Source organism: Saprospiraceae bacterium (assembly GCA_026129545.1).
Classification (GTDB): Bacteria; Bacteroidota; Bacteroidia; order Chitinophagales; family Saprospiraceae; genus M3007.
Genome location: JAHCHX010000005.1, coordinates 173,015 through 230,685 on the forward strand (window position 1 = coordinate 173,015; position 57,671 = coordinate 230,685).

Sequence of the window (57,671 nt, forward strand, 5' to 3'; positions counted from 1 at the left end):
CTTCCTCGGTGCGGTCGTAGTTGATGATGATTTCGTTGGCATCCACATACTCCACTACCCCGCTGCCCTCGGCATTGATGAGCATGCGCGAGTCGCGGGCGACTTTGGCTTCCAATCCCGTGCCCACGATAGGCGAGTGGGGCCGAATGAGGGGCACCGCTTGGCGTTGCATGTTGGAGCCCATGAGTGCACGGTTGGCATCGTCGTTTTCCAAAAACGGAATCAGTGAGGCCGACACGCCCACGATTTGGTTGGGCGCCACGTCAATATATTCCACTTCATCGGGTGTCAGAATCGGGAAGTCGCCGTGTTCGCGTGCTTTCACGCGGTCGTTGAGGAATGCTCCATTCTCGCCGACTGGGGTGTTGGCCTGCGCGATTTTCATGAAGTCCTCGGCTTCGGCAGAGAGGTACTGCACATCACCTTCAAGCACCACTTTGCCATCCCTTACATGACGATAGGGCGTTTCCAAAAAGCCCATCTTGTTGATTTTGGCATGGGTGCAAAGGGTGGAAATGAGACCAATGTTGGGTCCCTCCGGTGTCTCGATGGTGCAAAGACGGCCGTAGTGCGAATAGTGCACGTCGCGCACCTCAAAACCAGCGCGTTCGCGGGAAAGACCGCCCGGGCCGAGTGCCGAGATACGACGCTTGTGCGTGATTTCGGAGAGCGGGTTGGTCTGGTCGAGGAATTGCGACAACTGGCTGGTGCCAAAAAATGAGTTGATGACCGACGACAAGGTACGCGCATTGATAAGGTCAATGGGCGTGAACACCTCGTTGTCGCGCACGTTCATGCGTTCGCGGATAGTGCGTGCCATACGAGCAAGGCCAACGCCGAATTGCGCGTAGAGCTGCTCTCCCACCGTGCGAACTCGCCGGTTGGAAAGGTGGTCGATGTCGTCAATCTCAGCCTTGTTGTTTATCAAAGAGACAATGTAGCGCACGATGGCGATAATGTCTTCTTTGGTCAAGACCAAGTTGTTGGGGTCAATGTTCGTTTGGAGTTTGCGATTGATTTTGAAACGGCCTACCTCACCGAGGTTGTAGCGTTTATCAGAGAAAAACAGCTTGTCAATGATGCCACGTGCTGTTTCATCATCTGGGGGGTCGCTGCCGCGGAGTTGGCGGTAGATGTAGGTGACGGCCTCGATTTCGCTTGAGGTTGGGTCTTTTTGCAGCGTATTGTAAATAATGGAGAAGTCCTCCTCGATGTCGGTGCGCTGAAGGATGATGGTCGTCGTGCCAGCCTCGAGTATTTGCTCGATATTTTCTTCATCGAGCACCGTGTCACGCTCAAGGATAATCTCGTTGCGCTCAATCGTGACTACCTCGCCGGTGTCTTCATCCACAAAATCTTCAGCCCACGATTTCAGCACGCGAGCAGCAAGCTTGCGTCCGATGGCGGCCTCCAGATTTTCGCGGGTGCAAGCCACTTCATCGGCTAGGTTGAACAGGTCGAGAATGGCCTTGTCGGTATCGAACCCGATGGCGCGAAGCAGGGTGGTGACAGGAAACTTTTTCTTGCGGTCAATGTAGGCATACATGACCAGATTGATGTCAGTGGCAAATTCCATCCACGCGCCTTTGAACGGTATGACGCGGGCGGAATAAATTTTGGTGCCATTGGGGTGATAGCTTTGCCCAAAAAACACGCCTGGCGAGCGATGCAATTGTGAGACGATGACACGCTCGGCTCCATTGATGACAAATGTGCCTTTCGGTGTCATGTAGGGAATGTTTCCGAGGAATACATCCTGCACGATGGTCTGGAAATCAATGTGTTCCGGGTCGTTGCAGGAAAGTTTCAATTTCGCTTTCAACGGCACGGAATACGTCAGCCCCCGCTGCATACACTCGTCAATGGTGTATCGAGGGGGGTCAATGAAATAGTCGAGAAATTCCAGATTGAAAATGTTCCGCGCATCGGTGATGGGGAAGTTTTCTTGAAACACGCGATAGAGGCCCTCGTTGATGCGGTTCTCGGGCGTGGTTTCCAACTGGAAATATTCCTGAAATGACTTGAGCTGAATTTCGAGGAGGTCAGGGTAGTGACCAGCGAGGCGAATTTTGCCAAAATTGACGCGCTCTTGAACGCCTGTTTTGTGATTTGCCCCGTTTGAGATGCCGTTATTGGTCATTTTTGCAAAATATGCTTGAAATGCTGATTGGCAGGGTGATAAAGGTTGAAGGGATTGAAAGGGTCGTATAAGGATGAAGGGGATAATTCCCCCAACTTACCATCGGTGCAAGCGTGAATAAACGATTTTAAGGAACAAAAGTTCAGCGCCTGTTTACAGACAACGATAGGCTTAACACGCTGCTCGCTGTGCGAGAACGTGTTAAGCCTTGTTGTTTTTATCTGAAAAAAGGATGAATCCCTGTCATTGTCGAGAAAAGTAAGAAAGTGAGTGTCAGTGAGATGGAACCGAAGGCTCGGAACCAGACCGAAACGTACTTCTCTTACTTCACCTCGACCACAGCGCCAGCGCCTTCGAGCGTGGCTTTGATGGAGTCAGCTTCAGCTTTGTTCACGCCGCTTTTGAGCGGGCTTGGAGCGCCGTCCACAAGGTCTTTCGCCTCTTTCAGGCCAAGGCCCAGCAGGTTTTTCACTTCCTTCACGATGTTGAGCTTGTTAGCGCCCGCATCTTTCAAGATGACGTCAAACTCGGTTTGTTCAGCCGGAGCAGCTTCGCCACCGCCACCGCCGGCGGCGGGTGCAGCCACAGCTACTGCCGAAGCAGCAGGCTCGATTCCGTAGTCATCTTTCAAGATATTGGCCAGTTCGTTGGCTTCTTTAATCGTGAGGCTCACGAGCGATTCAGCCAGAGCTTTCAAATCTGCCATTGTCGTAGAATTTTTAAAGTTGTTTGCAAAATGAGTGAAAACGAAGGTTTCAAGGTTTCTGGATACGGGTTTCTGATGGGTGTATAGTGCGAACTTGGAAGCCTTTTTCAACGATGAATGATGATTTTTGTCGCGTTCGACACTAACCATTCATAGTTCCTGATTCATCATTATTTGCGCTCTTCCAGCGCCTTCACGATGCCTGCGATTTTTGAACCGCTGGCGGTGATTTGGCTGGCGAGGCGACGAGCCGGAGACTGGAGCAGGCCGATGATTTCGCCCACCATCTCCTCTTTGCTCTTCAACTTGACGAGTGCGGCCAACTGGTCATCGCCGATAAACACTGAAGAATCAATGTAAGCAGCTTTGAGAATGGGTCGCTCCTCGGTTTTGCGGAATTCTTCGAGCAACTTGGCCGGAGCCTTGGGGTTCGAAGAAATCAATATGGTGGTTGGGCCGTGCAGCACTTCGTAGAGGGCAGCGTAGCCTTTCGACTCTGGCTGACTTTCGAGTGCTTTTTGAATCAAAGTGTTTTTTGCCACTTTGACCTTGATGTCTTTCTCGAAGCAAAGCCTGCGAAACTTGTTGATTTTGGCAACCGACAGCGTCGAGGAGTCTGTGAGGTAGAAAAACGGCGTGCCGCTTAACTCCTCCGTTAGTTCCGCAATCGCAACGGTTTTATCTTCTCTGGTCATATCAATCGAATTTGATAATGAGTCAATTTGAAAATTTGATGATGGTGCAAAATGTTGGAGCGTTCGGGCGGTTTGAGAATTATCAAATTCCCGAAATCATCCAATTATCAAATTACACCTTGATGGATTTAGGGTCAACCGCGATGCCCGGACTCATGGTGCTGGCCACTGAGACCGTTTTCATGTAAACACCTTTGGCGCTTGATGGCTTCATTTTCACCAAAGTGGAAATGAGCTCATGCGCATTGTCGGTCAGTTGCTCGGGAGCAAACGATACACGACCGATGGATGCGTGCACGATGCCGAACTTGTCCACACGAAATGCGATTTTGCCCTTTTTGACTTCCGACACGGCAGATGCAATGTCGTTCGTCACGGTACCAGTTTTGGGGTTGGGCATCAAGCCGCGCGGGCCGAGGATACGAGCCACTTTACCCAACTGGGCCATCACATTGGGCGTTGCGATGATGACATCCACATCCATCCAGCCTTCGCTGACTTTTTGGATGTAGTCGTCAAGACCAACGTGGTCAGCGCCCGCTGCCTTTGCTTCGTCAGCTTTGTCGGGGGTGCAGAACACAAGAACGCGCTTGGTTTTGCCCGTGCCATGTGGAAGGGATACAGTGCCGCGCAGGGCTTGGTCGGCTTTGCGCGGGTCCACGCCGAGGCGGACGTGCACATCAACCGATGCGTTGAATGAAGTCGTGTTGACCTCTTTCACGAGCGCCATTGCGTCGCTCAGCGTGTAGAGTTTGTCTGGGTCAACTTTTCCTTCAACGGCTTTGCGCTTTTTTGTCAATTTTGCCATTGAAAATGTGTGTTTAAGGTTGTAGCGTTCCGTTGGGCGGAACTCCCTTTGAATAATGTGCTTATTTTGCTAATGGAATAATGTGTTAATGTGCTATTGTTTTTAAAAAAAGCACATCGGCACATTTTTCGTTGGCCACATTAATTTTTCACTTCAAACGGTGCTTCGCCAGTCACGGTCAGTCCCATGCTTCGAGCAGTCCCTGCCACCATTTTCATGGCGGATTCGACGGTGAAGCAATTGAGGTCTGGCATTTTGCTCTCGGCGATAGCGCGAACTTGTTCCCATGTGACAGAGCCAACTTTTTTGCGGTTAGGCTCTGGCGACCCTTTGCCGGGGGCCAATTTAGCGGCTTCAAAGAGCTGGATGGCCGCAGGTGGTGTTTTGATGATAAAGTCAAAGGTTTTGTCTTTATACACCTGAATAATCACCGGGAGCACTTTTCCTTGTTGCTCTTGCGTCTGTGCGTTGAAGCGCTTGCAAAACTCCATGATGTTCACGCCCTTCGAGCCGAGTGCCGGGCCGATTGGCGGGGCTGGGTTGGCTTGGCCACCTTTCACCTGGAGTTTGATATAAACATCTACTTCTTTTGCCATTGTGTCTGAATTTTCAGAATTTGAAAATTAACAGATTGAATTTAAATGATTTATGAAAATCGTCGAAACCAACCGGGTTGTGGAAGCGAGCCTGGGAGAACAGGCATCAATGGCTGGGTTCAACTGATTTTTTCCACTTGCATGAAGTTCAATTCCACCTCTGTGCCACGGCCAAAAATTTTGACTATGACTTTAAGTTTTTTCTTCTCTTCGTTCACTTCCTGAATGTCACCGACAAATTCCGCAAAAGGCCCGTCAATGATTTTTACCGTCTCGCCCACAAGGAAGGGTTCGCTCAACGTCTCGCCGGTTTCGGCGGTTTCATCTACTTTGCCGAGCAAACGATTCGATTCGGCTTGTGTCATCGGGATAGGCTGTTCTTTCCCGAGAAAATGAATCACGTTGGGTATGTCGGCAATATGCTTCGCTACATCTCCATTCAATTTGGACCCGATGGCTTCTATCAGAATGTAGCCGGGCAACAAATTGCGTTCCTGCATCACCTTCTTGCCATTTCGAATTTTGTAAACTTTTTCCGTCGGCACCACCACCGAAAAAACAAAGTCCTTCCACCCGGAACGCTCTATCTCGAGCAGTATCCGTTCTTGAATCTTTTTCTCTTTGCCACTAATGACGCGCAGAGAAAACCATCTTTTTTCCTCGGCAGCCGCAGGGGCGACCGTTTCTTTTTCTTGGTTCATATCGTTATCTGCCGTAGGGGAAACAGGTGGAAGGTATCTGCTTCAAGCTCACCAAATTCCGTACAAATAATTGAAAAAGATTTTGCTCGCACCGTCCATCAGGAAGATGATTAAGGCCATAATCGCCGCCGTAATCAAAACCACCATCGTGCTTTCTTGCAATTGGGCGGCGGTGGGCCAAGAGACGTTTTTCACGAGCTCGTGGTAACTTTCCTTCAAATAAAGGGTCAATTTTTCCATTACTCGAAATTTCGTTGTTCTTTGATTTTGTGTTCGTTCGAGCGTTTCGTCATTTGCGAAAAAAGTCCGTTGTCGCACGAGAACGGACAACGAACAACGATGAACGAGCAACGTAATTTTGTCTGGCAGGGGCAGCAGGGCTCGAACCCGCAGCCTGCGGTTTTGGAGACCGCCACTCTACCAATTGAGCTATGCCCCTGAATGGTTATTGGTTGATTGGTGATTGGTCATTAGTGCAAGCACCAACCAATCACCAACCCAACCAATCACCGTTTATTAGTCAAGAATCTCAGTTACCTGACCAGCGCCCACCGTGCGGCCACCTTCGCGAATAGCGAAGCGCAGGCCTTTTTCCATAGCGATGGTGTTGAGCAGTTTCACTTCGAGTTCGATGTTGTCGCCCGGCATCACCATCTCCACGTTGGCAGGGAGTTTCACATCGCCCGTTACGTCGGTGGTGCGGAAATAGAACTGCGGGCGGTAGCCATTAAAGAACGGCGTGTGACGGCCACCCTCTTCTTTCGAGAGGACGTACACAGAACACTTGAAGTGTTTGTGCGGCTTCACGCTGCCGGGTTTGCAGATAACCATGCCGCGCTTGATTTGCTCTTTGTCAATACCGCGAAGGAGAAGACCAGCGTTGTCGCCTGCTTCACCGCGGTCGAGCAGTTTGCGGAACATTTCCACACCCGTCACGGTAGAAGTGAGGGGTTTTTCGCCGTCTTTCATCATACCGATGATTTCGACGGGGTCGTTCACGTTGATGACGCCGCGCTCGATACGACCAGTGGCGACCGTGCCACGACCCGTGATGGTGAACACGTCTTCGACCGGCATCAGGAACGGCTTGTCCACTTCACGGACAGGTTCCGGGATGTCGTTGTCACAAGCATCCATCAAATCCATGATTTTTTGAGTATAGACTGGGTCGCCTTCAAGTGCCTTAAGTGCCGAACCTTGAATAATGGAAGCGTTGTCGCCGTCGAACTGATAGGCGCTCAGCAGTTCGCGGAGCTCCATGTCAACGAGTTCAAGCATTTCCGGGTCGTCCACGAGGTCAACCTTGTTCATGAATACAACGATTCTCGGAACACCTACTTGGCGGGCGAGGAGGATGTGTTCGCGTGTCTGCGGCATCGGGCCGTCAGTAGCAGCGCAAACAACGATGGCACCGTCCATCTGAGCGGCGCCCGTAATCATGTTTTTAACGTAGTCGGCGTGACCCGGGCAGTCCACGTGCGCGTAGTGACGCTTTTCCGTTTCGTATTCTACGTGCGCGGTGTTGATAGTGATACCGCGCTCTTTTTCTTCCGGAGCAGCATCAATGGCATCGTAGTCCGTCTTCTTAGCCAGACCCTTCTGCGAAAGTACGTAAGTAATGGCAGCCGTCAGCGTCGTCTTGCCGTGGTCAACGTGACCAATCGTGCCAATATTTACGTGCGGCTTGGTGCGAACAAATGTCTCTTTTGCCATTGGTTTAGAACTGTTTGTGTCAAATTTAGTGAAAAAATTTCTTTTAATGCGATAATTTGATAATCATCGAATTTGAGAATTACCAAATTGGCTCATTACCCCATGAGCTCACTTACTTGAGCTGTTGATGAGATTTGAACTCACGACCTCTTCCTTACCAAGGAAGTGCTCTACCCCTGAGCTACAACAGCAACTTTGATTGTTGATTGCCTATTTTTAATTGCCAACGACACTCGAAAAACAATTAAGGATAAACAAATGAGCAATCGAGAGGTGAGCGGCGGACGAGATTCGAACTCGCGACATTCAGCTTGGAAGGCTGACACTCTACCAACTGAGTTACCACCGCAAGTTGGATGATTATCTACCATGAAACTTCGGAAGGAGATATTCAACCAGTTGTCAAAAAAAGGTGGGGGTGGTGGGATTCGAACCTACTCAGCAGTGAAGCACCAGATTTACAGTCTGGCCCGGCTCTCCAACTCCGGGGCACCCCCTGTTTGATTGATTGATGATTGTTGTTCAATTAGAAACGAAAAATAGTTGACAATCAACTCTCTTCAAACAATCAGTCACCTAAACGGAGCCACTGGAGGGACTCGAACCCCCGACCAGCTGATTACAAATCAGCTGCTCTACCAACTGAGCTACAGTGGCCTAATTCGCGGCCTCCAAGGCTTTTTTTCGCTATTTCAAACAACAATTTCTCGGGAAAAAGACCCCCCTCCCGAAAAGCGTGTGCAAAGGTAAAGCTACAATTTTGAACAGAAAAACAATTTTTGAAAAAAACCGGATTTTTTAGAAAGACCTTTGCGGAAGGTGAAAAAACAAGCGATGTGACCGAGAAAGTCCCGAACCCTATTTATTTTTTTGTCAGATAAAAATGAGTCCACTTGACAAAACCCTCGACTACTGCCAAAACCACACTTCTCCTGTGAATGACATACTCGCGGAGTTGGAACGCGAGACGCACCTTAGCACGCTCAGCCCTCAAATGTTGAGTGGGGCCTATCAAGGACAACTGCTTCGCTTCTTCAGTCTGATGATTCGGCCGCAGAGGGTGTTGGAGATTGGCACATTCACTGGCTACGCCACACTTTGCATGGCAGAAGGGCTGGCTGACGATGGCCTTTTGCACACAATTGAGATTAACGACGAGTTAAGCCCAATCATCCAAAAGTATTTGCGCAAGGCTGGGCTGGAAAAGCGGGTGCAACTTCACTTGGGCGACGCGGCACACATCATTCCAAGGCTCGACGAGACATTCGACCTTGTTTTTATTGATGCAGGCAAGCTTGATTATCCCATTCACTATGAGCTGGCTTTGAGCAAAACCCGTCGGGGCGGCTTTTTGTTGGCTGACAACGTGCTGTGGGATGGCAAGGTGGCGGCGGGCGATGAAAAGGACGAGACCTCGCGTGTGTTGCGCACCTTTAATAATATGGTGTACGCTGACGAAAGGGTGGAGAATATCCTGCTGCCCTTGCGTGATGGTTTGATGGTGATGCGCAAGGTTTGAGGAATTTCAAACACAGCGATATGATGTACGCAATTTGCTTGCGCAAACAGGCTACTCTGTGCCAGTTTCATTGTATCGCGCAAAAATCCCCCGTGTTTGAGGCAACAGTTGGGTAGGCCAACGTATCTTCATCGCCTCTAATCTTGTTCCGTGAACTAAATACTCGAATCATGAAAAGCCGGTTGCTCTCCGCTTCCTTGCTCTTTGTCGCACTTTTTTTTGCCCCAAGCGTTTATGGGCAAAACACTTTTACTGTCAACATCGTGGGCCCTACTTTTTTGTGTGCGGGCCAGTGCGACACGTTTTATGCGCAGGTGCTGAATATCCCAACTCCAGCGTCGGACTCTTTCAAATGGGCCATCATGGGCCCCAACGGATACACCGCGTTTGGGGTTGGCGAACGTTTCTTTTTTTGTCCCACCTCCACACAGTTTGCCACAGGCACTTACACCCTTTTGGTTCAAGTGATTAGCGCCAATGGCGCTGTGATGGCTTCGGACACGCATATTGTCACGGTGTTGAATTTTTTGCCACTTGATATTGTCTCCAACAATTTCGCTCCATGCAATTTTGACAGCACCAATATAAACCCGGATTTCCAGCCCTGCGAAAAGGTATGCCCCAACACTACCGTCACCTATTCCGTGCAAGCGAGCAATCCGGGCGGCTCGCAAAGCACCTTGACTTGGCAAGTGTCGGGTGCGCTTGCTTACACCGTCAACCCTCCGCTCAACAATTCTGTCACCGTCACTTGGGGCGGGCCGGGTGTGGGGTCAGTAGTAGTCGTGGCAGATGGGGGTATTTCAGGAGCGTGTGCGGGCGAGAACGCGCGTTGTGTCACCATCATCGCCGAACCTGAGGCCAAATTTACCAGCGACCCCGCTCCGACAGGCAACACGTTGCAGGTATGTAAAGGCCAAACCGTTTATTTTCAAAATCAAAGCATAGGCGCGGACGGCTACGAGTGGTTTTTCAGCGACGACCTTTCGACCTCGCTTGAGGTAAACCCACAACACGTTTTCCCGACCCCGGGCAATTACACCGTCCGTCTCATCGCGCGAAGCGATTGCCTTTGCTCCGATACCACCACGCTGAACATGGAAGTGCTCGACGCGGAAGCGCCCACACTGGATTGCGTGGGCACCTTATGCCCCGGAGCCGTCGTCACCTATACTGCCTCGAACGCCTGCCCGCCCTACGCATGGGCGGTTACGCCAAACGGAACAGTGCTGAGTGGGGGAAGCGCCGGCACGGATAGCATCACGGTTCAATGGGACGGAGGGCCGTTCGGCACCATTACTTTGGGGGCGCAGCCTTGCTCTGGCGCAGCTTGCCCCAATCCAGCGAATATCCGAGTACCGATTATATCGGACGATGCAGTCATTCAAGGCGTGGGGAACGTTTGCCCTGCTGCCACGGAAGTGTATTCGATAGAGGCTTATGGCGGCACCGGATTCACCTGGACGCTTTCTGGCGGCGGCACCATCACCGAAGGCCAAGGGACGAACCGAATCACGGTGAAATGGCTGGATTCGCCCAACCCTTCCGTGACACATTGGCTCACCGTCGAATACGACAATTGTTATCTTGGCTGTGGCGGGAAGGATTCGCTTGCTATTCGGATTGTTTCGCCTTTCATCATCAATGGCCCGGTCGAACTCTGCGAAGGCGAAACTGGCAATTTCGCTTCTCGATTGAGTGTCAATTTCCAAAATATTGCCTGCAATTGGACCCTTTTTGCGCCCAATGGCTCTGTTGCGTGGACATCAGCAGCCCCCACCGCCTCGCCAGCGATTCCTCTCAGCAGCGGAGGGGGGCTTTATCGGGTGTTGGCCTTGCCTAACGACCCCTCACTAACTTGCTCGGCACAAGCCACTTGGGTGGTCAACGTGACAAGTCGCCCAGCCAAACCGGTAATCTTGGGCGATGCTGGCATTTGCCCCAACACAACCTATACCTACGAGACAAGCGGCACTTCTTCTGCCAACAGAATAAGATGGACGGTGCAAAATGGCCCGGGAGGGACCACCGAATATTTGGGGAACAAAATAAACGTGACGTGGGGGAGCGTCAACCCGCGTTGGATTTCGGTGGCGCAAGTTTCTAACAACGGCCTCAACTGTACCTCTGACACAGCTTTGCTCAATATCCAAAACCTCGGCCTTGTTTTCATAAGCGGCCAACAAGTGGTGTGCGAGGACACGAAATCTACCTATACGTTGCCGGGGATTCAAAATCTCAACGTCAACTGGAGCATATCTCCCCCGTCGGCGGGTGCCGTCACGGCGGGGCAGGGACTGAATGTTGTTGAGATTTTTTGGACAGAGGCCGGAGGCCATGTCATTTCACTTGATGTGTGTGGTCAAATCTCATCCCTGCCAGTCACCGTCATTGCATTGCCCGACCCTGCGGTGCAATATGCTGGCAGTGTGTGTCCCGGCCAAACAACCCCCATTCAAACCGCAACTCCCTACATCAATTACTCTTGGCGCGATGCGAACGGCACAGAGTTGGCCGACACGCCTACGGTGGACTTGGGCGTTGGGAGCTATTCCGTGCAGGTGGAGGATGCCAATGGATGTGTGGGCAGCCAGCCATTTACCGTGAACGAAGGGCCTGCCCCCAACATAAGCATCACAACTGCTGACCCAACGGGGTTTTGCAACAACTCCGTTTTCGTCACCTTGACCGCTCTCGCCAATGCGGATGGCGACCTTGTTTACCAATGGTTTCAAAATGGGAACCCCGTGGGTGCCAACACGCCCACGTTTGCCACCAACCAATATGGCATTTACTCGGTGCAGGTGACCAACCCGGATGGGTGCACGGCAGTGGCTGGCAGCATCTCTTTGTTCAACTATTGCGGTGGAAGCGGCGGCGGCGGCTCTGGTTTCCCTGGGGCCAGCGAGCCTTTTTGCCCTGCTGGCAGCGCCAATTTTTCGGTGAATGCCACAGCGGAATGCAACACCTTCAATTTTCAGGTCATTCCAAGCCCTCAATATGTGCCGGGGTCGGCGTTCTGGACATTTGGCATTTCGGGTGGTTCCATTCTCGGCACGGCTACGAGCGAAAACCCTTCTTTTACTTTTTTGAACGCTGGAAAATACATTGCCACGCTTCGCGTCACGCTTCAAAACGGCGATGTGTGTGTCGTGTCGGACTCGGTTCGCGTGGCGGCGGCGGCTCAATTCACCGTGACGGCTGATTGCGCGGGAGCCATCACGAGTTTTCAGGATGCCAGCACTTTCTTGCCGGGCAACTCCATCGCCCAGTGGAATTGGGATTTTGATGACCCAGCGAGTGGCAGCAGCAATTTTTCCACGCTCCGCAACCCGACACACCTCTACGCCAATGTAGGTTCTCCCATAGCCACGTTGGTAATTACGGCAAACAATGGCTGCACTTCCACCGCCAGCCAGACGGTGTTTGTGCCGGGAGGCACGCCCGCGCCCTTCATGTTGCCCGGCGCGCAATGCCAAGGCAATGCGCTTGAGTTTTTGGCTACCGTGCCGCCCGAAATCACTCAACTCAATTGGAATTTCGGCGACCTGATATCAGGAGCGGCCAACAATGCCACGAGCAACCCTGCATACCATAGCTATAACGCAACGGGCAATTTCGCGGTAGCTCTCACCACGACAAACGCTTATGGATGCACGGCCACCGAAACCCAAATCCTGACCATCACCCCTAACACGCTTGCTGGTAGCATCACCCCCAGCAATCCCGCACCCATCTGCGAAGGCACCTCCGTCACACTTACTGCTCCACCCGGGGCTGTGTCTTATTTGTGGTCGGACAATGCCACCACCACCGCAAGTTTCACCGCCACACAAGAGGGGGTTTACACTGTGACCATGACAGATGCCAACGGCTGCACTTTTTCCCCGCCGGTGGTCAATGTAAAAATCAATCCCGGACCCGACGCGCTTATCAAGGCATTGTTGCAAAACGACTTGGGACAAACCATCGGAACCGCCTATCCCACTTTGGCCTCTTGCGAAGGGGAGGACGTGCGCCTCATCTTGCAATCAAGCGGCAACTACACTTACGTCTGGTCAAATGGCAACGGCACCGAACAACAAATCTCCTTTACCGACGACCGCAACAATCTTCTCAGCATCGGCACGCACGTTTTCACCGTGACGGTGACCGACATTGCCAACGGGTGCACGTCCGTGACGGACCCGTTTGTCGTGACGGTCAATCCCGTCCCGAGCGCCGCCCCCATCACCGCGTCAGGCGTTTGTGCGGGCGATGCCAACGTGTTGACCTATACTGGAGCGCAAAATCCGGGTTGGGAGCTTATCTGGAACAATGGTTCGACAGGCTCAAGCATCACGACTCAAAACCCCGGGATTTATTTTGTCCGCGTGGTCAACGAGTTTGGCTGTTCGGCCAAAAGCAACGTCCTCAACATCTTGCCCGGCCCCAACGTGGCCGCTATTCCGGGCGGCTGCCACACCCGATGCCGCCCCGACACGCTGTGCCTTCCCACTATCCCCAACATTGTCAGTTGGCAATGGTATTTCAATGGCAATCCTGTGCCGGGCGCCAACAGCCCTAATTTTGTGGCGACCGAGAACGGTGCCTATTATGCCGAATTGACCGATATTTTTGGCTGTACCAACCAAAGCGACCCGCTCCAACTCAATCTGCTCGATGGTTTTGGCAACATCAACGGACAGGTGTGGGCCGACGTAAACAACAATGGCATCATTGACGCAGGCGACACCTTGGTTTCCGGCATCTTGGTCAATTTGTTGCAAAACGGAAACCCCGTCGAGACAGGTCAATCTGGAGCCAATGGAGCATTTTCGTTTGTGAATGTGGCAGCGAGCGATTATGTCGTGGAAATTGATGCCGCTCAACTACCCGCCGGGTGGAGCATCATCGTCGGTCAAAACACCCTCTCTCTTGTGGGCTGCAATGCCTTGGGCGAGTCTGCTTTGCTGCTGGGCACTTGCACCAGCACCTCTTCCAGCCTCACGGCTGGTGTTTGCCCCGGCGCATTCTATAATTTCAACGGCACGCTCATCGCACCCGGCCAAACACAGACCTTCACACTAACAGGCAGCAATGGCTGCGACTCCATCGTCACCGTGACGGTGCTGGGCTTGCCCCTCTTGACCTCCACGCTCAACGTCAGTGTATGCCCTGGCGCATTGTACGACTACAATGGCACACTCATCGCGCCCGGTCAATCGCAGGCGTTCAACCTGAGCAACGCGGCCGGTTGCGATTCCATCGTCACGGTCGTGGTGTCTGCCTTGCCCACCTCTGCCAGCGCCCTTGACTTCAGCACTTGCACTGGCACTCTCTACGACTACAATGGCACCCTCATCGCACCAGGCGAGACGCGGGTGTTCACTCTTGTCAACGCAGCGGGCTGCGACTCCATCGTGACCGTGACAGTGAGCGAATCGCCCTCAGAGTATATTGTGGCGCAAGCTTTTGTATGCGAAGGCGACTCCTTGCTTTTGGATGGCGTGTGGATTCAGGCCAACTCCTCGCACATTTTCGCATATCAAAATACCTTCGGATGTGACTCCATCGTAGAAGTCGCTGTCGGCACTTTTGGCCCATTGGAAACTTCAAGCTTGGATACGGTCATCTGCCCCGGCCAGACTTTCCCCTACAATGGATTGCAACTCGCGCCCGGCTCCATCACCGACGTGGTATTGTCCAATATCTGGGGGTGCGATTCCATCGTGCGCGTGACGGTCAATGCCTACACGGTGGCGCCTCAGCTGCTGGAAGTCAGCGTTTGCCCCGGCGAGGCTTATTTGTTCAACGGCGAGACGATGCTCGCCGGCGAAACACGGGACTTTGTATTCCAAACACCCGAAGGCTGCGACTCTTTGGTGCGCGTGAGCGTCACGGCGCTGCCCGACGCAACTTTCGACCTGCTGACCCAGCCATCCTGTGCCACCTCTCCCACGGGCAGTTTGAGGGTCAACAATGTTGCGGGAGGCTTGCCCCCCTATCGCTATTCGCTTGACGGTCTGGTGTTTCAGGATGAAATGGTGTTCGACAAACAAGCGGCAGGCAATTACACCGTGTTTCTTGAGGATTCAAACGGCTGTTTTTTTGAACAACAGGCCACCGTGCCGACTTTGCCCGCGCTTGAAGTGGCGCTTCCCGACGGCATTTTGCCCTGCGATGCGCCCTTCACACGACTCGAGCCTTTGGTGGGTGGCAATTTGACAGGCTTGGCGTTCAGGTGGTTCAACGGCGACACGACGGCCTTTGCCTCCGTAGCCGAGGTGGGCACGGTATGGGTGGAAGTGAGTAACCAATGCGAAACGGTGCGCCGCGAGGCGCTCGTGAGCTGGGAAGGTCTGGCGGCCAACTCCAACTATGTGTATGTGCCCAACGTGTTCAAGCCTGCCTCCAACGACCCGGACAACTCGCAGTTCAGGCCGCATTTTCAGCCCGGCCTGACGCTGCTCGAATACCGTTTTGAGGTGTTCGACCGCTGGGGCAACCGCCTGTTTAGCGCCGTTCAGCCCGATGCGGGATGGCGGGGCATTTTTCGTGGCGACGACATGAACCCCGGTGTGTTCGTGTGGTACCTCAAAGCACGGTTTGCCTTTTGTGGGCGCGAGCGCAATTTGTTGTTGTCAGGCGATGTGACGGTGGTTCGTTGAGGAGAGAGGCCTATCGCGTCACGCTCACTTTTGCCACCTCTGCCTTGCCAGTTGATTTGTTTTGCAAACGGGCAAAATAGGTACCCGGCGGGAGGGACATCACGTCTAGGTAGAAAAGGTTGTTGCCCGGCAGGATTTTCTGATTGGAGGCCGTCACCAAAGAGCCGCCCACGCTATGGAGCGAAAGCACCGCGTCGAATGATGCCTCTGCTTGGTAAGTGATTTCGACACTGAACGAGGCGGGGTTTGGCGAGATGCTCATAGGTCCCCATTTTTTAGGGAAGGGGTCAAAAATGGCCGTCGTATCGCCGTAATAGCAGTCTGGTTCGACCATGTAGCCTTTTTGTACCAAAAATACCTTTGAGTAGCTTTCAAACATGGTTTGTTCCAAGATGAACGGACTGGCCCCCAACCAATCTTGCAACAGCGTGGCAAACACTTGACGGTAGTCGAATTGTTTGTTTTTCAATTGATTGTCCGCCGTGAGGTCGTCGAGGTCAACATTGGTGCCGAGCACGGAGGGTCGTATTCCTTTCCCAAAAAGCAACATGGGCGCGAGTGTGCCATGGTCGGTGCCGAAAGAGCCGTTTTCTTTGGCGCAACGGCCAAATTCGGAGAAGGTGCAAGCTGCCACGCGGTCGGCAATGCCCAATGCTTCGAGGTCGTCGAAGAAAGTCTTGACCGAATCGGAGAGCGTTTTCAGCAAGTTGGCATGGGTGCCGAGGCTAGTGTCGCCCGAATCCACTTGGGCGCTGTGGTTGTCGAATCCGCCCAATTGGCACAGATAAATTTTGGTCTGGCAGCCGCCGCGAATCATGCGAGCAACGGTCTTCAATTGGTTGGCAAAACCGTTGTTCGGATAGGTGGTGATGGCGTTCGAGCCATTGTTGAACACCTGCGTGATGCGCTGGGCATACTGGTTGATGCTTTGCTCCACTCCCATGATGTATTCCAACTCAGCGCCTTGGTCAGTATCTGGCACGTTGAGAATGGGCGCTCCGCCGATGGTCTGGATAAGCGAGTAAAAGCCCGCCACATCCTGTCCGCTCAGGTTGATGACGTTTTGGTGCTGGGTCTCGGTGTGAAAGCCCAAAGAGGTGTTTGGGTCGCCCACCTGTATGCCCAAAGGGTCGGGCATATCGGGTGTGGGGGCGCCCTCCACATCGGGATAGAAGGCTTGGAGCGCGCGCCCCATCCATCCCGACGGGATGTTTTGCAATGCAGGGGCACCGCCCCCACCGGATAGCCACAAATCCGTGCCCTTGAAGTGTGACTGGTTCATGTTGTCGTATCCCACTCCTTGCACGATGGATGCCCAACCTTTGTCATAGAGCGCCTTCACGCCTGTCATGGCGGGGTGCAGGGCCACTTGGTCTTCACCGGGAAGGGTGCCGTCCAAGGGAATGTACTTGTTTTCGGCGATTCCGGTGGTGCCGCGCAGCTGCATATAGCGGTCGTATCGCGGGATGGGGATGAGGGTGTTCAGCCCGTCGTTGCCTCCCTTCAACTGGATGAGCACCAGCACCCGTTCGCGCACTTCGTCGCACGAGGAGAGCAGATGAGCCATTTTTCGGTTGGCAAAAGGCCGCATGGAGAATCCGTTCACCATGAAAGGGGACACGCTGGCTGCGGCGGGGAATATCTTGAGAAAACTTCTGCGCTTCATATTCGATGAGATTGTGTGGAATGGCGAAAAACGGGGATTGACGGCTCATTGGCTGTGGTGCCGCTATTCGCGGAGTGGCCACGTCCCCTCTGTCCGCATGAATCAAAAGGTTTGGTATTCTGGCGAAAACATGATGTAGGTAACAAGTCGTTCGAGGGCGATTTTCACCTCTTCATCCTTGCCTGTGTCGAGATAAGCCTGCCACTCGTAGGTCCAGTCGGCAGGCGGCAAATTATCGAGGAAAATCTGGATATAGAAGTAGTGGAAGCGGTCGGTGCTGATTTCATCGGGCAGCATATAGGCCAGCAGGTCTTGCACCAGCAAATATGGGTCGGAGGGTTCGGCGCAGATGCCACTATCGCGTACCCACGGAGCGATGTCCAACTTGACCCCGATGGTTTGGTTGGGGCCGTTGCCCAGCACACGCCTACCCGTCAGCAACATTTGAGCAAGTTTGTAACGCGCGATGATAGATGTGGAATTGAACCAGTTGCGATTGTATTCCGGCTTTTGGTGATAGGCCGGATAGCCTGCCACGTCGTCAGGGTAAAAGAGTGGCATATTGGCGTAGCCCAGCATCCGCTCGATGACCCCTTGATTGAAGAATCGGATGTAATGGTCGAAGTTTTGGGCGAACGGGTCTGGCGTTTTCACGTCGAAGAACGAAAGTGATTGGAGCGTGAGTTCGAGTGGCGACTTGATGATGCCGCCCACAAAATTGTCCTTGTTATCGTTGTCGTCGGCATCGTAGAAGTGCTCGCTTTTGAGCAGTTTTTTCAGCACTGGCGCGACTTCGTAGTTGTTGTTTCGGAAAATATCGGCCAGTGGCAGAATGATGTCGGTTTCTGCCTCAGGGGTTATGGTGGGGTGCACAAAAAAGCGATAAAGTCTGCGACAGATATTCTTGGCCACTTCCGGCTGTCCAAAAACCATATTGACCAACGCATCCACTTCTGCCCACATACCCGCCGCGTTGGTCGCGCCTGCGATGGTTTTGTTTTGGAACTTGTCGCTGAACGTCTTAGTGCCTTTGTCGTGGCGGTTGAACACAGCCTGCCCTCGCGGAATGCCCGTTTCGGGGTCAGTTTGGTCACGCAAGATTCGGGTGCGAAAACCCGTGAAAACGCGAGCTGCCTGCACGATGTCGTCTTCGGTGTAGAAGGTATAGTCGCCCGGCCCTATTTGCGGCCCTTTCCCGATGGTAAAAAGTTCGAGAAACTCGCGGGCAAAGTTCTCATTGGGGTTTTGTTCGGAGTTTTCGTGATTGTTCAAGTAGCGCAACATCGCATTGTCGGGCACTATCTTGGTCGCCAGTTTTTTGAAATTGCCCAAAGCCCCCCAGCGCAACAGCGACAAATAGTCGAAGAAGGCAAAGTTGTTGAAAGCATTGGCCGTCACGGCAAGATATTGATGCCAGAAAAAGACCATTTTGTGTCCTACGCCGGGGTCGCGGAGCGCCTCGCTGAGCCACCAGCCGATGATGCGTCTCTGTAGGTTGAAGTCCAGGTCAGGAGCGGTTTGGCCGGGCGGGTTTATCCACTGTATGGCTTCCACCGTCGGGGTGTTGGGGTTGTCATAGACGGGCTGGTCGAGTGCGAGCGAGTAGAGCTGCACCAAGGCATCCACCGCCTCGTCGGCAGTCTGGGCGGCCAAAGTGTCCACCTTTTGTTTGGTGAAACAAAAACTGGCGCGTCGGAGCAGGTGAGCGGCACGGCGATGACCCAGATTGCCTTGTAGTGTGTTGAGTGAAGCCATCGAAGGAAGTTTGAACGGCAGGAAGCTCCTGCGTCGCTTGGTCAAAATAATAATGAGCAAGGGGGGATGCTGGGGCGAAAGTTGCGATTGGACGACAGTCTTTCGGGTAAGTTTAATAAGAAAAAATATTTGCGAGATTATATTTTTGGCGACGATTAAAAAGGGGCTGTTAGCAATCGCCCCACCCAATTTTACCGGAGCAGCCCACCCTTGTCGCAGGCGTTTTTTTATATTTTGCAAATCAAGATTTTCGAGAAACTCTGTTTTGAAAAAATCATTCACGCGCCTGTTTTTTACACAAATCGAAATTAGGGTTAAAAAAACCTTTGGAATAAGGAAAGTATTTTACGTTTGCCGACAGTTCTAATCAATTTTTTCACTAAAATCTGTTCCAGTTATGAAGTACAAACTCCTTTGCAAGAGCTTGTTGCCGCTCTTGCTGCTCATCATGGGCGCACAAATGGCAATAGCACAATTCACCGTGTCGGGGCGCGTCACCGATTCAGGAGGCGAGGGTCTTCCGGGGGCTACCATAGCCGTCGTGGGCGCATCGCGCGGCACCACCGCCGATTTGGAGGGCAACTACCGCCTTGAAGTGCCGGGCACCTCCGCTACATTGGCCATTTCTTACACAGGCTATCAGACGGTCAAAGTTCAGGTCTCTTCTGCCAACCCGATGGTTGATGTCGTCATGGAAGAAGACTATGCCGGCCTGAGCGAAGTCATCGTGTCTGGTTTGGCGACCAACGTGAAGCGCGCCAATCTCGCCAATTCGGTAGCAACTATCAGCGCAAAAGAATTGGCTGGCGTGACGAACCAAAGCACGATGGATGGGGCGCTTTATGGCAAGTTTAGAGGGGCCGAAATCAGAGCCAACTCGGGAGCGCCGGGTGGGGGCTTCTCCGTTCGGCTGCGCGGTGTCACCTCTATTTTTGGCAACCAACAGCCGCTCTACATCGTGGATGGGATTTTTGTAAACAATGACGCCATCTCGTCGGGCACCAACATAGTGTCGGAAGCGGCAGGCGGTGGCAACCCTGCCACCAACCAAGACGATGCCTCCAACCGCATCGCCGACCTCGACCCGGAAGACATCGAATCCATCGAGATTCTGAAAGGCGCATCCGCAGCAGCCATCTACGGCTCACGGGCCGCGGGGGGGGTGGTCATCATCACCACCAAAAAAGGCAAGGCTGGCCAAACAAGGGTGACACTTTCGCAAACCATCGGATTCAGCCAGCCTATTCGGCTGCTCGGCATGCGCAATTGGACAGCTGACTTGGTCGAACAAGAATTCGGCGCGGCAAACCGTACTTTGTTTGAGCAAAACGGCCTTACCGACTACGAAAAAGAACTTTACGACAACCGCCCATTGGCTGCCACCACGCGGGTGGATGCTTCGGGCGGCTCAGAAAAAACCCAGTTCTTCATCGGCGCCACTTACAAAAACGAAGGTGGCCTTGTGAACAACACGGGCTATGAGAAAATCTCCGGTCGCCTGAACATCAACCATCGGTTCGCGGATTGGCTGGATGTCTCTGTGACGAACAACTACATCAACTCGCAGGCAGACAGGGGCTTTTTCAACAACTCCAACGCAAATACCACCATCGGCTACGCCCACGCCTTCACCCGTCCGTGGTTCGACCTGTTCCCATCCACACCGGGCGGCGACTACCCCGCGATACCCTCCGTAGGCTCCAACATATTAGAAACCGTGGCGCTCGTCACCAACCGCGAGGATATCAACCGCTACATCGGCGGCGCTACGGCCAATGTGCGCCTTTGGCAGAATGACCGTAATGAACTGAAAGGCGTGGTAAGGGCAGGTGTGGACCAATACACGCTCAGAACCACCTCTATTTTCCCGCAGAACTTGTCGTACTACCGCGACCCGGGCACACTCGGGGGCGTGTCAATTTCCGGCACTACTGTCAATACCAACAGTCTTTTGTGGGGATTCTTGGTTTACACACACACGACAAACAATGGTGTCATCCTGCGCACGCAAGGCGGCATGACTGCCGAGAACTTTGACCAAAACACAGTGCTCACCAGTGCGACACGCCTGAATGGCTCTCAAACCAACGTGGACCAAGCGGGAGTCGTGTCGGCATTCCAGCGCCGTTTCCCGCAGAAAGACCGCGGTTTCTTCCTGCAACAGGAAATGAACTGGAACGACCAATTCATGATTGCGGTAGGCTTGCGTGGCGACAAATCCACCAACAACGGGGATGCCAACAAACTCTACTACTATCCAAAGGCAAACGCTGCCATCAACCTGCATGAGTTCGATGCGCTGTTCGACCGGCGCGGCGTGGTCAGCCAAGCAAAACTGCGCGTCGCTTACGGACAGTCGGGCCGTTTCTCCAACTTCAACGACCGGTTCAACCCAATGGTAGGCTCGTTCATCGGCAATTCCAGTGGCTTGTTCACCGACCCACAGCGCGGCAACACGCGGGTAGGCCCGGAACGCCAGAAAGAGCTTGAATTCGGCACCGATTTGGGCTTTTTCAAAAATCGCATCGTGTTGGACGTGACCTACTACATCAAGGACATTGACGACCTTCTGCTCCGCGCACAAGTGCCTCAATCCACAGGCTACACCACACAAGTTGTCAACGCAGGCGGCCTTAGAAACAAGGGGATTGAAATTGGCCTCGACGCTGCTGCGGTACGCGGCAAGTTCAATTGGAACACGGGCATCAGTTTTTGGAAGAACCAATCGGAGGTGACACGCCTCGACGTGGACCCGTTCAACCTCGGCGGTTTTGCATTGAGCCTTGGCCAATACCGTATCGAGAAAGGTTTGCCAGCCACCACCATCGTGGGCACGGTGCCACGCGACGATGCCGAGTTTGGCAAGGCAAGCTATAAAGTTTATGGCAATGCCGAGCCGGACTTCAACATGGCGTTCAACAACTCGTTCAGCTGGAACAATTTTGAATTCAACTTCCTGATTCACTGGCGCAAAGGCGGCGATGCCATCAACCTTAGCACGCTTTTGTGGGACCTTGGCCGCCTCACTTGGGACTATGACGACCGCACCCTCGACCCGACCGGACAAATGGGCAACGGCCCATACCGCGTGTCGCAATGGAACGGCAACAGCAACACCCAGCCGTGGATAGAAGATGCGGGCTATGTACGCTTGCGCGAAGCAGGACTCTACTACACCATTCCGCGCAAAGTGCTGAACGACAAATGCAGCCTGCGCCTCGGCGTGAGCGGTCGAAACATCCTCAACTTCTTCGACTACAACAGCTACGACCCAGAAGTGTCGAACTTTGGCAACAACGTGTTGGCTAACACGGTAGAGGTGACACCTTTCCCCAGCGCCAAACGCTGGAACTTCCACCTGACAGCCAACTTCTGAACAGATTCGTTGCGCATCGTAAGTTCTTCAACAAAAACATCGAAGCAAAATCTTGTTTTTCAATGTTTTGCTTCAAAAATTCAAAAATTTGAACAATGAAAAAGGTACATATCAAACCACTCTTTGTGGCATTGCTCACGGGTGTCCTCCTCAGCTTTTCCGCTTGCCAGCTGGACGACATCCCCAATCCCAACGCGCCCGACCAAATCAACCTTGAAAATGGTGGTGCCACACTCAACGACTTGCGCCTGCTGGCTTCCGGCCTTGAGGCCGTGCTGCGCGTGGACATGGAGTTCCATTTCTGGACCACCAGCATCGTGGGCCGCGAATACTGGGACCTCCGCAACACCGACCCTCGCTACACAGGCGAGCTGCTCGGCAAAGGTGGTGGTGGCCTCGACGACAACGGCTTTCTGACCACGCGCTCCTACGCGGCGCGCTATCGGGCCGTTCGCTCGGCTTGGGTGCAGATACACGCCACGCAAAACAGCTCCGCTTCTCTTTCCACGGCGCAGCGCAATGGCTTGCTTGGTCACGCTCGCACCCTTCTGGCTTATTCTTTATTGCTCGAATGTAACCGCCAGTATCAAAATGGCATTCGCACCAACGTGGAAGACCCAGACAACCTTGGCCCGTTCGAGAATTATGACGCAGCGCTCCGCAGTATTAGGGCTATACTCGACCAAGGCAACACCGAACTGACGGGAGCCGAATTTGTGTTCAGCTCCACCTTGGGCAACGCCGCCCGCGTAAAACAATTCAACCGCGCCCTCGCAGCCCGCGTTGAAATGTACAAGGGAGATGCGGCAGCTATGCGTTCGCTCTTGCAGGAAACATGGATGGACCCCGATGGGAACATGAACGAGGGCGTTTACTATGTGTTTGGCGCCGGTGGCAACAACCGTTTCAATCCGCTGTTCAACGTGCCTTTGCAAACGCAATATGTGGCACACCCAACTTTTGTGGCCGCTGCCGAACCCGGCGACACTCGTTTCAGCAGCAAGACCACTCAGCTGAGTGCGCCTTTTGCTACCGACGACCTCTCTGGCGACGTGCAAGTGACCATGATAGCGTCGAACACTTCCCCCTTCCCCATCGTGCGCAATGAGGAACTTGTATTGATGTGGGCGGAAGCAAACATAGGGTTCAACAACAACGAAGCGGTGACAGCCATCAACAAAGTGCGCGCAGCAGCAAGCCTGGGCGACTACAACGGGCCTACTGACAATGCCTCGCTCGTCAATCAGCTCTTGCACGAGCGCCGCTACTCCCTTTTTGGGGAGGGGCACCGCTGGATAGATATGCGCCGTTTGGGTCGCCTCAATCAAATCCCGATTGACCGGCCCGGCGATGTGGTGCACCAACAGTTCCCGCGCCCGGTGTTCGATGTGGATTGAGGCAAAAGGGATTGATAGTGACAAATAAAAGAAGCGGACAAAGGGCAACAGCCTTTTTGTCCGCTTCTCATTTTCATGAAAGCAAATCCGCCTTACCACAAAACCGGCTCGTACATTTCCTCCGCCACCATCTTTTTCAGCGCAGCCTGCACCGTGTTTTTGTCTTCGGGGTAGGTGACACCGTACCACTGACTGGCGCTGTTGAGGACTTTTACCTTCACCTTGCCTGCCTTGACGAGCGTGTTCACCACTTTGGGAATGTAAAACTCCGCCGAGGGATTGTCTTTATTGGCCAATACAAATTCGCGGAATTGGGTTTCTATTTCCCCAAAAATAGTGGGGTGAAACCCCCAAAAGTTCATGGATACGGGTGTGTTGTCAGCCAAAAAATAGCGTCCAGTCTCATCCGAGAAATGGATGCCGTCGGCATCGCGCCGGATGTTGTGGCGCTCCACCACATCTGTCAAGAAACCATCGGGACTGACGGCACACACACCTCGCGAGACACTGCCGTTTTCGGAAAGGGTGTTTCCAATTTGATACGCGACCATGCCATATTGTGTGGGAGAACAGTCCTCCCGAAGAAATTTGCCAATGGCCTTGAACGCATCAGCCCCGTAGAAGTCGTCGGCATTGATTGCCACGAAAGGCTCCTCTATGCAGTCTTTGGCGGAAAAAATGGCGTGCCCAGTCCCCCACGGTTTTTTCCGATGGGGCATTTGGCCGAGCCATTCCAGCCCGGTCCCGATTTCCTGGAAGGTATATTGTGTGCGGATGCGCGACTCTATTTTGCGTCCCACTATTTCCCGAAAGTCCGCTTCTATCTCTGGGCGAATGACGAATACCACTTTGCCAAATCCCGCTTCTATGGCATCGTGCACCGAGTATTCCAGAATAGTTTCGCCCCCGGGGCCCATGCCATCGGCTTGCTTCAAACCTCCATAGCGGCTACCTATGCCAGCCGCCAAAATCAAAAGTGTGGGTTGTTTCATCTTACTTTGTGCTTCTGCTGTTGGGGGGCTGCGCTGCAAAGAGCGTTCCCAAAATAGATGCGGGCGCAAAGTTTAGGAATTTTGAAATGCCTACTGGTACATTCCCTCAATCTCTTGCTCAAATTTTTGCATAATCACTCGCCGTTTCAGTTTCAAGGTTGGCGTAAGCTCTGCTTCGGAGCCATCGGTTTTGATGGGCTCCCATTGAGTGGGCAGCAGCGTGAATTTTTTTACTTGTTCCACATGACCGAAAAAGGCATTGACGCGCTCCACGAGCATCTGATACCGCTCAAGCACTTTCGGGTGTTGAATCATGTCGGGCATATTGGTCCACGGGATGTCGTGTTTTTGGCTCCACTCTTTCAGCCCCTCCGCCGACGGGATGAGTAGGGCCGACACAAATTTTCGGTTTTCGCCCACCACCATAGCTTGCTCCACGAGACGATGCTCCTTGAACACGGATTCAATCGGCGTGGGCGCCACATATTTGCCGCCGCTGGTTTTGAGTAGTTCCTTTTTGCGGTCAGTGATTTTCAAATACTTGAGTCCACCCGGCCCGTCCACGAGCATCCCAACATCGCCAGTGACGAGCCAACGCTCGCCATCAATGTATCGAATCATCTCCGCCGTTTTTTCCGGCTGCTTGTAATAGCCAACCATGATGCCGGGGCTTCGGGCCAAAATCTCGCCTTCGCCGGGGCGGTACTCGCCGCTCGGCTCGATGCGGATTTCCACGCCCTCCAACGCTGGCCCGACCGTGCCCAACATGGTGTGCTCATCGTCGAACGCATTGAAAGTCAGTGCCGGCGAAGCCTCCGTCAAGCCGTACCCTTCTCTTACCCGAATGCCCGCAGCATTGAATGTGCGGAGCACTTTCATGGGGCAGGCGCTGGCAGCGGTGGTCATGCCTCGCACCTCGCCGCCGAGCGCCTCGCGCCACTTGGAGAATATCAAGCGGTCGGCGATTTTCCACTTGACGGCCGTCATGCCCTGAGGTTTGTGGCCAAAATCCCAATGCTCCGCAAGCCCCAGCGCCCAGAAAAAGAGCGCCCGTTTCAGCCCCGTCAGCTCCAGCCCTTTGGCATAGATGCGCTCGTACACCTTCTCCAACAAGCGCGGCACACAGGTGAAAAAGTGAGGTCGGATGGCCCGCAAATCGCCTGTCTCTCCGCCCAAATTGTCGGTGCCAGTGAACGACACGCTCCCGCCATAAGCAGTGTAGGCATACACTCCCACACGCTCATAGACATGGCTGACGGGCAAAAAACTAAGGATGCGGTCGCCGGGCCTGATAGGGGCCAACCTGCGAAGCGCCTCCACGTTGAACACGATGTTTCGGTGCGTCAACATCACGCCTTTCGGGTTGCCTGTGGTGCCAGAAGTATAAATCAGCGTGGCCAAATCATCAGGACGGATGGTTGATTTGATGCGCTCCACCTCGGCGAAATCGCTGTCGGCAGGTGCCAAAATCGAATCCCAGCGCCTTGCCTCTGGATGGTCGTAGAAAGTGAGCATCTCTTTCAAGCCTGATGTTTTCTTCTTGGCGCTCAGCACTTTTTCGTACAAATCCCCCTCGCCCACAAAACAGTATTGCGCTTCGGACTCATTCAAAATGTACTCGTATTCACGCGAGCTAATGGTCGGGTACATGGGCACGTTGAGCACGCCTATTTGCAGCATGGCATAGTCGAGCGCCACCCACTCTGGCACGGTCTGATAGACCACCGTGGCTACCTTGTCGCCTGGGCGCAAGCCCAAACGCAAAAGCCCAAGGCTAGCGCGGTTGACCCAATCAACCATTTGTTCGGTGGAGACATAGCGCCACTCCCCATCCTTCTTGGAGCCGAAAGCGCGTTCGAGCGGATGCTCCCGCAACTGGTCGTAGAGGTAATCGAAAAGACGTTTATCTGACATTTTTTGAAACAAATTGTAAAAACCTTGCTTTTATGTGATTTTGCGTTCAATGTGCGAAGATTGTGGAAAAAAATTAATAATCAGGCATCGGACAACAAAAGAAAGTAGCCCTTTCGCAAATTATCAGGTTTATTCGGCAAATACCCCGTTGAGGGAATGGTCATCCAAATAAAATTGCCTTTTATTTTTCAAAACAAATAATTTTTTTACAAAAACGTTAAAAAGCAGCTTGCACAGATGACCGAATAGCTGCACTTTTGTAATCCTTTTGGGAAAGCACCCTTCTCGTAACCGGAACTTTTGGAAAACCTGCCGGTTATCCCTCTGCAAGGGCTTTATACTCAACGATTTTGTGGTTTCTTGGGCATTGTTCACCGCAACACGAGGTGTTCAATCAGTTAATCGTCGCTTGCTCTTTTTAAGGTAATGGCAGTGTCATCGTAAGGGATGCCTGTCTGCCCAAGAAAGAGACGAAACCTTTTGCGCTTCGAACGTCTGCATGAGCTCGCATCATTTGCGGACATCGTAGAACCCCCTTCCCCCGTCGGCCAAAGGAAATCATTTTCATACATCCTTATTTCAAATAGCAGGCAGGATGACAACGCAACAACCGCAACCGCTCAAACTTATTTTTCGAGGACGCTTGGAGTTCGGCTCCGAGCGCACTTTCAACATGGTGCTCAATCACTGGAACACCCGGATTGAAAATTATTTCAAATCGGACATCCTGTTCAAGGCCGAGCAAGTTTTCAGCCATGAAGACCATGCGCTCTCGGTGCCCCAACAAGTGTTGATGAGCACGGAGAAGCATTGGCGCAGCACCACGGCGCTATTGCAGGAAGTGGCACAGTTTGCGCTAGCGGGCAAAGTGGGCGCTTGGTGGGTGCAGAACGGCCAAGTGCTGGCTGAATATAATATAGAGCCGAAGACCGACAAGACAGCGGTGGCCGAGTTCATCCGTGGGCGCGACTTGGCTCAGCAAGGCGGCATGGAGATGGCCTCGGAAGCGTTGACCAATGCCATCGCCAAGTTCGAGCGCCATGCGTTGGCTTATGAACGGCGCGGCTACGTCAATTACAAGCTCAAAAACTTCAACGACGCGTTTTACGACTTTTCCAAAAGCATAGCCATCAACCCAAACAACCCGGAGCCATTCTACGGGCGCGGCAAGGTGCGTATGCTGAAAAACGAGTGGGACAATGCGGTACAGGATTTTGACAACGCCATCAAGTTGTCGTTGGCGGTGCAGCCGCTGCATTGGCTGTCGCGTTTGCGCAAGGGCGATAGTTTGTACCATGCCAAACGCTACGAGGAGGCTGCGAAGGAACTGAAGTTTTTCTTGCAAAAAAGCTTTGCTGAGAGCGACCCCAATTTCCGGTTCCGCCCAAAGGCAGAGTATTTGCTGGGGGAATGCGAAAAGATGATGAAGGCTTAAACAAGGTGTTTTTATCCACAAAAGGCCGTACCGAAGATTGTTCGGTGCGGCTTCATATTTTGTGAATCAAGGCTTAAAAAAGCCTCGGAGAGGCGAGATGCTAGTGACAATTTAGCCCCCCATCAATCCAAGGTATCGCCTTTGGCGGAGGCAAACCGCGGAACTGGTGTGCCAAATCTGTGCATTTAATGGCGCATCGGTCTAAAAAACCTGCATTTTTTTGCTGTTTACCAATTAGTTGTGAACATTTGTGGGTTGATAGCGGCCTTTAGCGCGGCTGCGTTTTAATCCCATCTGCTTTCGGGAACAATTTTTGACCTGCTGGCTATTTCGTTGTTGAGAGCACGATACTCGTTCTTGAAGCCGATTCATGAAGCAAATTTTCAACAACAGATTATGAATAATTCTGACGAAGCCAAAGCCACAGCGGTCTCCTCACAGGAGACGAAAAGCATAGAAATTGACCTAAGCACCATTGCGAAATTGACATTCCGAAGCAGCCCATGGTTGTTTGCCAGCATCATCGTCGCGCTTATCGGAAGCATCAGCCTTCCGATAGCCAAGTATTACGAATTGAAGGAACTCATCACCAAGACTAATCACAGCATAGAGCTGTTGAGCTTGCAAATCAAAGGAGAAATAGATTTGCTTAAAGAAAAAGAAAAGAACAACAAGGACAAAAAGGAGTAATGACGAGTTTTCACTCAGGCGAAAAGCAACCCTCGCCTCGAGTTTGGCAACAAGTATCAATAAGCGAATTTTGATTTTTCACCAGCAACGATTCAATCATGGCATCAGAACCTAAATCATATTTCACGATTCCGATGAGAGGATTCATATTGGTGATTTTGGGTGGATTTATTGTTTGCAACTTTACCATAGCAGGTTTGCTGAGCAGTGCCGAAGAAGACTATCAAAAGGTGAAAGCACAAGTGCCGACCCTGAAAAAAGAAGTAGATAGGCTGCTTATCCTGAGGCAAATGGCACAGACGAGTGTCCCGCCAACGGTGATTAGCAGCGTGCATGAGCCGGAAAGCACAAGTAAACTTATCACTTCACATAAGAAAAAAGCGAGCAGGCCCCAATTCAAGTATGTGCTCATTGATGAAAGCTGCGTTGTGTCAGACCCGTCGTGCAAGGAGTGCGTGTTGAATGAGGAAAGTGAAGAGGCCTTTTCGTCCCTGCTGCGCGTGTCTCACGACACACTGTATGTTTACACCATATCCGACGACCTGATTACGCTGGCGCATTGCACCAAGGGCAACTCAAAATTCAGCGATTGCGTGTTGGGCTATATACGCTCCAAGTTCAAGGGAAAATTCATGTGTATCGGGAAACTGAACGAGCGACACTCGCAAGCTATATCAACTGGTCAAGGCGGCCAAATTATTCTTGCCAATGGCTCTATCGGCCGCCAGGAAATCAAGAAAATCACAAAAGATATTCCCACTGTCGGTGCGATTGGATTTAGCCCGTCGAAACGCTGACCCACGTCGCCCAAGATTTTATTTCAGAAAAAAAGACCCAGCGCCCCGCATACGATGGGTCTTTTTTCATTTTCGCCCATTGGAGAATCACAAACCTCATTTTTTCTGAAACCCAGCGTTTTTGTGCCTTACCTTTCGCACTGTTTTCCACACGAACACCTTTTTTCATGCGTATCCCATATTGGCTCCTGTTAACAGGATTTGCCTTCCTGATGGCTGTCCTCCCTTGTGCCTGCAACAAACAAGACATCCCCGCCCGCATCCTTGTCTTCTCAAAAACAGAAGGTTTCCGGCACGACTGCATCCCGACAGCTTTAGAAGCTTTGAAAATCCTTTGCGCCGACAACGGCATCTTGATGGATGCCACGGAGGATGCCGAGATGTTCAAGGACGAGAACTTGCGCCGCTACAACGCGGTCGTTTTTCTCAACACGACGGGCGACGTACTGAATCCCGCACAGGAGGCCGACTTCGAGCGATATATTCAGGCGGGCGGCGGCTTTGTGGGTATCCACTCCGCTACTGACACCGAATATGGCTGGACTTGGTTTGGGGGGCTTGTGGGGGCTTATTTCAACGGGCACCCCAGCCAACAAGATGCCACCCTCTTCGTCAGAGACCGCAGTCATCCAGCCACCAAGCACCTCGACAACACTTGGACACGCTGGGACGAGTGGTACAACTTCAAGAACCTGAACCCCAAGGTAAACATCCTGCTGAGCATTGATGAAACCTCCTATCAAGGAGGCAATATGTGTGGCCCCAACCAGCAAGGCGACGACAAATGCCACCCCATGTCGTGGTATCACGAATACGACGGTGGTCGAGCCTTCTACACAGCATTGGGGCACACCAAGGAAAGCTATGCCGAACAGGCGTTTTTGCGTCACTTGCTCGGCGGCATTCAATACGCGATAGGTAAAAAAAAACGCCTTAATTATGCGGCGTGCAGAACTTCATCGCTTCCCGACCCCACGCGCTTCGTGAAAACGGTATTGGCCAATGAGCTCACCGAGCCAATGCAATTCGGGATGCTTCCCGATGGCAAAATTTTGCTTGTCGAACGGCGCGGCGCCATCAAACTTTTGGACACTCACACTGGCCTCATCAACGTCGCCCACAAATTGCCCGTTCACTCGGAGGAAGAGGACGGCCTCATGGGATTGGCCATAGACCCCGATTGGGAGCGCAACCATTGGATATACCTTTACTACTCGCCAGCAGGCAAGGAGGCCGTCAATCAACTGTCGCGTTTTGTTTTTCGAGGCGATTCGCTCGACCGCGCTTCCGAGAAAATCATTCTGAAAGTACCCGTGCAACGCGAGGAGTGTTGCCACGCAGGAGGCTGCCTGCGCTACGCCGAGGATGGCTACTTGTACCTCAGCACAGGCGACAATACCAACCCCTTCGCTTCCGATGGCTATGCCCCCATTGACGAGCGACGCGGACGCAGCGCGTGGGATGCCCAAAAATCATCGGCGAACACGATGGATTTGCGCGGCAAGATTCTGAGAATCAAAACGCACAACGACGGCAGCTATACCTGCCCCGCCGGGAACCTGTTCACGGAAGAAAATATCCACATCACCGAGGGCGCCACACCAACCGACCAACGCACCACAGACAACAAACAACGTGGTGGAAGACCCGAAATCTACGTCATGGGGTGCCGAAATCCTTTCCGCATTTCTATTGACGAGCGCCGAAAGCTGCTCTTTTGGGGCGAAGTAGGCCCCGACGCGGGCGAACCCGACAGCACACGCGGCCCAGCAGGCCACGACGAGGTGAACCGCGCCCGCGCCGCCGGCTTTTTTGGATGGCCCTATTTTGTGGCCGACAACAAGCCATACCGTTACTACGATTTTTCCACTAACAAACACGGGCATCATTTCGACCCGAAGCGCCCTATCAACAACAGCCCGAACAACACAGGCAGTCGTGAACTGCCACCCGCGCAGCCAGCCTTTATTTGGTATCCATATGGCAATTCGCCCGACTTCCCCCTGACGGGCAACGGCGGACGCAATGCGATGGCTGGCCCTGTTTATTATTGCGACAAATACCCCCCTGCCACCCGGCTCCCCGACTATTACCACGGCAAGCTAATCACCTACGACTGGATGCGCAATTGGCTTATGGCCATCACGCTTGATTCGCTGGGCAATTTCAGTCGCATGGAATCATTCGGCGACAGCATATCGCTTTCGCGGCCCATGGATATGTTTGTGGACAAAAACGGCTCAATATGGGTGCTCGAATATGGCACACAATGGTTCTCCTCCAACCCCGACGCCCGCGTCAGCCGCATTGACTATGTGCGCGGCAATCGCCCTCCCATCCCTGTGCTCGGCACCAACAAAACCGCGGGCGCAGCCCCGCTCACCGTCATTTTTTCCGCCTCCAAATCACGAGATTACGACAATGACAGATTGAGCTATGAACTGGATTTCGGCGACGGCTCACCCAAATGGTCACAGAACAACCTCCGCCAAACCCTGCAAGCCAGTTTTTCAAAAAACGCAAAAAAAAATCCCCTCGACTCTATCGCTCACGTTTATGAAAGGCCCGGCACCTACGAGGCTATTTTGAAAGTTGCCGACGCAACGAAGCAATACAAAACCACCAAACTCAAAATCAGCGTGGGCAATGAGCCGCCCCTCGTGCGATGGGACTTGGGCGGCAAAAACAGGAGCTTCTACGAGCCGGGGCAAGTGCTTGACTACAAGGTCGTCGTGGAAGACTTGGAAGACGGCTCGCTCGAAAATGGCGGCGTGCTGCCGACCTCGGTGGCCACCACCATTGACTATTTGGAAACAGGCTTCGATATCACCTCCATCGCACAAGGCCACCAAAGCGCCAAACAACAGACCGAATACGCCAAGGGCAAAACCCTCATTGACCGCTCCGATTGCAAAACCTGCCACGCTGCCGACCGGCAAATCAACGGCCCCTCCTACGAGGCCATAGCGGAACGGTATCGAAAAAGCGAGTTCGCCGTCCGCACGCTATCCGCCAAAATCATCAAAGGCGGCGCTGGCAATTGGGGACAGACCGTGATGAGTGCTCACCCCCAAATATCCGAAGAAGATGCCGGGGAAATGGCACGCTGGATTCTTTCGCTTGGCGCTCCCGCCAAGGCCAAGCAAACATACCCCGTGGAAGGCCGGTATGCGCTCGACCTGCCCGAACAAAAAGACAAAAAGAAAAAAACGGCACCCGGCACATTCATCCTAAAAGCCACTTACAAAGACAGGGGCAGCGGCTCGCAGGCCCCTTTGGAAGAAAGCGAGACGCTCGCCCTGCGCCATGCCTTCCAACAGGCCGAACAGGCGGACAGCACCTCCAAGGGGGTGACGCATTACCGACCGTTCAACGGCGACACGGTGGTGCTGAAAGACTTGAAGCACAATAGCTTTTTTGTGTTCAAGCACACTGATTTGACGGGCATCCACTCTATATCGGTAGGCATCGGCTCCAGCGACAATCGCCAGCAATTCAGCGGCGGACGCATGGAAATTCGACTCGACTCGCCCACGGGTGCTTTGATTGGCTCGGTGGCGATTCCGGCGAAAAATGGAGGCGCGGGGCGCATGGAAATGTCGGAGCTAAGCGCCCCGCTCAACATGATGCCCGATGGCAAATTCCACGACGTTTATTTTGTTTTGAAAAACGAAAACAACCCCTCGCAACAGGTGGCGGCGGTGGATTGGGTGCGATTCGAATTGATGGACGTGCCGCCTCGCAAACCGAAAAACGCAGAGAGTCAATAAATCGAACGCCCGGCATTGGTTCGGCCAGCCCTCAAAACTCAATCACTTTGCGCTTCAGCTCGAAGTGCTTGCCGAGGTACACCTTGCGCACCATCTCGTCGGCGGCCAATTCTTCGGCGGTGCCTTGCTTGAGTATGCTCCCCTCGAACATGAGGTAAGCACGGTCGGTGATGCTGAGGGTTTCCTGCACGTTGTGGTCCGTGATGAGGATACCTATGTTTTTGGTTTTCAGCTTCGCCACGATGTACTGTATGTCCTCCACCGCGATAGGGTCAATGCCCGCAAACGGCTCGTCGAGCAAGATGAATTTAGGGTCGGAAGCGAGAGCGCGGGCGATTTCGGTGCGTCGGCGCTCGCCGCCGGAGAGCGTGTCGCCGAGCCCCGTCCGCACGCGGTTGAGGTTGAACTCTTCCAACAGCAATTCAAGTTTTTCGTGCTGTTCGGACTTGCTCAGTTTGGTCATTTCCAGCACCGCCTTGATGTTGTCTTCCACCGATAGTTTGCGAAAAACACTCGGCTCTTGCGGCAAGTACCCGATACCCTTTTGGGCGCGTTTGTACATCGGCAAGTCGGTGATTTCCTCGGTGTCGAGAAACACATGGCCATCAGTCGGGCGAATAAACCCCACCACCATGTAGAACGAAGTGGTCTTGCCCGCCCCGTTCGGGCCAAGCAGCCCAACGATTTCCCCCTGTTTCACATCGAATGAAACACCCTTGACGACCGTGCGCTTGCCGTAGGTTTTGATAATATTTTCGGCTCTTAAAATCATGTGACTTTGTTGATTGGGTGGTTTGCGGATTGGTTGATTTGGCGCGAGATTTTTACCTCAACAAATCTTTGAATCAACACTCATTGAGCAAGCAGTTTTTTCACAATCTCCGAAATAGCCCTTCCATCTGCTTTCCCGGCCAATTGTTTGTTTGCAGCGCCCATCACCTTGCCCATGTCCTTGGCGGAGGTCGCGCCAGTGTCGGCGACGATTTTTTTCAGGATAGCTTCCAATTCAGCCCCTTCGAGCATGGTGGGGAGGTATCGTTTGATGACCTCGATTTCCTCGCGCTCCTTTTCGGCTAACTCCGGTCGGTCGTTTTTAGTGTAAATATCAAACGATTCTTGGCGAGTTTTCACCAATTTTTGGAGCATCTGTAGCTCGCGGGCCTCGTCAATGGCCTGACCACTACCGTCTGTTTTGGCGAGCATGATAGCACTTTTGATGGCGCGGATGGCGCGTAGCGTCACCTCGTCTTTGGCTTTCATGGCCACGACGAGGTCTTTGTTGATTTTTTCTTCGAGTGTCATTTCAGCAGTTGTTTTTTCATACAAAATGCGGTGGCGCGTCCTGAGTTCATTGAGGGATTGATGCACCAAAGCCAAACAAACGCTTTTCCTTCACCAAACGTGCCACCTCGCTTGGCACTTTTTCCTCCCAGCCCGGCTCTCCATCTTGGATTTGCCTCAGCACCTCCTTGTGGTAAATCCCCAGAATATCTGGATTGAACCGCCGAATGTCCACAATGTTTCGATGCTCAAGCAGATGCTCATAGAGAAAACGGATGGAGGGGGGAATGGGAAGGGTTTGGGTGGTTTGAGGGCTTTTCCGGCCAAGCGCAGCGGACGGGGTTTGAAGGGCGGGGTGGATGTAAAATCGCACGTTGCGAGGAAAGAGCTCGCCGAATGCACCGAGCAGGTTGTCGGGGTTCGCTTCGGCAGTTTCGCGGAGGATGATTTCGAGTTTGCGGGCGCCCATTGCGAGGCCGATGCGGGGAATCTTGTAATCGGCGAAGTAGGCGATTAGTTTTTTGTGCTGGAGACAGTTCGAGATGATGACCGTTTGCCCCAGCGCGCAAAGAATGTCGGCGCGGTCGAGAAAGTCTCGCTCGTTGAGTTCGCCGTCGGAGCGCAGGTTGTCGAGAGTGATTTCGGCGAGAAAAAAAGTTTTCTCGGCATCCACGTCGGGTTCGGCGCGAAACTGCTCGTAGGCCCGGCGAATCATGTCCTGCTGCACCAAGGTGGGCGGGCGATAACTGCCCCGCGCGATAAGAATGGAGGTTCGGTACAGGAATTCGCCCGCGTGCAAGCTATTGCCATCGGGGCCGAAAATGGCGACATCCGTGAGACTGTTTTTGACTGCCCAAAGGCACACAAGGCGATTGTCCAAATGGGCGAAGTCAGGCCCCGTGATGCGCACCATATCCAGCTTTACCCGCCCGTGCAGATTGTCCATGAGTGATTGGAGCAAGGTCTCAGGGTCGTCGTGATAGCGGAAGCAGCCGTAAATCAAATTGACGCCAAGTATGCCAATGGCTTGCTGTTGGAGGCGATTGTCGTTGTCGAGCAGGCGAACGTGGAGGATGAGGTCGTTAGGCTTCGAGTTGGGGTCGAGTTGAAAACGCAGGCCCAGCCAGCCATCGCCTTTGATGGTTTTTTGGTAGTTGATGGCTGCCACCGTGTCGGCGAAAGCAAAGAAATTTTGCTGCGGGCGCTCTACGCGCAGCCGGCCCTCCATGAGTTTGTACTCGTGGTCGAGCATCCGATAGAGGCGCGATTCGCAGACGTAACGGCCTTTGCCTTTAGCTTCCGTGCCATATATCTCGTCGCTCACCGTTTTGTCGTAGGCACTCATGCTTTTGGCAATGGTACCTGCCGCCGCCCCCACCTGAAAAAAATGTCGGGCCACCTCTTGCCCCGCCCCTATTTCGGCGAACGCGCCGTAGATGCGCTCGTCGAGGTTGATTTCCAATGCTTTTTGTTCCGTTTCGAGAATCCTGCGCATAAGTATAACGCCAACCGCTGGCTGGCTCTCAATTCTTTTTTTGTAAAAACTTTGCGTGCCACCCCCGACCCCACCGGGTGGGGTCGGGGGTGGCACGCAAAGTTTTTACAGTTCTTTTACCTTTTTTTAAAACAACTTAATGACTTGGGGCTGCTCCTCATCTGGGCTTATAACCCCAAATGGCGTAATACAAGATGTAAAGGTAGCAAGGCAGCATGGAAAACAGGAAAGCAGACTGGTATCCCACCGACTTTTCGAGCACCCCGTAGAGCTGGGGGATGAGTGCCCCGCCCGCAATGCCCATCACCAACAAGGCAGACCCAATTTGGGTGAATCTACCCAAGCCATTGATAGCCAGCGGCCATATTGCCGGCCACATGACAGCATTGGCAAGCCCAAGCAGCGCGATGCAGGTCACTGCGGTGGGGCCAGTGGTCAGATATGTAAGCACCGTGAACACCACGCCGAGCATAGCCGAGTATTTGAGAAAATTTTGTTGCGAGACATATTTGGGTATCAGAATAATACTCAGAACATAGCCCACAAGCATGGCCCCAAGCGTGAACGAGGTGAAATACTTCGTCTGGTCGAGACTGAACCCCAACGATTTGCCATACACCCCAATCACATCGCCAGCCATCACCTCGGCGCCCACATAGAGGAAAATCGCCAACGCCCCAAGCATCAGGTGCGGGAATTGCCACACACTGGTGCGGCTAGCCGCAAGGTTGGAAACGGCACCTTCGCTTGAGGTGCCAGCAGCGGTATCTATCTCTGGCAATGCCGAACGGCGAATCATCGCTGCCAGCAACCCCAGCACTATGGCCATCACGATATAAGGCATCACCACCCTGCCCGCCAGTTCGTTGAGCAAGCCAGCACGCGCCACACCGTCCGTCGCCTCGTTGATTTGCGCCTCGATGACACTGGCATTTTTCAAAACAATGCTGCTCAAAATCAGCGGGCTGAGAATGCCCGCCACTTTGTTGCATATTCCCATGATGCTGATGCGCTGGGCCGCGCTCTCGATAGGGCCGATGATGCTGATGTAGGGGTTAGAGGCCGTTTGAAGCAGCGACAAGCCCATGCCTTGCACAAAAAGCCCCGTCAAAAACAAAGGAAACGCCCGCATATTCGCCGCCGGAATAAATATGAGGCAGCCCAAAGCCATCACCAGCAGCCCCAAGGCCATGCCGTTCTTAAAACCCGTCCGCTTCAAAATCTGAGAGGAAGGAATGGCCAGAAAAAAGTAGCTGATGTAAAAAGCAAAGGTGACAAACAGCGCCTGTAAAGTATCCAGCTCACAAGCAAGTTTGAGAAAAGGTATCAGGGTGCCATTCAACCATGTGACAAACCCAAAAATGAAAAACAGCAAACCAATAATGCTGATTTGGTACAAATAGCCAGCGGTGCGGGTGGAGGAATTCTGCATACTTTTGCGACTTTAGGTGTTTTTGCAATGAGCCAGCGATTCTTGCTTTGTCGGGTTCTGAGGTGTCATCCCGGAAGAATGGAGGGGTGACCCCTCAAAAACAGGCCAAGGTGCCACCTTTTTCGTTCCTCAAAAGATGACACCTCTTACAAAACGATAAATAGCTGGCAATGAGCCTTGCGAATAATGCCACGCAAACATCCAAATAATTTTTGCCCCTTGCATCCAGTCCATTATAAAATAGAGCCAACGCCCCCCTTCTCAAAACATAAGGATGGGCAACCCATCGCCAGAATATGCACAAATTGCCAACACTCCTCTCTGCCCTCAACGATTTTGCCACCCGAAATCCCTTTCCCCCCACCCCCAAGGAACTGTACGAACCTTGCGAATATATGCTCTCCTTGGGTGGCAAACGGCTGCGCCCAGCCATGCTGCTCATGGGATACAACCTTTTCCGCGACGACTTGGAGCAGGCGCTTCCGGCAGCATGGGCCGTGGAACTGTTCCACAATTTCACGCTGATGCACGACGACATCATGGACGCGGCCCCGCTGCGCCGCGGAAAACCCACCGTTCACACCCGATGGAACGCCAACACGGGCATCCTCAGCGGCGATGTGATGCTCATTCAGGCTTATCGTTTTTTGGGAGCGACCGATAGCGCCGTCGCGACAACACTCATCCATGAATTCAGCGTGATGGCCACCGAAGTGTGCGAGGGTCAGCAGATGGACATGAACTTCGAGACACGCGAACAGGTAAGCGTGGAAGAATATATCCGCATGATAGAATTAAAAACCGCTGTGCTGCTCGGCTATGCACTCATGGCTGGCGCCGTGTGCGCTCGCGCGGAAAGACCCGCCCCCGAAAAACTCTACCAAGTAGGGCGCCTGGCTGGCATCGCTTTTCAAATTCAGGACGACCTGCTCGACACTTATGGCGACCCCGCTAAATTTGGCAAACAAGTGGGCGGTGATATTTTGCAAAATAAAAAAACACTTTTGGTGCTAAAAACCCTCGAAGTGGCCTCCGAACCAGACCGCCGCGAACTCTTGCAATGGATGCAAGCAGGCGCTGAAAGCCCCACCCAAAAAGTGGCAGCCGTGCGTGACATTTTCGACCGCAACAACATCCCTGCCCTTATCAAGGCCGCAAAAAAACAATACCAAGAAAAAGCCTTTGAATATCTTGATGACGTGAACGTGCCCGAGGCGCGGAAAACCGTGCTGCTCGACACATTGGCGGATTTGTTGGAGCGCGAGTGGTAAAAGGTACCGTACTTGAAAAAGTATGCACCTCCCGCCAATGTGTTTATTTTTGCCGCATACATTTCAAATCATAACGAATTGACCATGCGGCTACTCCCTCTCTTGCTCTTCGGCGCACTTGCTTGCAAACAAGCAGACCCCCTGCCCATCCAACCCATAGACGACACCCCTTCGACGACGGCCCCCGGCGTGCAATGCGACACCTGCAAATACCCCGTCGTGATGGTGCACGGCTTTCTGGCTTCCGGAGACACTTGGGCAAAGTTCCACCAGTTGTTCACTTCCAATGGCTACAAGCCCGACCAGTTGTACGCATTCGATTGGAACAGCTTGAACCAATTCGGCGCCGCTGGCACCGTGCAACAATTAGACGCTTTCATTGACAAAATTCGAGCAAAAACCAACGCGCCCAAAGTGCGCCTCATGGGGCACTCCGCCGGCGGAGGCATCAGCTACACCTACCTTTCAGATGCTGCCCGCGCAGCCAAAGTGGATGGCTATGCGCACATTGGCTCCGCCGTGCAAAGCGGCCCCGCAGGGCCGGGCGGTTCCGTGCCGACGCTCAACCTCTGGTCGAGCGCCGACGCGGTGGTGCAAGGCGGCGACATCGCCGGAGCCACCAACGTGCAACTGACCAACAAAGACCACTACGAGGTGGCCACCAGCAAAGAATCGTTCGCGGCCGTTTGGCAATTTTTTCACACCCAGCCGCCCGCCACATTGGACATCGTGCCAGAACCAGTCGTCTGCATCGGCGGCAAAGTCCTCTATTTTGGAGAAAACACCCCGCTCTTGAATGCCAAGGTGGAAATTTACAAAGTCAATCCCGCCACAGGCGAACGCCTCACCGCCGACCCGTGGGAAACATGGCTCAGCGACTCGCTCGGCTTCTGGGGGCCGACCAACGTGGAGCCCAACACGACCTACGAGTTCGTCACCACGCCACCAGCGCCCGGTCAACGCAGGATTCACTATTTCCGCGAAGGATTCGTGCACCTCAACACGCTAGTCTATCTGCGCACCATTCCGCCGCCCACTTCTTTGGCTGGTGTGCTGTTGGCGTCGCTGCCAAGCAGCGAGGGGCAAACGGTGATGAACGTGTTCTCCGCCAGCCAAGCCATTATACACGGGCGCGACGAACTGGTGGTGTCAGGCTCGGTGTTGTCCACCCCGCAATATGCCTCGCCCGACAAAACGGCCATCGCCTATTTCCTCTATGACGACGGCGACAACCAAACCGAACTGACACCCGTCGGGCTATTCGGCACATTCCCCTTCCTCAATGGCGTGGATATGTATTTCCCTACCGCGACACCCAGCACCATCCCCGTTGTTTTTAACAATAGGCAACTGAATGTCCGCAACATCAAATCCTCGCAGGGAATCGTGGTGAGCGTGTTTGACTAAAAATGTTCCTCTTGGACAGACAGTCTTTTTTTGACAGGATTGACAGGGTTTTGAAAAAACAAAAAAAATCCTGATAATCCTGTCAAAAAACAGTTCTCATTGAGCCTGTCGGCCATTTGGCAAATGAACCAAAACCTGACTTCATCCGAGCTCTGACATGAAAAAAATGAAACCCGCCCTCGCGCTTTTTGCCCTACTGCTCCTCCTCGCCCAAGCCAATGGCCAACCTTGGCAACGCGGCTATCTCAAACCCTCCCCCGACGGCCACCACTTGCAGCACAAAGACGGCACCCCCTTCTTCTGGCTGGCCGACACAGGCTGGGAACTCTTTCACCGGCTCACGCTCGAAGATGCCGCCAAATACTTCGACAACCGCGCAAAGCTGGGCTTCAACGTCATACAAGCCGTGGCGCTCGCCGAGTTCGACGGGCTGCGTGCCCCCAACGCCTATGGTCACACACCCTTCGTGGGCATGGATTCAGACCAACCCAACGAAGCATATTGGCGCACTGTGGATAGCATGATTGACATGGCCGCCCAACGCGGCCTCTATGTGGCGCTGTTGCCTACTTGGGGCGACAAAGTGACCCAACTGTGGGGTGTCGGGCCGCAGATATTCGATGTCAACGAAGGCGACCGCGCCTACCGCTACGGGCTTTGGATAGGCCTCCGCTACGGTCAGCGGCCCAATGTGTTGTGGATGTTGGGGGGCGACCGCCCTGCGGTGCACAACGGGGAAAGAGAGGGCATCAAGTTCAGCACCGACTACCGCCCCGTGTGGCGCTCCATGGCACGTGGCATCTTGGAAAACAACCCCTTGGCTTTCATCACCTATCACACATCGGGCGGCGAGTTTTCGACCTCACAGTTCATCCACCAAGAAAACTGGCTGAAAATGAACACCATGCAGTCGGGCCATGGCAGCGGCCACGATGTGCCGGTGTGGGAATGGATTGCCCGCGACTACCAGCTGCAACCCACCAAACCCACCCTCGATGCCGAACCCAACTACGAAGACCACCCTGTGAATCCTTGGCCCAAATGGGACCCAGCCAACGGCTATTACCGCGACTACGATGTGCGCAAGCAGGCATATCGGTCAGTATTTGCCGGCGGCTGCGGGGTAACATACGGCCACCATGCCGTGTGGCAATTCTACTCGCCACGCCACGAGGCCGTCAACCACGCCGACCGCCACTGGACAAAAGCCATGGAGCGCCCCGGCGCAGAACAGGTCGGCCATCTGCGGCAGCTGATAGAGTCGCGGCCCATGCTCCAGCGCGTGCCTGACGCATCGCTCGTTGCTGCCGGGCAGGGCGAAAAAGGCGAGCACATCGTTGCCTGCCGCGCCGCCGATGGCCGCTATGCCATGATATATCTGCCTGTCGGCAAAACAATCGTCGTGAACACCCAGCCGCTCAAAGCCAGCACTTTGGCTGCTTGGTGGTACGACCCCCGCACAGGCAAAGCCAAAAAAATCGGGGAACTTCCGAAAAAAGCCGAGATGGGATTCACGCCACCCAAAACAGGCCCCGAACAAGACTGGGTACTGGTGCTCGACGATGCCTCAGCAGGCTATGCCCCGCCCGGCAAAACAAAGTAAGGCACGACGAACCCGTTTTGCCCGTTTTGGCATTTTTGATTTAACCCATTGGCTTTTAAATTTTTGCAACGCCATTTTCGTTGCCTTTCTCTGTTTTTTTCATAAAAACAGGCAACGCGGGCAGCGCCCCGGAGGGTCTATGCGTTCCGAGAACGTACTACACACAAACCTGACTACATCAACCATGACAGCCACCCTTTCCTACACCCTCGTGCTAGCCGCTATCTATGTCGCCCGGAAATTGTGGGCATTAAAGCCGCACCACGCCTAACCACTTCCACCACAGAAAAAACATGAGTCATCCCGACTGTTCGGTGACGACTCATGTTTTTGGGGAAAAAGAAAGCAATAGATATGCCTCGTGGTACTTCGCCACCCTTTCCAAATCCTTTTCGGTAAGTGGTCGTTTCAAGCGGGTCAGGTTCATATTGTCTCGCAGGTCCGACAATTTAACCTTTCGGGCATCCTCGTTTTGCATCAATCGGTGCAAGTATGTTTCATAGCCTTCGCCCTCGACCTTTGTCATTGCTTGGACAGCGAGGCAAACACGAGCGGCAAAATGCGCCCTCAACCGCTCCAAATTCCATTCGGGACAGTCTTCCAACAAATCATGCAAAAGCGCAATTGTGAAAAGCATTTCGTCCTCCCGAAAAGGCGCGGCCACCCTTTGCAGATGGAAAATATATGGCTCGCCCGCCTTGTCAAACTTGTCGGCGAAAGCCTGAAAAATGATTTCGTATGCTTTTTCGACCATGATTTTTCAAATTGTGCCCAACCCTTTTCAAGACAACCGGACAAATCCTGACGAATCAAGGGATAAAAAGCCGCTTCACGGGCACCGCTGCTACAGCCTAACCATCAACAACTCCGCCATTCGCCCGAAGGCGCTTTTCCATGCGTCGTTGACAAACACCCATGTGCCTTTGCGGAAGCCCTTGGTGAGCAGATAGAAGACATTTTGGCTTCTCCAAACAAAGGGTTTCAGGTTCATCTCATGCACGATATGGAGCACATCGGCCAACCACTCGACGCGCTGGGCCGAGGATTCGTCCATCTCGATTTTTATTATCTCCCGATAGATGCGCTCGCTGACCGCATGGCGCACGGCTTCCTCGTCGGTCAGTTTGATGTTCCAGCGTTTCAAATCCTCGGCGGTGCGCCGCAGGGTGCGGGTGTCTTTGATATCGCCATTTTGGAAAAAGTGCAGCAAATCACTGTTGAGCACATAAGCGGCGATATTGCGCCAAGCGTCGGGCACTGGCAGCCCGTTTTCTTCGAGGCCAGCCATCAGTTGATAGCTGTCGTTGAAAACATCGCGGAACGAGGACTCTGCCACCGCGAGGCTGGCATCGGTGATGTCGCGGATAATTTTGATTTTTTCGTCGGCAAACAGGCTGGACAGGGTGAATTTTACCGGGCCGAAATACTCCTGCAAGATGCCGATGACTTCTCCCAATTGCGCGGCGCGAAAGGCTTTGCTCGCGCGCTCCCACATGGCGTCGAAGGTGGCTCGATTCATCGTGCTCGACAAGTTGCCGATGATGTGCTGCTGCCCCAAATACACTACCGCGTAACACGCTGATTTTTCGGCATGGCTCAGCCGCGAGCGAATGTTGAGCCGTCCGGCGGCAAACTGCGGGGTGCCTGCTTCTATTTTTTCAAAAAAATCAACGGTGGCGGTGTAGTTGAACAGGTCAAGCCCGTGCGGGTCGGCTTCGAACAAGGAGGCTACCGCAAAGTGCATGGCCACCCGTTCCAGCGTGACCCGTGTGGGCACCACGTTTTGAACGAAACTAACCGAGCCGTTGGTCAGCACGTTGCTCGGCGCTTCCGCGAGGCGGCGGGTGAATTCGCCGTGCAACTCCACGCTCGACACGTCTTTGGCGTAGTCCATTGCACGGAGGGCATATTGCAAAATCTGGTTGGTTTCGATGCCCGAAATTTCGTCGAAAAACCACCCGCAGCTGGTGTACATCAACACCGCGTGGCGTTGCAGCTCGAGGAGGCGAAGCACCGCCACCTCCTCCAATGGGCTGAGCGTCCGCCGGGCGTGTTTGTTGAAAAAAGCAGCTATTCGCTCGTCGCTTCGTTCGAGCATGACATCTATGTAGTCGTTGCGGGCTGCCCAGGGGTCGCGCAAGAAACGGCTGGCTTCGCGTTCGTAGAGAGGGGCTAGCTGGTCGCGCAGCCAGTTGAGGGTGTCGCGCAGGGGCTTGCGCCAACGTTGATGCCAACCGGGGTTCCCGCCTGTGTTGCAGCCACAATCGCTCCGCCAGCGTTCCACGCCATGCACGCAGCTCCAAGAGGAGTTTTCGTGGATTTGCACTTCCCATGTGGGTGGGAAGAGCTCCAGAAATTGGGCATAGTTGGTCAGTTTGGCCAGACTGTTGTCCTCGATGTAGTTCAGGCAGTCGGCCAAAGCCATTTCGCCGTGGCGGTGGTGGTGGCCATAGGTTTCGCCGTCGGTGGCGATGTGGGCCAATTGTGGTTCGCCATCATCGTCGAAGAGGTTGGTCAGGCGGTTCGCAAAATTTTTCCCGCTGCCCAGCAATCCGTTGAATGCCACTTCTTGCGCCACGCCTCCGTGATAAAAATACAAAGCGATGCGTCGTCCGCTGGGCAATTGGCACCAGTATGGGTGGCGCGTGTCAATCGTTTCTGCATTGACGTTTCGCCATTCAGTGGCAGCGTCCCCCCCGGCTATTTCCCGAACAGCTTTCGCCTGACGCGGGGCAAGTATGGTGAACTGTATGCCGTGCGATGCGAGCACTTCTAGGGTTTCGGTGTCCACCGCCGTCTCGGCGAGCCAGATGCCCTCCGGGTAGCGCCCGAACCGGTGCTCGAAATCGCGGATGCCCCACCATACTTGCGTCACTTTGTCGCGATAGTTGCACAGCGGCATGATGAGGTGGCTGTGCACTTGCGCCAACGCGGAGCCGTGGCCGCCAAAGCGCGAGGCGCTGCGCTGGTCGGCGATTTGCAGCAGGCGATACGCTTCGGGGTCGTTGGTTTCGAGCCATGAGAGCAGCGTGGGGCCAAAATTCCAGGAAATGCGATTGTAGTTGTTCCTGATTTTCACAATCCAGCCTTGTTCGTCGAGGATGCGGGCCGCGGCATTGGGCGCGTAGCACTCAAAATTGATGCGGTCGTTCCAGTCGTGGAAAGGATGCGCCGATTCTTGCTGCTCCACCGTTTCGAGCCATGCGTTTTCGCGTGGGGGCTGGTAGAAATGGCCGTGAATACAGACGTATTTATTTGCACGAGACATAAGGCAGATGTTGGATACCGTGGCTGGCTTTGGGGTGAATGAGGGCTGATGTGTGTGGCAGGATTGCTTACAACCAGCGCACCAAGCCAAAATCCTGACGATGGGCGAGCAATGGGTGGTTCGGGAAAAGCCGGAAGCCAAACTCGAACACGCCTGCCGTGTCGGGCACTACGTCGCAGGTATAGGTGGCTTGGTTGGAGGTTTGTTGTTTGAGTTCAAACGGGTAGGTGGCGATGAGTTCGAGCTCCGTCTCGGAAAGTCGCCGATAAAACACGACCTCCATGCCCAAGTCGGCTGCTTTGAGGTCTTGCACATTGAGCGTGACGGATGCCTTGAAGTGCTCGCCGAGGGGCAGTGAGCGATTGTAGGTGTCTGGCACGTCCATTTTGACCAGCTCGATGGCTTCCCAGGCCCGTCGGATGCGGGCTTTCCATTCCACCAAGTCTTTCACGGCGCGGTAGTCGCTTTTTTTGAGTTTGCGGCTGTGTTCCCACAGTTTGGAGTAGAAACGGGCCTGATAATCATCGAGCATTCGGCCCATCACGAAATCGGGTGCGATTTCGGCGATGGTTTTTTTGATGTGGCTTGTCCATCGTTCGGAGATGCCATTTTCATCCTGTTCGTAGTAAGTGGGCAGGATGTCGTTTTCGAGTATGTTGTAAATGGTCTCGGCATCGAGCTCGTTTTGCAGCGCGGCATTTTCAAATGTTTCTTTTTCGGGCAAGGCCCAGCCTGCGCCGGGCTTGTAGCCCTCGCACCACCAACCATCGAGCACGGAGAAGTTCATCACGCCGTTCATCACTGCTTTCATGCCCGAAGTGCCGCTGGCTTCTTTCGGGCGTGTTGGGTTGTTGAGCCAGATGTCCACGCCCTGCACGAGTAGCTTTGCCATCTCCATGCTGTAGTTTTCAAGAAAAATAACCTTGCCTCGAAAGAGCGGGTTTTTCGTGGTGTTATAGACGAGGCGAATAAATTCCTGACCTGCTTTGTCGGCGGGGTGTGCTTTGCCAGCAAACAAAAAAATGACGGGGCGGTCGGGGTTGTTCACGATTTCCGCGAGTCGTTTTTCATTGGTAAACAACAAGGTAGCGCGTTTGTAAGTGGCAAAACGACGGGCAAAGCCAATGACCAACGCATCCTCGCGCAGGGTCTTGATGACTTCAAAGATGCTGCTGGGGCTTTCGCCGCGTCGCGCCAAGTCGTCCTGCAAGCTGTGGCGCACCCAATCGAGCAAGCGTTTTTTCAGCAGGCGGCGGATATCCATGAGCTTCGAGTCAGCGACACCGTGAATTTTTGACCACGACTTTTTGTCGCCTTGCTCTGTCAGGATGTTTTTGTGGAGCGCCGATTGATACAGTTCGAGCCATTCGTGAGCCACCCACGTGGGGAAATGCACGCTGTTGGTGACGTAGCCGATGTTGCTTTCGGCGTAGTTGTAGTCGGGATTGAGGTCCACAAACATTTTTTGACTCACTTCCCCATGCAAGCGACTCACGCCGTTTATTTCTTGCGAGGTGCGGATGGCAAGGTGGCTCACATTGAAGAGCTCTGCCGCGTCGTCAGCTTTCACGCGACCCAACCCGACGAGCTCGCTCCACGGGATGTCGAGCGAATAGGTGTATTCGAAGATGTAGTCCCGCAGCAGGCTTTCCGGGAAGGTATCGTGACCTGCTGGCACGGGCGTGTGAGTGGTGAAAAGTTGGGTCGCCCGCACGATTTCCAGCGCCTCTTCGTAGCTCAAGCCCTTGGATTTCATGTAGTTGCTGAGGCGCTCCAAGCCCAGAAAGGCCGCGTGGCCTTCGTTGAGGTGGTAGAGGTCGGGTTTGAGGCCCATGGCGTGGAGCGCTCGCCAGCCGCCCACACCGAGCAGGAGTTCTTGGCGGAGGCGGGTCTCGTTGTCGCCGCCATAGAGTTGGTGCGTGATGGCGCGGTCTTCCCAAGCGTTGTCGTCAATGTCCGTGTCGAGCAGGTATAGATTCATGCGGCCGACGGGCAGTTGCCACACCTTGGCCCACACGGTGCGCCCGGTGAGGTTGACGTTGATTTTGAGCCATTCGCCGCGGGTGTCGCGCACGGGCTGGAGCGGCAACAGGGTGAATTTGGCAGGCTCGAAGTGGTGAATTTGCTCGCCGTGCAGCGAGATGCCTTGCTGAAAATAGCCGTAGCGGTAGAGCAGACCTATCCCTACCAGATTGAAGTTGCGGTCGCTCACCTCTTTGAGATAGTCGCCCGCAAGCACACCAAGGCCGCCCGAATAGAGCCTCAGGCTTTGGTGCAAGCCATATTCCATGCAGAAATAGGCGATGAGCGGCTCCGACTTGGCGGGGGCGTTCATGTAGTTGCGAAAATCGGTATGCACCCGCTTCATGCGCGTGGTGAAGTCTTTGTTTGCCAGCAACTCTTGCGCTTTCACGCTGCCCAATTCTTCCAACAAAGCGACGGGGTTGAAGTTGAGGGCTTCGAATTTTTGCGGGTCAATGCTTTTGAACAAGTCTATCGCATCGTGATTCCACGACCACCACAGGTTTTGCGAAAGTTCGGCGAGTGGGGCGAGGCCATCGGGGAGTTTGGGTTCGATATAGATGCGTTTGAGCTTGGCGCCTTTTTGCGTCAGATTCCCAACCATGATTTGTTTTATGTTGAATGTTTGAATGCTGTTTTTGGGCAAGACGGCTACCATCACAGCAACCTCACAGGGCCTTGCTTAGTGCGAAGGTAGGTCTTTTTGGAAACTTCGTGTGGATTTGACTGTAAGCCGAACCGGAAAAGATTAGGCAGGATGAGGGTTGCTCGGCAACAATTTTTGCAATCGCAAGCGAATCATACACTTGCAAGGTGAATCAGCGGGCAGGGGGGAGGCGTATTTTTTTATTGGCAAAATGCAGGACATCAGCCTTTACTCACTCTTGAGCGACTGCGCTGGGTTGACCAAAGCGGTTCGCACGCCTTGATAGCTCACCGTGAAAAGGGCCACCAACAGTGCCAAAATGCCTGCCAAGGCAAACATCCACCACGCCAACTCTATGCGATACTCGAATCGTAGCAGGAGTTTTTGCATGGCCCAGAAAGCCAATGGCGAAGCCATCGCAAAAGCAAGTAGCACGGGTTTGAGGAAATCTTTGGAGAGGAGAAGCCATACGCTGGCTACGGTGGCACCCAACACTTTGCGGATGCCGATTTCCTTGGTGCGCCGCTCTGCAACGAAGGCCGATAGCCCAAACAGGCCGAGGCAGCTGATGAATATGGCCAAGCCACCAAATACGTTGCCCAACTGCCCCACAGAGCGAATCTCGTCGAAGCTTTTTTGGTATTCCTCTTTTGCAAAGCGAAACTCAAATGGATACGCGGGGTTGTGTTTTTTCACGGCCTGCTCAATTTGAGTGAGGATGGCACGCCAGTTTTCATTGTTCTGGACGCGCACGAAAAAGAAGTCTAACCCCTCTTTGCCGAGAAATATCGCCATAGGCATGGGGGAGGAGAAGGGGTCGTTGTACACAAAGTCCTCTACCACACCCACAACGGTCATAGTGGTATCGAAGAAAATGGTGCTACCCACGACCGGTGACGAAAGGCCCATACGTCGCACGGCGGTTTCGTTGAGCAGACAGGCTAATGTGTCAGCACCAAACTCGGGGCTGAAGTCGCGCCCTTCCACTAGCTTGAGGCCGTTGGTTTTTGTCCAGTCGTGCGCCACCCATGTGATGGAGACAAGAAAATCCTGGTCGTCGGTTTTGCCCGGCCATCCGATGCCCGAGGTGTTGCTCCCGAACAGAATCATATCGTTCGAGCCTGCCGACACACTTTTCACGCCGGGTATCTGAGTCAGGTCGTTTTTCAGTACCTCGAATTTTTTGCCCATGTCACCTCTTGCGGGAATGGTGATGAGGTTTTCCGCTTCGTAGCCGAGCGGACGATTTTGCGCGTGTTCTATTTGCCTAAACACCACGATAGTGCTGATAATCAAAAAAATGGAAATGACAAATTGAAATGCCACCAAGCCTTTTCGCAACAACCCGTTGCCGCGTGCCCCAGTCCACAGTAATGTGGTAATGGGGCCTTTGAGCACTTTGACCGGCTGAAATCTGCTCAAATAAATCGCCGGATAACTACCTGCTATCACCCCTGCCACTAGGCCCAACGCAAGTATTGCCGACCAAAGTTGCCAGTTGGTAAAATCAAAGACAAGGCTTTTTTCAAAAAAATGGTTGAAGGCAGGAAGCGCCAGCATCACCAACAACACGCCTAATGCAAGGGCGAAAAAAGTCATCACGAGTGCCTCGCTCAAAAATTGGCCGATGATGAGCGTGCGTTGTGCCCCCATTACTTTGCGCACCCCCACCTCGCGCGCTCGACGTTCAGAGCGGGCGGTGGCAAGGTTCATGAAATTGACACAGGCTATAAGCAGTACAAACGCGCCGATGATGCCGAGCATTACCATTGTGTCTATGCGCCCACCGCTTTGCTTGCCTTCCACAAATTTGCCCCACAAACGCCATTTGGAGAGCGGGTAAGCAAAAATATGGGCAACAGCATCGGGCATTTTGCCTTGTACGAAATTTTCCAGTTTGACATTCAGCGCCGCCACGTCGGTGCCGGGGTTGAGCTCCACCCAAGTCGGCAAACTGTTGTTGTCCCAGCTGCTCATCCAGCTCGCGTTTTCCTTTTCAAATATGCGGAAGGGCAGCACCACATCGAACTGAAGGCTACTGCTGTTTGGCACGTCGCCAATGACAGCGGCCACGCGAAGGTCGCGCACGTTGTTGTGGCGCACTATTTTACCAATAGGCTCTTCTTCTCCGAATAGTTTTTTTGCCGTACGCTCGCTGATGACGACTGCGCCTGCGTCTTTCAAGGCTGCCGCGGGGTCGCCTTTCAGGGCAGGAAAAGTCAGGACTTCGAAGAAATCCGGCTCGGCATAATAACCGCGTTCGTAGAACCCGTTTTCGCCGTAATTGAACAAATGCTGGCGTGGCCAGCTAAACCGCACGGCACGTTTGATTTCGGGGATTTCGGTGCGAAGCGCATCGGCCAGGGGCCCGGGCAATGCCTCGAAAGTGTATGTGACACCGCCCTGTGTCTGGTTTTGCAGGATGAGATGGACGTTGGGCAGATTCGCGTGGAATTTGTCGTAACAGAATTCGTCCGCTACCCATAGCATGACCAAGATGCCCGCAGCCAGCCCAACTGCCAACCCCGCGATATTGAGAAAAGAATAGAGCCGGTTTTTTCGGAGCGCGCGCAGGGCAAATTTTAGATAGCTGGGCAGCATAGCGTGGTTGGTTTATGATACTGAGTGATTGAAGTAAAGTCCCGAAAACGTGTGCTATTCAGGCGGTGATTTGAAATTGAAATCACCGCCCGAATAGGGGGTAAATATCAAACGCCAAGAAATTTCAACCCCTCATTTGCATGGATTATTGAATGCCGATGTATTTCGTCCGGAAATTACTCGCTTTTCAACGACTGCGCCGGATTCGCCAACGCCGCCCGCACGCTCTGAAAACTCACGGTCAAGAACGCGACGGCGAGCGCCATGATGCCTGCTGCCACAAACACCCACCATTGGATATCAATGCGATAGGCAAAATGTTGCAGCCATTTGTCCATGAAAAAATAGGCGGTCGGGAAGGCAAGCAGAAACGAGGCAACAACGAGTTTCAGAAAATCTTTGGCCAACAAACCCGTGATGCCCGCCACGGATGCGCCCAGCACTTTTCTTATGCCGATTTCCTTGGTGCGGCGCTCGGCGGCAAAGGCCGCCAAGGCAAACAATCCCAAACAGGCGATAAGTACGGCCAACAGGGCAAATACGAGCGCCACTTTTGCCATGCGTTGCTCGCCGCGATAGAGCGCATCCAGATGCTCGTCCAAGAAAACAAAGTCGAACGCAGAGTTGGGCATGGTGCGTCTGAAGGCAGCTTCCATATCGCGCATCACGGTGGTCAGTTGTTCGGTTTGCAGCTTCACCAGCAAGAAGTCGAGGCCTTCCGTGCGGGCATTGTGGAAAGCGTAGCTGCCGATTTTCTCGCGCATACTGCCATGGTGAAAATCTTCCGTCACTCCTACGATGATTGCATTGGGCAGGCTGGCTTCCACCTTGCGTCCGAGGCATTGTTCGGGTGTCCAGCCAAGTTGAGCGGCTGCCGTCCGATTGATGACGATTTCGGTGATGGTATCGCCTTGCTGTGGCACCCTCATGGGCTGGCCTGCAATGAGGGGAATATCGAGCACGGCGAAGATGTCGGGGCGTGCACGGCAAGTAGTCAGGTTGGGGCCTTCGGTTTCGTTGAGGTGGGACAGGGTGCGACCGCTGCCGCTGCGACCGGGGAACGTCTGCGTGTATGCGGTGCCTTTCACCGAAGCCAGCGCCCTGATTTCATGCTCAAGCGCATCCATTTGCTGGCGACTTTCGGCGCTGTACACATTGAGCGCCACGACTTGCGTCGGAGCGTAGCCGAGTTTTTTATCTCGAATAAACTCAAGTTGTTTGTAAAAAATCAAGGTGCTGACAATGAGCGCGGTAGAAATACAAAACTGCAACACGACCAATCCTTTCCGAAACCATCCCGCACTACCCGCTCCTGTTCCCAACGACTGACGCAACACTTTCGAGGGTGAAAATGAAGATAGAAACACGGCAGGATAAACGCCTGCCACCAGCGTCACCACAAACCATATCGCGACGATGCCTGCCCAAAACCATGCTTGGGTCAAAAAGGTCGCGCTGAGGTTTTTGTCGGCCAATTCATTGAAAAACGGCAATCCCAATCGCAACAGGAAAATGCTGCCCCCGATGCCCAGAAGTGTTGTCAGCGCCGTCTCGGTGTAGAACCTTGCGGCCAGATGCCCCGAATGAGCGCCCAAGGTTTTGCTCAAACTCACCTCTCGCGCCCTGCGCTGCGATTGGGCAGTGGCGAGATTCATGTAGTTGATGCAGGCGATGAGCAACAGTAGCACGGCCAAGCCCACCAAGATGTGGACTTGCCGAATGTCGCCGTACGGTTGTTTGTCGAAAGTGGATAGGTTGGCAGAGTGCAGGTGCACGTCGAGCAGCGGCTTGAGGGAGTATTGGAAGGGAAGGCGTTCGGCAGGAGCATCTTTTAGCACCAATGCCTCGATTTTCTTCTCCAATGCGGAAAAATCAGTCGCGGAGCGAAGCAGCAGATAGGTATAAAAACTCGCATTGCCCCAGCTCTGATGCTCGGTTTTTCCAAAATTGACACTATGAAAAGCCCCCACGATATCAAATGGCGAATGGGTATTGGCTGGAAAATCAGCGAACACCCCGCTGATTTCGAGGTCAATGTAGTTGTCCACGCGGATGGTCTTGCCTACCGGGTTGCTATCGCCGAAATAGCGACGCGCCGTGGAAGCGCTCACGACGACCGTGTTGGGCCGCTCGAGAGCATGTTCCGAAGAGCCTTCCAACATCTTGAACGTAAAAACTCCAAACACGTTCGAATCCGCCCAATAGAAGCGACCCTCCGCGTGGTTTTTGTTGTCGGCCTTCACGTTGGCAACCCCGGTGAAGTTGTTGGCAAAAACCCGCGTGGCAGCCTCCACTTCGGGCAGCCGCTCCTGCAAAAATGGCGCAAGTATGTTGGGCACAGTAGCCAGTTTTTGCGTTTGGCCATTGTAGTGGATGCTCGACTCCACCCGCGCGACGCGGGCTGCGTTCAGATGGAATTTTTCATAAGAAACCTCGTCCTGAACATAGAGCAACACCGCCATCGCAGCTGCCAGCCCCAAAGCCAGCCCAACCAAGTTGATGGCGCTGAAAGTTTTGTTCTTGCGGAGGTGGCGAAACGCCAGCCGAAGATAGTTTTGTAACATAGCTCGAGTGTTCAGTTGAAACCCCAACCTCCACGGGACATCAATTGTGCCTGAAACACTACTTGCTGTTTTTCAATTATTTAGAAGATATTTGAAAAATTTTTCGTGTTCGATTTCGGACAAACCTGTGCGATATTGGACGAACGAAAAGAATAGTTTTTTCATCAAGAAAGGAATTTTCACCTTTGCCTCGTGAATCGCAAAACAGAGGTCGTCATCATCGGGGCACTGCTGGTTGCCTCAGGTGTTTATGTGTTGCTCCGGGCTTGGCTGTTGCCAATCACGGTGGATGAAAGCGCTACTGCCATCAACCACGTCCCGCGTCTTGCTTTCGACACCTTGTTCTATGAAAAAGAGGCCAATCCGAACAATCATATCCTGAATACCTTGTCCATCAAAGCCCTCACAGGGCTTTTGGGTTGGCACCCTGTCGTGGTGCGGATGCCCGCGTTGCTCGGTGGGTGCTTGTATGCGGGAGCCGCCGTCATGCTGTCGCAGAAAATATCGAGCTATGCTTGGGTCAGATTGTTTGCTTTGATAATGCTGTTGGGCAATCCCTACTTGCTGGAGTTTTTCTCTTTGGCGCGGGGCTATGGGTTGGCGGCAGGCTTGCTGCTGATGGCGGTGTGGCAGGCTTGGCGTTTTGTGGAGGCCAATCAGCGCCGACACTTGACTGGCGCGATGGCTTTCGCGGGGCTGGCAGTCTATGCCAATTTTACCGTATTGCTATTTTTCGCACCTTTTGTCACATTGCTGCTGCTGAGCGCGTGGCAGTCGAACCCCACTTGGCCGCTTTGGAGGGAAAAGAGCGGTACCGCACTGGGGCTGCTCGGTGTTTTTGTCGCGCTTTGGGCGCTGCCTTTGCATCGCCTGAGCAACGACTCCGAGATAAGGCATTGGGAAAGAATCGGGTCTTTCTTTGGCTCGCTTCGATTGTCCGTCCAGTCTGCCACTCACGGCAATGCATATCTTGGAAAAGATACCGTGCCGACGCTGACGTGGGCGTTGTTGCTTTTTGCGGTGGGTTGCTCGTTGGTGTCGTTGTGGCGCTGGAACCAACATGGGCGCCGCTTCCACGCCGCTCCTCATCTATTCGTCGCCGCACTGTGGCCGGGGTCAGCGCTCACCAATGTGTTGGAGGCCAATCTGACCGCCACGCCTTATCTTCAGTCAAGATTGGCGTTGTTCTACTGGCCTTTACTTGCCCTGTTGCTCGGTGTGGCAGCTGCTTGGCTTTGGGCGCGTCGCGGTCAGTGGGTGTGGGCTATGCTGGCACCGCTGCTGTTGCTCACCGCTGTCAACATGATTCGCTGCGTCAATTTGAAAAAGACTACGGATTGGTGGTTCGACGAAGGCACCTACCGCGTTTTTGATTATTTGAAAAAAAACCACGAAGGCGAGATGCGCTCCGAACCGTACTCGTTGGACGCGCACCACGTCATGCTGAACTCATTCATCTTTTATCTTGAACACGATTCGAGAGGCCTCAAAAGGTATGTGAAATTGGTGCCGTGGCATGGGTTGCAACCGCCCTCGAAGGATTGCGATTTCTACTTTGCCATATCGGAAGAGGAGGCCAAGCCCCTTTTTGAAACCCACGACGTGGTGTTGCGCTTGCGCGACAATACGCCCTTGCTATTGCGCAAGCGCCTGCGCCAAAACAGAGGAGCCGCCCGGCATCCCAATTCTTGATGCGGGTGGCTCCTTTGCAGCCGATAAGGTTTGGCGTAGCGCCAGAACGTTATGGTGTCGCGCTTTTCGCTTTGGCATTCTTGGGCGCTTTGCCCATGCCAGCCTCGCGCCAAATCGCTTTTTTCACTTTTTTGCCCTTGGTTTGCTCCGCCAACGTCACAGCATTGGTGGCGCTGACGATGCCGCCGCTCACACAGAGCGCCGAAAACGGCACCTTCTCCGACGTGCCGGGCTTATAGACCTCTCCGTCCTGCTTGGCGACAGACTTGATGAGGATGTCTTTCACTTGGGTGGCCGAAAGCTCGGGGTAGTACGAGCGGAGTATCGCGGCCACACCCGCCGCCGCAGGGGCAGCCATGGAGGTGCCGCTGGCATTTTTGTACTCGTTGCCGGGCACGGTGGAGTATAGCTGATGACCGGGAGAGAAAAGGTCAACGTTCTTTTTGCCGTAGTTGGAGAAGCTGGCGATGCGGCGGTCGCCTGTTTTCCAGCTGAGCGCGCCGATTTCCATCCAAGTGGGCACCGTCTTGTCTTTTTTGAACAAACCCTTCTTCACTGGGGTGAGGTAGTTGTCGTTGGGGAAATTGGGGTCGGTGTCGTTGTCTTCCGCATCGTTGCCGGCAGCGTGCACGAGCAACACATCGTGTTCGGCGGCATAGCGCATGGCAGCATCCACATAAGCTTTCTGGGGGCTGTAGCCTTTGCCAAACGACATATTGATGATGCTGGCACCGTTGTCCACCGCATAGTAGATAGCATTGGCGATGTCTTTGTCGCGCTCGTCGCCGTCGGGCACGCAGCGCACGGTCATGATACGCACGTTGTCGGCGATGCCGTTGATGCCTTTGCCGTTGTTGCGGATGGCGGCGATGATGCCGGCGACGTGGGTGCCGTGGAAGGCATCGGGGCCTTCGTAGTCGTTGTTGCCGTAGTAGCGATTGCTGAGGTCGTTGGGGTCGTCGCCCACGATGTCGCGCGGGTTATAGTCTGGGTTGAGGTTGTATTCGAGCTGGTTGGTGAAATACTTGGTGGCCTCTTTTTTCTGCTCTTCCAAATCTTCACGCGAAGCGATGCCCTGCCCCATCACTGCTTGCACCAGCCCGATGGCTTGCTTTAGCTCGGCGTTTTCGCCTGCGTTCACCTTGGAGAGGTCTTCTGCGGTAAAGTTTTTCTTGCCGATGGCTTTTTCCACGGTGATGAAGGCCTCCTCCACTTTTTGCAACTGGCCTTCTATGCGGGCCTTGCCGTCCTCTGCCTCGGCGCGTTGTTCCTCAAATGCGGTTTTGATTTGCTCGTAGTATTTGTATTCTTCTTTGGCTGGTCCGTACAGTTTTTTGGGGTCGGTGCCTTTGAAGCGTTTGCTTAGGCGGACATACTCGCGGGTAAGTTCGAGGGTCTCGTGGTGCACGCTGCGGCCATCTTTTCCGCCGAGGAAGTTCCAGCCGTGAATGTCGTCCACATAGCCGTTGCCATCGTCGTCAATACCGTTACCGGGAATCTCGCCGGGGTTGACCCACATAATGTCTTTGAGGTCTTCGTGATTCGGGTCTACGCCGGAGTCGAGAACAGCGACGATGATGGTTTGACCTTTTTTGCCCTTGGCTTTCAGGGTTTTCAAGGCTTGGTCGCTACCCGTTCCGTTCACTTTGTCGGTGGTAGGGTCGAGTGTGAACCAGTTCTCTGGTGCCTTATTACTTTGCGCATTGAGCACGGTTGCCAAAAAGGCAAACATGATAACTGCTACACAGTGTTTGATTGTCATGTTGAAAGAAAAATTTTGATGTTGAAATTTTTTTGAAAAAAACAACTGGCTGCCTGTGTGGTTGCGGCAGCCAGTTCAAACGGCAAAAATAAGGGCTTTCTTGCCAGAAATTTTAACATTAGACAAATAGGCACGAACAGGCTATGGATTGCACAATTGCCTGCCTTGTCGCACTATAAGGTGCCTCGCAGCGCCTGCTCGCGTTCAATGGCCTCGAACAGGGCTTTGAAATTTCCCTTGCCAAAAGATTTGGCCCCTTTGCGCTGGATAATCTCGAAGAACACCGTCGGGCGGTCTTGGATGGGCTTGGTGAAAATCTGGAGCAGATAGCCGTCCTCGTCGCGGTCAACGAGGATATTGAGGCGCTTGAGGTCTTCGATGTTTTCATCAATGTGCCCTACTCGCTCGAGCACGTCCTCGTAGTAGTTTTCGGGCACATAGAGAAAGTCCACGCCGTTGGCACGCAACTGCCCCACCGTCTCCAAGATATTGTCGGTTGCGACCGCAATGTGTTGTACGCCCGCCCCTTTGTAAAAATCAAGATACTCCTCTATCTGACTCTTTTTCAACCCCTTGGCTGGCTCGTTGATGGGGAATTTGATGTAGCCGTTGCCATTGCTCACCACTTTCGACATAAGGGCCGTGTATTCCGTGGAGATGTCCTTGTCGTCGAAGGTGATGAGGAGCTTGAAGCCCATCACGTCTTGATAGAATTTCACCCACTTGTTCATACCGCCGAGCTCGACGTTGCCCACACAATGGTCCACATATTTGAGGCCGACTGACTTAGCGGGGTAGGCGCTTTTGCGCGATTCATAACCGGGCATGAACACGCCTTTGTAACGGCTGCGCTCCACCAAGGTATGAATGGTGTCGCCGTAGGTCTTGATGGCAGCCAACACGACCTCGCCATGCTCGTCGTGCAAGGTTTTGGGCGGAAAAGCCGACTCGGCACCGCGCTTCAAGGCGGTATAGTAGGCACTTTCGGCATCGTCCACCCAAAGTGCCAGCACTTTCACGCCATCGCCGTGGAGTGCCACATGGCGAGCGATTTCGGTGTCGGGCTGCAAAGAAGCAGTAAGCACGATGCGAATTTTGTTTTGCTGCAACACATAACTCACGCGGTCGCGTACTCCCGTCTCTGGGCCGCAATAAGCGACAAGTTCAAAGCCAAGCGCGGCCTGATAGTACATGGCGCTCTGCTTTGCGTTGCCGACATATAATTCGAGGTGGTCGGTGCCATTTATGGGGAATGTATCGGTGGCCAACTTGGCCGCCGAAGCCTCTTTGGAGGCGGGAGCTTTGGT

The 57,671-nt window shown here is 53.5% G+C and carries 35 protein-coding genes and 5 tRNA genes (2 of these 40 running past the window's edge); 12 read left to right on the plus strand and 28 right to left on the minus strand.

The features are described 5' to 3' along the window. From rpoB to KIS77_22100, 13 genes are all read right to left on the minus strand, one after another. A protein-coding gene (gene rpoB, locus KIS77_22040) for a DNA-directed RNA polymerase subunit beta (protein MCW5925018.1) crosses the window boundary here: on the minus strand, window positions 1-2,140 show its 5' portion. 1,700 nt of this gene lie to the left of the window's left edge; the window shows 2,140 of its 3,840 coding nt (coding positions 1-2,140); it begins with the start codon at window positions 2,138-2,140; its stop codon lies beyond the left edge, outside the window. A 322-nt stretch (window positions 2,141-2,462) separates the two neighbouring features. Beyond that, complete coding sequence (gene rplL, locus KIS77_22045) at window positions 2,463-2,846, minus strand: 50S ribosomal protein L7/L12 (protein MCW5925019.1); 384 nt, start codon at window positions 2,844-2,846, stop codon at window positions 2,463-2,465. A gap of 170 nt (window positions 2,847-3,016) precedes the next feature. Continuing rightward, window positions 3,017-3,541, minus strand: coding sequence for a 50S ribosomal protein L10 (gene rplJ / locus KIS77_22050; protein MCW5925020.1), 525 nt, complete (start codon window positions 3,539-3,541; stop codon window positions 3,017-3,019). 112 nt (window positions 3,542-3,653) lie between these two features. Beyond that, on the minus strand, window positions 3,654-4,349 hold the full coding sequence (gene rplA, locus KIS77_22055) for a 50S ribosomal protein L1 (protein ID MCW5925021.1): 696 nt from the start codon (window positions 4,347-4,349) through the stop codon (window positions 3,654-3,656). Window positions 4,350-4,489: 140 nt separating this feature from the next. After that, complete coding sequence (gene rplK / locus KIS77_22060; GenBank protein MCW5925022.1) at window positions 4,490-4,945, minus strand: 50S ribosomal protein L11; 456 nt, start codon at window positions 4,943-4,945, stop codon at window positions 4,490-4,492. Window positions 4,946-5,064: 119 nt separating this feature from the next. After that, on the minus strand, window positions 5,065-5,646 hold the full coding sequence (gene nusG, locus KIS77_22065; protein ID MCW5925023.1) for a transcription termination/antitermination factor NusG: 582 nt from the start codon (window positions 5,644-5,646) through the stop codon (window positions 5,065-5,067). Window positions 5,647-5,694: 48 nt separating this feature from the next. Beyond that, entirely contained in the window at window positions 5,695-5,886 is a 192-nt protein-coding gene (gene secE, locus KIS77_22070) for a preprotein translocase subunit SecE (protein MCW5925024.1), read from the minus strand. Window positions 5,887-6,009: 123 nt separating this feature from the next. Then, a tRNA-Trp gene (locus KIS77_22075) sits at window positions 6,010-6,085 on the minus strand. 77 nt (window positions 6,086-6,162) lie between these two features. After that, window positions 6,163-7,359 (minus strand): elongation factor Tu, encoded by a 1,197-nt coding sequence (tuf, locus tag KIS77_22080; protein MCW5925025.1) that lies wholly within the window; start codon window positions 7,357-7,359, stop codon window positions 6,163-6,165. Between the two features lie 119 nt (window positions 7,360-7,478). Then, window positions 7,479-7,550: transfer RNA gene (locus KIS77_22085), tRNA-Thr, on the minus strand. An 85-nt stretch (window positions 7,551-7,635) separates the two neighbouring features. Beyond that, window positions 7,636-7,708 (minus strand) — tRNA-Gly (locus tag KIS77_22090). 64 nt (window positions 7,709-7,772) lie between these two features. Then, a tRNA-Tyr gene (locus KIS77_22095) sits at window positions 7,773-7,856 on the minus strand. A gap of 87 nt (window positions 7,857-7,943) precedes the next feature. Further along, window positions 7,944-8,016: transfer RNA gene (locus tag KIS77_22100), tRNA-Thr, on the minus strand. A 226-nt stretch (window positions 8,017-8,242) separates the two neighbouring features. Here KIS77_22100 and KIS77_22105 point away from each other — a divergent pair. Both KIS77_22105 and KIS77_22110 read left to right on the plus strand, forming a co-directional pair. Then, a complete protein-coding gene (locus KIS77_22105; GenBank protein ID MCW5925026.1) occupies window positions 8,243-8,878 on the plus strand; it encodes an O-methyltransferase in 636 nt (211 codons plus the stop codon). A 170-nt stretch (window positions 8,879-9,048) separates the two neighbouring features. Continuing rightward, window positions 9,049-15,528 (plus strand): gliding motility-associated C-terminal domain-containing protein, encoded by a 6,480-nt coding sequence (locus KIS77_22110; GenBank protein MCW5925027.1) that lies wholly within the window; start codon window positions 9,049-9,051, stop codon window positions 15,526-15,528. 10 nt (window positions 15,529-15,538) lie between these two features. Here KIS77_22110 and KIS77_22115 read toward each other — a convergent pair whose 3' ends face one another. Together KIS77_22115 and KIS77_22120 are read right to left on the minus strand one after the other, a co-directional pair. Then, window positions 15,539-17,194, minus strand: coding sequence for a DUF1501 domain-containing protein (locus tag KIS77_22115; GenBank protein MCW5925028.1), 1,656 nt, complete (start codon window positions 17,192-17,194; stop codon window positions 15,539-15,541). 102 nt (window positions 17,195-17,296) lie between these two features. Continuing rightward, window positions 17,297-18,949: a DUF1800 family protein gene (locus KIS77_22120; GenBank protein MCW5925029.1), complete on the minus strand. Its 1,653-nt coding sequence runs from the start codon at window positions 18,947-18,949 to the stop codon at window positions 17,297-17,299. A 397-nt stretch (window positions 18,950-19,346) separates the two neighbouring features. On the opposite strand from KIS77_22120, the gene KIS77_22125 reads away from it, so the two are divergent. Continuing rightward, complete coding sequence (locus KIS77_22125; protein MCW5925030.1) at window positions 19,347-22,325, plus strand: SusC/RagA family TonB-linked outer membrane protein; 2,979 nt, start codon at window positions 19,347-19,349, stop codon at window positions 22,323-22,325. Window positions 22,326-22,420: 95 nt separating this feature from the next. Then, window positions 22,421-23,722, plus strand: coding sequence for a RagB/SusD family nutrient uptake outer membrane protein (locus KIS77_22130; protein ID MCW5925031.1), 1,302 nt, complete (start codon window positions 22,421-22,423; stop codon window positions 23,720-23,722). Between the two features lie 92 nt (window positions 23,723-23,814). Here the strand turns inward: KIS77_22130 and KIS77_22135 are convergent, their stop codons facing one another. Continuing rightward, the gene (locus KIS77_22135; protein ID MCW5925032.1) at window positions 23,815-24,714 is read right to left on the minus strand and encodes a nucleotidyltransferase; all 900 of its coding nucleotides are present in this window, start codon (window positions 24,712-24,714) and stop codon (window positions 23,815-23,817) included. 90 nt (window positions 24,715-24,804) lie between these two features. Further along, a complete protein-coding gene (locus KIS77_22140; protein MCW5925033.1) occupies window positions 24,805-26,628 on the minus strand; it encodes a long-chain fatty acid--CoA ligase in 1,824 nt (607 codons plus the stop codon). Window positions 26,629-27,223: 595 nt separating this feature from the next. On the opposite strand from KIS77_22140, the gene KIS77_22145 reads away from it, so the two are divergent. The 4 genes from KIS77_22145 to KIS77_22160 all read left to right on the plus strand — a co-directional run bounded on the left by KIS77_22145 (window position 27,224) and on the right by KIS77_22160 (window position 33,320). After that, window positions 27,224-28,063, plus strand: a complete 840-nt coding sequence (locus KIS77_22145; protein ID MCW5925034.1) for a tetratricopeptide repeat protein — start codon at window positions 27,224-27,226, stop codon at window positions 28,061-28,063. A 396-nt stretch (window positions 28,064-28,459) separates the two neighbouring features. Beyond that, window positions 28,460-28,753 (plus strand): hypothetical protein, encoded by a 294-nt coding sequence (locus KIS77_22150; GenBank protein MCW5925035.1) that lies wholly within the window; start codon window positions 28,460-28,462, stop codon window positions 28,751-28,753. Window positions 28,754-28,851: 98 nt separating this feature from the next. Further along, a complete protein-coding gene (locus KIS77_22155; protein ID MCW5925036.1) occupies window positions 28,852-29,550 on the plus strand; it encodes a hypothetical protein in 699 nt (232 codons plus the stop codon). A 167-nt stretch (window positions 29,551-29,717) separates the two neighbouring features. Further along, window positions 29,718-33,320: a ThuA domain-containing protein gene (locus KIS77_22160; GenBank protein ID MCW5925037.1), complete on the plus strand. Its 3,603-nt coding sequence runs from the start codon at window positions 29,718-29,720 to the stop codon at window positions 33,318-33,320. Window positions 33,321-33,351: 31 nt separating this feature from the next. On the opposite strand, the gene lptB is transcribed toward KIS77_22160, so the two are convergent. The 4 genes from lptB to KIS77_22180 form a co-directional block, all read right to left on the minus strand. Next, entirely contained in the window at window positions 33,352-34,092 is a 741-nt protein-coding gene (lptB, locus tag KIS77_22165; GenBank protein MCW5925038.1) for an LPS export ABC transporter ATP-binding protein, read from the minus strand. Window positions 34,093-34,172: 80 nt separating this feature from the next. Continuing rightward, window positions 34,173-34,622 carry a GatB/YqeY domain-containing protein gene (locus KIS77_22170; protein ID MCW5925039.1) on the minus strand — a complete coding sequence of 150 codons (450 nt, stop codon included), beginning with the start codon at window positions 34,620-34,622 and terminating at the stop codon, window positions 34,173-34,175. Between the two features lie 46 nt (window positions 34,623-34,668). Beyond that, complete coding sequence (locus KIS77_22175) at window positions 34,669-36,096, minus strand: TonB-dependent receptor (protein MCW5925040.1); 1,428 nt, start codon at window positions 36,094-36,096, stop codon at window positions 34,669-34,671. Window positions 36,097-36,253: 157 nt separating this feature from the next. Continuing rightward, window positions 36,254-37,528 (minus strand): sugar MFS transporter, encoded by a 1,275-nt coding sequence (locus KIS77_22180; GenBank protein MCW5925041.1) that lies wholly within the window; start codon window positions 37,526-37,528, stop codon window positions 36,254-36,256. Between the two features lie 296 nt (window positions 37,529-37,824). Here KIS77_22180 and KIS77_22185 point away from each other — a divergent pair, with 296 nt between their 5' ends. The 3 genes from KIS77_22185 to KIS77_22195 all read left to right on the plus strand — a co-directional run bounded on the left by KIS77_22185 (window position 37,825) and on the right by KIS77_22195 (window position 41,809). After that, on the plus strand, window positions 37,825-38,799 hold the full coding sequence (locus KIS77_22185) for a polyprenyl synthetase family protein (GenBank protein MCW5925042.1): 975 nt from the start codon (window positions 37,825-37,827) through the stop codon (window positions 38,797-38,799). Between the two features lie 84 nt (window positions 38,800-38,883). Beyond that, window positions 38,884-40,206, plus strand: a complete 1,323-nt coding sequence (locus tag KIS77_22190) for an alpha/beta fold hydrolase (protein MCW5925043.1) — start codon at window positions 38,884-38,886, stop codon at window positions 40,204-40,206. A 166-nt stretch (window positions 40,207-40,372) separates the two neighbouring features. Further along, a complete protein-coding gene (locus KIS77_22195) occupies window positions 40,373-41,809 on the plus strand; it encodes a glycoside hydrolase family 140 protein (GenBank protein MCW5925044.1) in 1,437 nt (478 codons plus the stop codon). 322 nt (window positions 41,810-42,131) lie between these two features. Here KIS77_22195 and KIS77_22200 read toward each other — a convergent pair whose 3' ends face one another. The 5 genes from KIS77_22200 to KIS77_22220 form a co-directional block, all read right to left on the minus strand. Beyond that, window positions 42,132-42,563 carry a hypothetical protein gene (locus KIS77_22200; protein ID MCW5925045.1) on the minus strand — a complete coding sequence of 144 codons (432 nt, stop codon included), beginning with the start codon at window positions 42,561-42,563 and terminating at the stop codon, window positions 42,132-42,134. Between the two features lie 90 nt (window positions 42,564-42,653). Beyond that, window positions 42,654-45,077 (minus strand): DUF3536 domain-containing protein, encoded by a 2,424-nt coding sequence (locus KIS77_22205; protein ID MCW5925046.1) that lies wholly within the window; start codon window positions 45,075-45,077, stop codon window positions 42,654-42,656. A 67-nt stretch (window positions 45,078-45,144) separates the two neighbouring features. After that, a complete protein-coding gene (gene glgP / locus KIS77_22210) occupies window positions 45,145-47,703 on the minus strand; it encodes an alpha-glucan family phosphorylase (protein ID MCW5925047.1) in 2,559 nt (852 codons plus the stop codon). A 270-nt stretch (window positions 47,704-47,973) separates the two neighbouring features. Beyond that, complete coding sequence (locus tag KIS77_22215) at window positions 47,974-50,346, minus strand: ABC transporter permease (protein ID MCW5925048.1); 2,373 nt, start codon at window positions 50,344-50,346, stop codon at window positions 47,974-47,976. 176 nt (window positions 50,347-50,522) lie between these two features. Next, complete coding sequence (locus KIS77_22220) at window positions 50,523-52,910, minus strand: ABC transporter permease (GenBank protein MCW5925049.1); 2,388 nt, start codon at window positions 52,908-52,910, stop codon at window positions 50,523-50,525. A gap of 192 nt (window positions 52,911-53,102) precedes the next feature. Between KIS77_22220 and KIS77_22225 the strand changes: the two genes are divergently transcribed. Beyond that, a complete protein-coding gene (locus tag KIS77_22225; protein MCW5925050.1) occupies window positions 53,103-54,602 on the plus strand; it encodes a hypothetical protein in 1,500 nt (499 codons plus the stop codon). 49 nt (window positions 54,603-54,651) lie between these two features. Here the strand turns inward: KIS77_22225 and KIS77_22230 are convergent, their stop codons facing one another. Together KIS77_22230 and hppD are read right to left on the minus strand one after the other, a co-directional pair. Then, window positions 54,652-56,364 (minus strand): S8 family serine peptidase, encoded by a 1,713-nt coding sequence (locus KIS77_22230; protein ID MCW5925051.1) that lies wholly within the window; start codon window positions 56,362-56,364, stop codon window positions 54,652-54,654. Between the two features lie 173 nt (window positions 56,365-56,537). Further along, window positions 56,538-57,671: the 3' portion of a 4-hydroxyphenylpyruvate dioxygenase gene (hppD, locus tag KIS77_22235; GenBank protein MCW5925052.1), read on the minus strand. 12 nt of this gene lie beyond the right edge of the window; only the last 1,134 of its 1,146 coding nucleotides appear in the window; the start codon falls outside the window, past its right edge; the stop codon is at window positions 56,538-56,540.

Excerpts from the sequence above, each read along its gene's own strand:
- rplL (MCW5925019.1), bottom strand. The coding sequence starts at position 2,846 with ATGGCAGATTTGAAAGCTCTGGCTGAATCGCTCGTGAGCCTCACGATT.
- rplJ (MCW5925020.1), bottom strand. The coding sequence starts at position 3,541 with ATGACCAGAGAAGATAAAACCGTTGCGATTGCGGAACTAACGGAGGAG.
- rplA (MCW5925021.1), bottom strand. The coding sequence starts at position 4,349 with ATGGCAAAATTGACAAAAAAGCGCAAAGCCGTTGAAGGAAAAGTTGAC.
- rplK (MCW5925022.1), bottom strand. The coding sequence starts at position 4,945 with ATGGCAAAAGAAGTAGATGTTTATATCAAACTCCAGGTGAAAGGTGGC.
- nusG (MCW5925023.1), bottom strand. The coding sequence starts at position 5,646 with ATGAACCAAGAAAAAGAAACGGTCGCCCCTGCGGCTGCCGAGGAAAAA.
- secE (MCW5925024.1), bottom strand. The coding sequence starts at position 5,886 with ATGGAAAAATTGACCCTTTATTTGAAGGAAAGTTACCACGAGCTCGTG.
- tuf (MCW5925025.1), bottom strand. The coding sequence starts at position 7,359 with ATGGCAAAAGAGACATTTGTTCGCACCAAGCCGCACGTAAATATTGGC.
- KIS77_22105 (MCW5925026.1), top strand. The coding sequence starts at position 8,243 with ATGAGTCCACTTGACAAAACCCTCGACTACTGCCAAAACCACACTTCT.
- KIS77_22110 (MCW5925027.1), top strand. The coding sequence starts at position 9,049 with ATGAAAAGCCGGTTGCTCTCCGCTTCCTTGCTCTTTGTCGCACTTTTT.
- KIS77_22115 (MCW5925028.1), bottom strand. The coding sequence starts at position 17,194 with ATGAAGCGCAGAAGTTTTCTCAAGATATTCCCCGCCGCAGCCAGCGTG.
- KIS77_22120 (MCW5925029.1), bottom strand. The coding sequence starts at position 18,949 with ATGGCTTCACTCAACACACTACAAGGCAATCTGGGTCATCGCCGTGCC.
- KIS77_22125 (MCW5925030.1), top strand. The coding sequence starts at position 19,347 with ATGAAGTACAAACTCCTTTGCAAGAGCTTGTTGCCGCTCTTGCTGCTC.
- KIS77_22130 (MCW5925031.1), top strand. The coding sequence starts at position 22,421 with ATGAAAAAGGTACATATCAAACCACTCTTTGTGGCATTGCTCACGGGT.
- KIS77_22135 (MCW5925032.1), bottom strand. The coding sequence starts at position 24,714 with ATGAAACAACCCACACTTTTGATTTTGGCGGCTGGCATAGGTAGCCGC.
- KIS77_22140 (MCW5925033.1), bottom strand. The coding sequence starts at position 26,628 with ATGTCAGATAAACGTCTTTTCGATTACCTCTACGACCAGTTGCGGGAG.
- KIS77_22145 (MCW5925034.1), top strand. The coding sequence starts at position 27,224 with ATGACAACGCAACAACCGCAACCGCTCAAACTTATTTTTCGAGGACGC.
- KIS77_22150 (MCW5925035.1), top strand. The coding sequence starts at position 28,460 with ATGAATAATTCTGACGAAGCCAAAGCCACAGCGGTCTCCTCACAGGAG.
- KIS77_22155 (MCW5925036.1), top strand. The coding sequence starts at position 28,852 with ATGGCATCAGAACCTAAATCATATTTCACGATTCCGATGAGAGGATTC.
- KIS77_22160 (MCW5925037.1), top strand. The coding sequence starts at position 29,718 with ATGCGTATCCCATATTGGCTCCTGTTAACAGGATTTGCCTTCCTGATG.
- lptB (MCW5925038.1), bottom strand. The coding sequence starts at position 34,092 with ATGATTTTAAGAGCCGAAAATATTATCAAAACCTACGGCAAGCGCACG.
- KIS77_22170 (MCW5925039.1), bottom strand. The coding sequence starts at position 34,622 with ATGACACTCGAAGAAAAAATCAACAAAGACCTCGTCGTGGCCATGAAA.
- KIS77_22175 (MCW5925040.1), bottom strand. The coding sequence starts at position 36,096 with ATGCGCAGGATTCTCGAAACGGAACAAAAAGCATTGGAAATCAACCTC.
- KIS77_22180 (MCW5925041.1), bottom strand. The coding sequence starts at position 37,528 with ATGCAGAATTCCTCCACCCGCACCGCTGGCTATTTGTACCAAATCAGC.
- KIS77_22185 (MCW5925042.1), top strand. The coding sequence starts at position 37,825 with ATGCACAAATTGCCAACACTCCTCTCTGCCCTCAACGATTTTGCCACC.
- KIS77_22190 (MCW5925043.1), top strand. The coding sequence starts at position 38,884 with ATGCGGCTACTCCCTCTCTTGCTCTTCGGCGCACTTGCTTGCAAACAA.
- KIS77_22195 (MCW5925044.1), top strand. The coding sequence starts at position 40,373 with ATGAAACCCGCCCTCGCGCTTTTTGCCCTACTGCTCCTCCTCGCCCAA.
- KIS77_22200 (MCW5925045.1), bottom strand. The coding sequence starts at position 42,563 with ATGGTCGAAAAAGCATACGAAATCATTTTTCAGGCTTTCGCCGACAAG.
- KIS77_22205 (MCW5925046.1), bottom strand. The coding sequence starts at position 45,077 with ATGTCTCGTGCAAATAAATACGTCTGTATTCACGGCCATTTCTACCAG.
- glgP (MCW5925047.1), bottom strand. The coding sequence starts at position 47,703 with ATGGTTGGGAATCTGACGCAAAAAGGCGCCAAGCTCAAACGCATCTAT.
- KIS77_22215 (MCW5925048.1), bottom strand. The coding sequence starts at position 50,346 with ATGCTGCCCAGCTATCTAAAATTTGCCCTGCGCGCGCTCCGAAAAAAC.
- KIS77_22220 (MCW5925049.1), bottom strand. The coding sequence starts at position 52,910 with ATGTTACAAAACTATCTTCGGCTGGCGTTTCGCCACCTCCGCAAGAAC.
- KIS77_22230 (MCW5925051.1), bottom strand. The coding sequence starts at position 56,364 with ATGACAATCAAACACTGTGTAGCAGTTATCATGTTTGCCTTTTTGGCA.